Genomic DNA, 57,671 nt, shown 5'->3' on the forward strand with positions numbered 1-57,671 from the left:
AAGGTGACAACGTATTTCAGGACGAGACAGAAAAGAAACAAAGGGCGCGGCCAACCGGTCGCGCCCTTTTTATTCCTGCCACCAAAGAAGTTCACGCATCGCGTGGCAATCCATCGGGATCATCACTGCCGCGGTGATACTTGAATGTGCCGGTTGCTGTCCCGATCACATCACCATCGGCGTTATAGGCCACCGCCTCGGTAAAGACGATCTTGCGGCCACCGCCCTGTTTGCGGGCAACAACCCGCACCAGCCCACCCTTGGCCATGCCAATGAAATTGGTGGTCAGAGACAGGGTCATGGTTTTTCGAATATTGCCCGCGACCGGACAGAAACACACCGCATAACCCGACGCCGTATCCATCAGCGTGGTCAAAATCCCGCCATGCAAGATGCCAACACGATTGCGGTGAAATTCCTGCATTTCCAGTTCGACCACCGCATGGTCCTCTGCCCATTCCACCAAACGGTAACCAAGATGATCCTGAACAGCACTGCCGTGGGCCTGTTCATAAGCAAGATTATCGTCAATTGCGTTCACGGATATCACCCTTGTTGTCGATGTTTTCCAAGCTATAGCAGAAATATGCCCCATCGGAAAATGTGGGCCGCGTAACGGGAATGCGTGTGATGAGTCGCACCTGTTTACGGCCCTGCCCATGTCCGAAATAGCAGGTTTCACATCAAGATTTACAATCTTATTGCGCAACGCAACATCGAATAAATATTTATATTCAATGCATTAACATGACCGTTCTCCAAACAAGAACGGGATATCGGTGAAAGGAGAATAGTCGCGTGACGGGGTGTCTGGTATCTCTGAATTCACCACAAAGACAGATGATGTCGCAAAGGATTAGAGCCATGACGACGATTGCTTACAAAGACGCAACCAGCATCGAACGTGAAGTCCGTACCGGCTGGTTTACCAGTTTTGTTCAGGCCCTTCAGGTTGCCGTAATCATGAAAGCATCCCACGCCAAAACCCACGCAGAACTGACTGCGGACTGGAACAAGGCATGGCGTCAGGTTCAGGGTTAATTACCCCCCTGTTTGAGGCGGGTGCGACGATCTGCACATCACCGCACCCTACTGCCTCATGCAAACCACTTGACGCTACGGGCTGAACCACCGACAACGGTTCCATGCAAAAGTTTGATATTGTGACCATTCGGCTTTTCGTCGCCATTGTGCGGGCGGGAAGCATCAATGAAGCCGCCAGACGCGAACATATCGCGACTTCGGCCGTGTCACGCCGCATTGGCGAATTGGAAGCCATGCTGGGAGTCACTTTGCTGCGCCGCCTGCCACGCGGGGTCGAACCGACCGAAGAAGGTACTATTTTTGCCCGATATGGCGAAAAGCTTCTGGGCGATCTGAACCATCTTTCCAATGAACTGCGCGACTATAATGCCGGTGAAAAGGGCAAGATTTATCTTGCCGCTGTGACATCGGCTATTCTGACCGGATTGCCGTCTTTTCTGGCCGATTTCGAACGCGATTTCCCGCATATCACCGTTGATGTCCGCGAACTGACGTCGCGCGAAAGTGCGGAGGCCGTGCGCGAAGGCCGTGCTGATCTGGCCATCCTTGCCGATAACAGCCCGCTTGGAAATCTGGCCCATGACGTGTTTTGTGATGACCCGATCTGGGTCGTCACCCCCAAGGGTCATCCCCTGATCCCCAACACTGATAATCCGCGACCGGTCAAATTCTCCGAAGCCGCGAAATATGACATCATTTCCCTGCATGAAGGCGGGGTTATTGATGATCTGATTTCCGAGGCAGCATCAAAAATGAAACTTGATATGCATCCCCATATCAAAGTGGTCCGTTTCGGATCCCTGCGCCAGATGATTGCGGCAGGACTTGGGATCGGCTTTTTGCGCAAAAGCTCGGTTGCGGGATATATCGGGCATATCAACATTGCGGGTGCGCCGATTGCAGATGACTGGGCCAAACGCCAGCTTTTGATCGCCCATGAAGGCGATGCCAATCTTACCAGTGCTGCCCGTCTGTTCCGCGATTATCTTCTTAAGAAGTCATCGGAAACCAGCTTCAAGCCGGTCTTGGGATAAGCACCCTTCAACAGTATTCAGGCAGTGCGGGCCATATGGTCCGCCCGAATGTCATTGCCCGTCGGCCCCAATGGCACCACCAACCCGCCAAAGCGCGCAACATGTCTTCCGGCTTCGGCCAGAACAAGTTCCGGTAACTCTGCCCACTGACCAATTGGTGGTAAGATTTCGATATCTTCGCCGTCACGGGGATTAATCAGTTCCGGCAGGTCTTCACGTGCGTGGGTTCCACCACCAGCAAGCATCGGCACAAACAGTGTCTTGTTGCGCGATCCAAGATCACGCCAATCTGCCAGCGAAAATTGGCCTTCAATATTGCCAATACAAATCTCGGCCCCGCGGCACAAGCGACCGACCTGTTGGCCAAAGCGGATCGTTTCCGGCAATGGTTCCGTAAGTGTCTTAAGGCCATGCGGCACAAGAAACACCGACGTTTCATCAGCACCCCATTCCCGCCGGGCAAGAACAGAACGGACCCTCTGCGCCACCAGATCATCAAAACCCGGAAGATTAAGCGCGGGCGGCAAAATGACCGCATCGCCAAGTCCGGCGTGATCAAGTGCACGGGGCAGTTCTTCGAACACCAGATAGCCTTCGCTGAAAAACAGCGGAAAGATAATCAGGCGGTTGGCGTATCCCTTACGTTTCAAGGCTTCGAGCTGATCAGGAAATGACGGCTGGCTTCGCATATAGCCATGGGCAACCGGCCCGTTCCAATCGGGCGCAACCGATCTGGCAAGATCCCCTGCCGGATCCCCGCCATTGCCGCTGTTGCCATGCGACACCATCATCAAAGTTGGCATTTCAAAATCAGACATCACGTCCAGCCCATCATGCTTTCTTGCAAAAACCTAATAATTGATACGCAAGATGCAAGCATCCGGATCGCCACCACGGGAAATTCCCGGTGATCTACTGCACCAGATCCCAATGCGGTTGTCCGCCAAACCGGTCATGCATGAAATCCACCAGAAGCCTGATACGTGATGAAAGCTGTCGGCTGGGCGGATAGAGCAGATAAAGGAAAATCTCGGGCGGGGTATAATCGCACAGCACCGTGACAAGACGTCCGGTCTGCAATTCCGGGCCGGCGATGAAGGTTGGCATTTCCGCCAGTCCCAAACCGGCAACCGCCGCATCACGCAACACTTCGGCATTGTTACAGCAAAACACGCCATTAACCTGTACCGATACCGGCCCGTTCGGCCCGGTCAGTTTCCAGGTCGATCCGGCGGGCAAATTGCCATAATGCAAACAGGGCAAGGTCGCCAGATCACGGATGTCACGTGGTTCGCCATGTTGATGCAGGAAATCCGGGGCGGCACAGATAACCCGGCGGATCGGGATGATTTCATGATCGATCAGGGCAAGGGTTTCTGTCGGGCGGCTGATGCGCACCGTCATGTCAAACCCGTCAGCAACCGGATCAATGAAATGGTCATTCAAGGCCAGTTCAATCCGGATGTCGGGATACAAGCGGGCAAAATCGACAAGTGCCGGTCCAAGATGCAGGGTGCCAAACGACATCGGTGCATTGATGCGAATATCACCTGCCGGCTTTTCCTGATTCTCGCGAATGGATTCTTCGGCTTCGTCCAGATCGGTCAGGATGGCCTTTGCCCGTTGATAAAAGGCCTGCCCGCTTGGCGTTACCGATACTGTGCGCGTGGTCCGGTTCAGCAATTGCACACCCAGATCATCTTCAAGGGCCACCACTGCCCGGTTGACCTGTGATCGCGATTGTCCAATCGCCCGGGCAGCGGCGGCAAAGCTTCCTTCTTCAACGACACGAATAAAGCTTTGCAAACTGGCCATTTTATCCATGTGTAAACGCCCTTGTTTCGATGGATGGTGACGCCATCCAGCCAGGAGACAACCGGAATGATTGTCGCGTATTATGCAACACTATGGACATTATTACGATAATTGTCTCATTTCATGAAAAGCGTATTGTGTCTTCAACAGCAAACAACCTCGTTGGAGGCAGACATGATTATCAAAGTAGATGCAGAAACCCGCGGCCGTGCACAGTTTGGCTGGCTTGATTCGAACCACACTTTTTCGTTCGGTCACTACTATGATCCGAACCGGATGGGCTGGGGCCCGCTGCGCGTCATCAACGAAGACCGCGTTATTCCGGGGGCCGGTTTTGACACCCACGGTCACAAGGATATGGAAATCATTTCCTATGTTCTTGACGGTGCTCTTGAACACAAAGACAGTATCGGAAACGGGTCGGTGATCCGTCCGGGTCGTCTGCAACGCATGACCGCAGGCACCGGTATCCGTCACTCGGAATACAACCATTCGAAAACCGATCCGGTTCATTTCCTGCAAATCTGGGTGATCCCGGAAGCTGCCGGACTGGAACCGGGTTACGAAGAAAAGGAAATCGCACGGGGCGATACCGGTTCGGGTCTGACCCTGATCGGCAGCCGCGATGGCCGTGAGAATTCCATCACCATTCACCAGAATGTCGATCTGTATGTAGCCCACCTCAATGATGGTGAAACCGCACAGCACAGCATCGAAAAAGGCCGCGTCGCCTGGGTTCAGGTCGCTCGTGGCAGCCTGAAAGTGAATGGCGAAACCCTTAATGCCGGTGATGGCGCGGCAATCAAGAATGAAGACGAACTTGTCTTCTCTGATGCCGACAATGCCGAAGCCCTTGTTTTTGACATGGTGGCGTAAGCCGCGAAAAGCGTGCTCCCCCATATCTTGGAGAATTATCATGACCTCGTTCAATGCAACTGACAAAACCCGTTCGATCATCCCTGCCCTTGGCAGTGTGACTTCCGCCCTGCAACCGCTTACCCCTGTGATCATCCGTGTCACCACCGGCCTTCTGATGGTTCCGCACGGCGCACAGAAACTGTTTGGTGCCTTTGGCGGCTATGGCCTTGAAGGGACAGCTGGCTGGCTTGAAAGCATCGGCTTTGCTCCGGGCTTCGTCTTTGCCCTTCTGATCGGTCTTCTTGAATTCGTTGGCGGTTTGATGCTGACGGTTGGTCTTTTGACCCGCCCGGTTGCCGCAGCTGTTCTGGTCTTCATGGCTGTTGCCGTTTCGACCCATATCCCGGCGGGTTATTTCTGGAACAACGGCGGCTTCGAAATGCCGCTGATGTGGGGCTTGCTGGCGCTGACCGTCCTGATCCAGGGTGGTGGCAAATTCTCGATCGACCGCAAGATCGGTTACGAATTCTAAGAATTTCGGTTCCCTCAACCGAGCATTTCTAACGGGTTGCTGAAACAGCAGCCCGTTTTTTTGTCTGCGCTCCCCATATGAGGATATTGAAACAGTGGCAAAACAACAAAGATTAGAAAGAGCCCGAATGGTGATCACCAAGAACTGTCAGCAGACCCATGAATATTGCCAAACAAAGCAACAGCCAGAATGATATTGAAATTGCCGACGGCTTGCGCCGGTGCAAGGGCGACAGCGCGCACGGCAAAAGCAACGCCGAAAAGCGCTTTCTGATCGTTGATGACAGTATTGAAGTTCGGTTTTCAATTCGCCGAATGTTGCGCAGCGCCGGAGCAACCCATGTTGATGTTGCTGAAAACGGCGAAGCCGCCCTGCAAATGATGTCCCAGATGGCCCGCAAGCAAACGGGATATGACGTCATGATTCTGGATTATATGATGCCAGCAATGAACGGCATCGAAACACTTTATGAAATCAAACGGCGCAACATCAAAAGTGCGGATCAAACCCGCAAGATCATGCTGACCGGCTTCTACGACCAGGATGTGATCAACGAAGCCAAATCGGTCGGCGCTTCCTTTGTCCTGTGCAAGCCTTGCGACGCAGCAAGCCTGACAGCCGCCATTTCCTGAAGCCACAGGGACAGATCATGCCGCACAATGCTTCGATCATATTTGTTGATGACGATCCCAACGTGTTGCGCGGATTGCGTCGGCGCATGATGGGTCAGCGTCCCAAATGGTCACTGCGTTTTTACGAACGCGCCGAACAGGCATTGGTCGGTCTTGAAGAACAACCCGCCGATGTGGTGATTTCCGATATGCGGATGCCCGAAATGGACGGTGCGGAGTTTTTGCGCATCGTTGCGACGCGCTACCCGCAAACATCCCGTATTCTTTTGTCGGGATATGCTGATGAGGTCGCCATTCAGAATGGTACGGCCGCGACCCAGCATTTCCTGACCAAACCCTGCAAGGATACCGATATCATCCATGCAGTCGAACGCGGATTGATCATGCGTCGCTACCTTCATGATCCGTTGTTGATCGACCTGCTTTCCCGTATTCCCGAAGATCTTGTCTGGCCAAAAACCTTTCAACGCCTGCACACGATCTTGCAGTTCACCGGCCCCAAAAGCCGCGATGAACTGAACGAATTTGCACGTGAATACCCTGCCCTTACAGCACTGGCACAGGAACTGGCGCGGCGTGAAAAACTGATTTCCCCGGAAAGCCAGCCTGACCTGATCGGCCTTGTGAAGCTGCTTGGCATCGAAACAATCAAGGCACTGTGCATCCTTTGGGCAGAACTTCGTCAGCCTGACTGCTTTGATCCCAGCCAGATGGATGTTGAACTGCATCGCCCGATGGTGCTTGGCCAGATGGCGGCCAACATTGCCCGATTGCAAAACCTGACCTTTGAAACGGTTGATCAGGTCCGCGCGGCCGCCCTGCTTAGTCACATTGGCGATATCATCATCAAGCATGTCAAAGCGGACGGATATCGTGCCAGCCGCGAACGTGCCGACCGGGATGAATGCGATATTATTTCTGCCGAGATCGCAGAAATGGGTTTTGCCCATCCTGCGGTTTCGGCCTGTATCTGCGCCTATTGGGGTTTTCCGCATGAAGTGGTTGAAGACATTGCCTTCCACCACCGTCCGGAAGCCGCCCCGACCCGGAATTCCAAGACCCTTCTGATCGTATATGCGGCACAGCATTTTGCACGTCTGGTCGGGGTTGATGGCGCCCGAATAGCGCGCAAATATGATCTTGCAACCACCTTCATTTCGCGTTGCGGAGCCGAAGATGTCTGGCCGATCTGGCAGAATGCCTGCATCGAGAATCACACACCGCGTGAACGCAGTCTTCATTCCTAAGACAGCGTTCAGCAATCCTTCTTAAACAACGACAAAATCGGGAAGGTTTTAGCGCAACAGTGCGTTCAGATCGCCCGGCCCCTGCATGGCGCCATTTACGGGTTGCGTCGAATAGGAGGGATTGGCGATTGGCAGGCGGATCACAAATTCCGCCCCGTCGATATAGTCGCTCGACAGCGTCAGATCACCGCCAAAGTCATCCTGAATAAGCTTGCGACAAATCGGAAGCCCCTGACCCGTGCCAACACCCCGTTCCTTGGTCGTAAAGAAGTAATCAAAGATACGATCGCGCAATTCTTCGGGCACGCCGCTGCCATTGTCACGCAGACGGATATAGACATTGTCATCGTCAGAAGTAACAGACAGTTCAATCCGTCCCCGACGCTGATCGGTTTCACGGATTGCCTGCGATGCATTGACAATCAGATTGATCAGGGCCTGCGACAGATGGTTGCGTCGACCATTAACGTCCGTGACGTTGGAACGAATATCAACTTCCAGATCAGCAACATGTTTGACCTGGTTGCGTGTCAGGGTGACCGCCGTGTCGATTTCCTCGGTGATTGAAATCAGTTCGATGGCATCATTGGCCGGATGGGCAAACTTTCGAATGCCGCGCACAATTTCGGCAATCCGTTCAAGTCCCTGAATGCTTTCATCAATCGCAAGCGGCACTTCCTGAACCAAAAAGTCGATCTTGTCCTGATCGAAGTCGATTTTTGCCGATGGATCAAGTTGCTGTCGACGCACAGCATCGACCAGTCCCGAAAAGCTGTCAGACAGGAATTCCAGATTGTTCTGGATATATTGGGCAGGTGTATTGATTTCATGGGCAACGCCGCCGGCCAGCGTCCCAAGCGCATGCATTTTGGCGTAGTCGGCGGCCTCTTCGATGACTTCCTGTTCCTGGCGCGCCTTCTGGGCGGCGATATCAGCGGCAAAAACACGCTGGCGCTGACGGATCATGAACCCGCCAAGAACCGCCATCGCAACGACCCCGACAAAGAACAGATAGGTCAGAAGCTCGATATGCCATTTTACGGTGCGAATATTCTCTGCATTGTAAACCGACACAAAATTGGTCGTCCGAACAACGGCCTGCTGCAATGGTTCATCCATCGGATCCAGCAGACGATAAAGTTCTTCAAGCTTGCTGCGTGGACCATTTGCTGCGGCAACCGCGCGGTCGATTTCTTCGATACGACGCTGCAGAACTTCGAGTGACGCCGCGACCTCAGGTACCGAAAGAAGGACTCTGAACCCTTCTCCATCGCGCAATAAAAAGACGCGACTGACCAGAATCTCATACTCCAGCATGACTTCTTCGAGAGCATCCTGATCAAGTCTGGACCTGCCAAATGCGGCCTCGATATCGCGCTGAATGATGAAATACTGGCGCTGAATCTGGAACACGGCCCAGACAAAATTCTCGCGATAGGTAAATCGCTCGTCTTCAAGCTGGCGAATGATCGCCGTCGACAGAACTGCATATAAACCGACAAACAGGACCAGTACAATGAACATGGTCCTGCCTGAACGGTTAGACAGAAACGTCTTAATTCTTTGCATCAATCGACTTCACCTGCCAGACCGAGTAAGACCAGAAGGTATCTGTCTGCATCCGCGCATCCTTGTCATAGGGGAAGACCACCCAGAACGGACCCTTTTCACGGACCGACATTTCCGCATCATTAAGGTGATAGGCCAGAATGGCGCCATCGGCACGCAGAACACTTGTTGGAACAATCACGTTGTAATCGTTCAAAGCTGCGACGCGAACCTGATCGGCATCAAGCCCGTAGGTATCAATCAGCAGATCGAACGATACCCCTTTGAACTTCTGTACGCCGTTGGTCCAGGGGGTCGATGTGTAAAACTCGGTCGCGGGCAATTCCATCAGTTGGTCCATGGAAACCTTGACGGCCTCGCCATTCGGCTTGGTAAAGGTTACAGAACCACCGGCAGAGGCCGACACCGAGAAGAACCCGACCATTGCGACCACAATACCAAGCAACTTCACACAGCTTTTGAAAAGTCTCATATCCATGCTCCCTTACATGCTTACAAGCGTGGCCACAGCATGTTGATTTAACAATAACTAACCGGCGAACTTACGCAACCAATCAATATATTCACGCGCTGATCGGGGCGCTTGCCCGGGCCTCCCAGGTATCAAGTGGTGCCGGACTTCCAAGATAGAAGCCCTGCATTTCGGTGATGCCATAGATCTGCAGTTTTTCTGCAACCTTGCCGCTTTCAATCCCCTTGGCAGAGATCGAAAGCCCCATTTTCGAACAAACCTGTGCGATCCATTCAACAAAGGCATCATCGAGAAAATCGGTCATGATGCCGGCCACCAGATCACGATCCAGTTTGATTCCGGCAAAAATCTCGTGGCGCAGCAGCTCCAGTGAATTATTGCCGGACCCGAAATCATCAATCAAAAGTGCAATGCCGCGTTCACGCAGACGGGTTGCACTTGCCAAAAGTTCCAGATCGTCCGGGCTTACCTGGCGTTCCGGTATTTCATAGGTGATGCTGATCCCGCGCATCCGCATTTTTTCATAAAAGCGGATCACCATTTCAAGGAATTCCGGGGTCTTGAGCGAATAGGCCGAAACATTCACCGCAAGATTGGCATTCTCGCCCAGCAACATCCGGTAACGCGGGGCCTGATCAATCATGATCGCCATCAATTGACTAGTAAGGCGATTGATAATCGGATGGTTGCGGCACACCTCGAAAATTTCGTCGATGCCGAATTCTTTTTCAAGCGATGGCATGCGGCACAGAATTTCAACACCGCACAGGCCAAGGTCACTGGCACGGAAACGTGGTTGCAGGACAGTATAAAAATCGGCGCGATCAATGGCCGCATTCACCATCATCGGTGTCAGACCCGATACCGGCTTGACCACCGGCTTGCTGGTCATGATGACGCGTTCAATCGCATCCTTTAGGACGGTCACTGAAACCGGCTTTGCCAGAACGCGGGTCACCATTGCCTGATTGATCGCTTCGCGCAGCGAGATGCTTGAAACGTTGCCCGACAACAACATACGGTTGACCATCGGCGCCATGCGTGCGGCCTGTTTCAGGAACGAAATACCGTCCAGGGTCGGCATCACCAGATCAGCAATAATCAAATCGGCCCGGTCGCGATTAAGCGACAACCAATCCAATGCCGTCTGCCCATCAGCATAGGTGACGAATTCGAAACTGCTCGACAGGGTGCGACGCACGGCTGCCAACAGTTTTTCATCATCATCTACCATCAGAATGACGGGACGTTTTTTACTGACCACATCCATAAATGGACAACTCCGGTATGCTCTGAAATCTCTGTATCGCGTTGGGCCATCCGGCAAAATTGCGTCATACGCATAAGCCGGGGCTTTGAACGGTCACAGATTAGTGTCAGACTGTCCCTGTCCAATATCCCCATTTGTGGAGGGCATTTTTGAATGGCTGAAAAAACGCCGGTGCGGATTGCCTTTGTTGATGATGACGAACACCTTTTGTCGTCGCATCGGCGCAATTTTGCGCGCCTGCGCCCCGCATGGGATGCGGCCTATTTCAATGACCCTTACAAGGCACGTGATGCAATTTCTGCCGATTCCGGCATTCATGCGGCCGTACTGGATATCCATATGCCGGGCATGTCGGGGCTTGAACTGGCGGCTGAGCTGCGCAGACTGCGAAGTGATCTGATCATTGTCATGCTGACTGGCTATGCCGATCTGCAATCGGCCCTTCTTGCCGTCAACGAGCTGGGCGTTTTCCGGTTTTATCCAAAACCCACCAACCTTCAGACCATCCTTGAAGGACTGGAAAGCGAGATCGAAGCACGCCAAGGCCACGTCGAAGAATCCCTGCCGACCGATTTTCTTGATCTGTTTGAACTCGGTGTCGTTGCCGTCGATGATGCAATGACCATTCTGCACATGAATGCGCAGGCCGCCGAATTGATGCGCGGATCATCGCTTGTAAAGTCGGGCTCCCAGGGAAAACTGATCCTGGAGCCAACCCCGGACGGACTTGCAGCCTTCCTGCATCCGCCGTCAAACATGACACCGCGTCCCCATCAAAGCTATGCGATTGAACGCGATGGCGAAAAACTGTCGGTCCTGATCCGGCGTGTCCCCAAGAAGACCGATGGCAAAACAACCTTCATGGTCATTCTGGTCGATCCGGCACAACAAAAACCACCCGCTATTGATGACCTTATGGATTTGTTCGGATTGACCCGTTCCGAGGCGAAACTGACCCAGAAACTGGCCGAGGGACTTGCCCTTGATCAAGCTGCCGAACTTGTCGGGATTTCGCACAGTTCGGCCCGCACCTATCTTAAAACCATCTTCTCCAAGACCGGTGTCAACAGACAACCGCAATTGATGAAGACGGTGCTGTCATCTATACCATCGCTCCGCTAGGAAGATGGAACATCAATAGAAACAATCCCCTATCGACCCAAGGCCACCGTATATTTGCTTGAAAAACAAACCCATTGATCTACCTTGGGTTATGTTGATTTGAAAAATCATGCATGTCTGGGGGGCATCAGGATTGATCAGGGGCAGGGGCAATCACTGGCCAAGCTGTGGCACGGCAAAACGCGCGTTGCCCCTTATGTTTGTGGTCATCGCTGCAACCTGCTTTCCCCTTTGCAATGCATCCGCCCAAACCGCGACCGGCAACGGTTCGCGCCAGGAAGTGCCAGAAGATCAAACCCATATCCGTCTGGGTCGAATTGTTCTGACACCGGCCCTGACCCTGCGCAGCGGATTTGATGACAATATCTTTCAATCCGAAAACAACCCGACATCCGATGTGGTGTCGACCATTGCCCCGCGCATAACCCTGGAAGGGGAATGGCAGGATTTCCGCGCCGATATCAGCGCCGGCATGGAACTGGGATTTTTTGCCCAATCTTCGGACGATGATTATCAGGACGCCGATATCAGGATCACCAGCAACATTGATCTTGATACATCGACCATCGAAGGCGGGATCAGTTGGCAGCAAAGCCACGATCCACGCGGCGGCAATGACGTGGCATCCAACGCCCGTGAACCGGTAATTTATCAGGATATCAACACCCATATCAGCGGGAGATATGTGGCGGACCGACTGCGTTACGAATCCCGCCTGTCCCTTCGACGCCTTGAATTTGATGAAAGTACCGCCCTTGACGGCACAGCAATCCGCAATGATGACCGCAACCGGACAGAAACCACCGAAACCCTGCGTGCCTTGATCGCACTTGATCTTGATCGCGAGGCATATGGCGAAATCACCCTGAACCAGCGACAATATGACCGCACCCCCGACGATACCGGACTGACCCGCGACTCTGCCGGATTTGCGCTTTATGGCGGGGTGCGATTTGATCTGACCGATCTGGTCAAGGCTGATCTTGCGGCGGGCTGGATGACGCGAACCTATGCCGATCCCGCCTTTGGCAATATTGGCGATTATACGCTTCGCGGGGATATCGACTGGTCGGTTACCCGCCTGACCAGTCTTAATTTCAACGCCGCACGTGCGGTTCGTGAAACAACCGTCACCGGGGCAAGCGGCATTCTGGCCTTTGATTTCGGGATGGGGGTTTCCCACGAATTGAGGCGCTGGCTGCAAATCGGGGCCACGGCAAGCTATAGCAACGAACAGTTTCAGCAAACCACACGACGCGATCAAACCGGCCAGCTGGGTGCCACAATCGAATACCGGATGAACCGATTTACTCGCCTTACAGGTGCGATTGATCATGACATGCGCCAATCGAACACAAACGGCGAAAGTTACCGCCGTTTTCAAAGCCTGATCAGTCTAAAGCTGGAGATTTAAATGCGCATCTTCACGTTCCAGAACCTTTACCCGCCAATCGCCATTCTGATCATGCTTTTGGCCATCGTCTTTGGCACAGCAAACAGCTTTGCCCAAACCATCCATCAGATCGAGCGCGGCGATACGGTGCGCGTTACCGTATTTGGCGAACCCAATCTTTCCGGCGATTTTATCGTCGACACCCAAGGAAGACTTAACCTTGCCCTGATCGGGCCGGTTTCGGTCGTAAGCCTGACCCCGGATCAGACGCGGACCATCATTCGCGATGCCTATCAGGATGGCTATTTGCGCCACCCGGATGTGGCGGTCGAAATCATTGCCTTTCGCCCGATATTCATCGTTGGCGAGGTCAATCAGCCGGGGTCTTATGACTATGTACCGGGGATGAATGTCCTGAATGCCATCGCGCTGGGTGGTGGCATGACCTATCGCGGCAAGGAAGACGATATTGAAATTCTCCGCGGTGCCGAGGACAATCGCATTTCCATCCCGGCAAGCCTTGCCACCGCTGTCATGCCCGGTGACACCATCCGTATTGCCGAAAGATATTTCTAGGTCATATCAACTGGCAAAATCGATCCAAGCAGCATGAAATTTTGCCATGCTGCACTGCAAACCATCACTTTTTAGAATACTTAAACACAACGTTGAATTTTTCACCTGTTCATCGCGCTGGCATCTTTACCTTGGCCCCGAATTCGTGATGAAATCGTGTTTGCGCATCCACCGCGCCAAAAAATGAACAACGCAAATCACGTATTTTGCCCCACCATACGGAGTTCTTCATACATGTCCGGGAAAACGGAAAAGCACCACCTGCGCCACGGCGGTCGTATTCTGGTTGATCAATTGGCCCTGCACGGCGCAGAGCGTGTCTTTCTGGTGCCAGGTGAAAGCTATCTGGCGGTTCTTGATGGTCTGGTTGATCATCCTGCCATTGATCCCATCATCTGCCGTCAGGAAGGCGGTGCCGCCATCATGGCAGAGGCCTATGGCAAACTGACCGGAAAGCCCGGCATTTGCATGGTCACCCGCGGCCCCGGTGCCACCAATGCATCGGCTGGCGTACATGTTGCCCATCAGGACAGCACACCCATGATCCTTCTGGTCGGGCAGATCGGGCGTGACATGGTGGACCGCGAAGCGTTTCAGGAAGTCGATTATCGCAAGATGTTCGAACCGCTCGCCAAATGGGTTGGCCAGATTGATGATATCAACCGCATCCCGGAATATATCAGCCACGCCTATCACATCGCGACTTCGGGTCGCCCCGGCCCGGTTGTTCTGGCCCTGCCCGAAGATATGCTTTCTTCAAGCTCAGAGGTTGCCGATGCCAAGCCCTATGTCCCGATTGAAGCCAAAACAGCCCCCGAAGACGTGGCCCGTTTCCGCGACGCCCTTTCCAGGGCCAAACAGCCGATCATGATCGTTGGTGGTGGCGGCTGGACCCGCGAGGCCACCGAAAACCTTAAATCCTTTGCGCTGCGCAACAATGTCGCGATTGCCACGTCTTTCCGCTGTCAGGATTATATCCCCAATACCCATAGCCACTTTGTCGGCGATGTCGGCATCGGGATTAACCCGAAACTTGCCGAATTTATCCGCGACAGTGATCTGGTGATTTTGGTTGGATCGCGTATGGGTGAAATGACCAGCAGCGGCTATAGCCTGCTTGATATCCCCTGCCCCAAACAGAAACTGGTCCATGTTTATTCGGGGCCCGATGAGTTGGGCCGGGTCTATCGCCCGGATGTCGCAATCAACGCGTCACAGCGATCCTTCCTGCGCGCTATTGCGATGATGGAGCCGGTTGACGGTTCTGCTCGTGACGCGATGATTGAAACCGCACATGCGTCCTATATCGCCTTTTCCACCCCGCTTGATACACCGGGTGCCGTAAAAATGGCCCATGTGATTGCGGAATTGCGCGACAAGCTTTCAGATGATGCCATTGTCACCAACGGCGCCGGGAACTATGCCGCCTTTCTGCATCGTTTCTTCCGCTATCGGGAATATCGCACCGAACTTGCCCCGACGTCGGGTTCAATGGGCTATGGCCTGCCGGCATCGGTTTCGGCCAAGCTTGCCCATCCGGATCGCCCGGTGGTTTGCCTTGCCGGTGACGGATGCTTTTTGATGCACGGACAGGAATTTGCCACCGCCGTTCAATACGGGGCCAATATCATCACGATTGTGGTCAATAACGGCATGTTCGGCACCATCCGCATGCATCAGGAACGCAACTATCCCGGTCGCGTGTCGGGCACCGAACTCCATAACCCGGATTTCGCGGCCTACGCCGTTGCCTTTGGCGGACATGGTGAAACCGTCACACGGACCGAGGATTTCGGCCCGGCCTTTGACCGTGCAGTTGCCAGTGGCAAACCCGCGATCATCGAAGTCCAGGTCGACCCACAGGCCTTAACCCCGATCAAAACCCTTGATCAAATCCGGGCAGGCGCCTGATTAAACGGAAATGTGGGCGGGATCAGCGTTTGGGAATGCTGATCCCGCCACTTTCAAGCCCTGCTTTCAGCGCATCAACCGCAACGGCCAGTTTTTCATCAATCACATGTAAATAGGCCGTCCAGTCAGAAAGCTTCTTAAGCTCTTCCTTGCCATCAGAAATTCCGCGAAGACCGATCAGCGGCACATCAAATTTGTGGCAGGCGCGTAAGATGGCAAAACTTTCCATATCGACCATATCGGCATCAATCAGATCATAGGCCGCACCCGACACCACATTGGCCCCGGTCGACAAACGCGCTTCAGGGATGCCCGGAATACGAAATTCCATGCTGATCTCGGCAGGCAAATCCACAAACGGCGTGCAGCCCTTTTCAAAGCCCAGAACCGACGCATCCATATCGCGGTAAGATACCGAAACCGCCTGATAAACCTCGGCCTGCTCCAGCGTCCGCGACCCGGCAGACCCCAGCGTCACAACAAGGTCGGGCAGATCACCCGCCAACTTCAGCTCGGTCAAAGCTGCCGTCAGATTGATCGCAGCCTCCACCGGCCCAACCCCGATCATCAACGGTGTAAACCGCGCTTTGAGGAAATCCCCATATTCCGCCGGTGCCGCCATTGCGAACAACACGTTATGGCCCGCAAAATCGTGAAGGTAGCCGCGCATATACTTGTCTCATATCCTGAAGAAATCGATCTGATTGCCCATAACACCCTTATTAGATGGTATGGCCGAAACTCAGAATCGAACAACCGGATCAGTCATGCAAACAAAAACAGGTTCCGCCTTAAAAATCAGCTGCACCCCTCACCTACTGACGGCTCTGTTCGCGTGTATATGTCACGCGCCAGTTCTTTGTATTTTCCAATTCTTCCAAGGTCAGGCTACTCACCCTGACACACGCAGTTTTCACATCTGCTTTCGCTTCGTCACCGCCGTAAACCGGTAGATATGAAAGAGTTGTCACAGGCTTTGCGCCAATTGCCAAAATTGCCGAGCGATTAAACTGCAAAGCTGCTCTTTGGAATTGGATACTACCGCTTGCAATGGAATATCCACAAACGCCAAAGTTACCATCGGCGAAGGTTTTCGGCCCCAAAAACACATCGAGTGTATGAGCCGTCGGCGCACCAAATTTCTGACCGTTTTGCTGCCTTGTTCCCTGATACGTCTTTGTAACTTTTACAAACTTGGTCAATGGCGCATTCGGGGTTGCATCCGGCATCAACTGAGCCCCGTACCCCGGATCGTAAGTGGTCTGACATGCCGACAGAACAAAAGCAGCAAAAACCGAGAAAACTGTTTTCTTAAACATCCCAAAATTACCCAAGATTGAAAATATACTTATACTTTCATCACAAGGTAGCATTTGCAACACTAAACCCCTAATATAAAAACAAAATCGGAGTCTTACTGGCTAGACGCAAACTGGCCCTCCGACTGAGGCGAAAACGCAACCATCTGGCAATTCTACAGATATAGAGGTGGGGGAAATTGGCGCACCCGACAGGATTCGAACCTGTGGCCTTTGCCTTCGGAGGGCAACGCTCTATCCAGCTGAGCTACGGGTGCGCAATAGAGGGGCCACGACTGGATCAAGTGGCCCGAATGCGATGGGTGATACAGGTTTTGTCCCGAACGGGCAAGGGTTTTTGAACCCCGTGCCGTTACAGTATTATCACCATGTCGGGTTAAGGTAACCTTGTGCCCGAAACAGCACAATCAGCTTTCGACATCGCGCCGGTCATAGGGATCGCGCACGACCCAGGTGCCGTTCCATTCACGGTCCTGTTCGCGGCGTTGCAGACGTTCCATGCGATTCATCATCAGCTGGGCGGCAAAGTCGCTGTCATCAAGTTCCAGAACCGCCTCGTAAAGCGGTTTGGCCTGATCAAATGCGCCTTCGCGGTAATGGGTCATCGCGGTTTCGTATTTGGTGCGCCAGTCGCGACGTTCATCCGTAAGCTGCCCGCCCGGTGCAAGCACTTCGTATAGATAAACCACATGTTCGGTACCCAGAAGCACCACATGGTCAAGATCGCGCATCTCGATCTCGCCCGCCGCCATATTCGCCGTGACATGCGATGCCAGAATGCGCGTGCCATACACCCGGTTGGCTTTTTCCAGACGGTTGGCATAGTTCACACAATCGCCAACCACCGTATAGGCGCGCGATTTATCGGTTCCGATGGAGCCAACAACCACCTCGCCAGTCGCAATACCGATACGGATATCAAGCCCGTGATCGCCGATCAGATCTGCATATTTGGTCTTGAGCGCGTTAAAGCGTGCCACCTGTTCCAAAGCCGCCTGACAGGCATGGCGAGCATGGGCATTTTCCCCGCAAAACGGCGGCCCCCAGAAGCCAATCACCCGGTCACCGACAAAGTTGTCGATGATGCCGCTTTGATTGGCGATGGGTTCGGTCATCGCCGTCAGATAGTCATTAAGGAAATCGACAAGCTTTTCAGGCGGCGTATGTTCGGCCAACCAGTCAAAGCCGGTCAGGTTGACCACACTGACGGTCATCACGCGCTTTTCGGAGTTTTCAAGCGCGGTTTCCTGATTGATCAGATTGTTGATGACCTTGGGATCAACATATTTGCCAAACCGTTCGCGCATTCGAAACCGCACACGCAATTCACGCGACATGCGGTTAAAGGCATCGGCAAGACGGGCAAAGTCGCCCTTGCCCTTGAAATCAAGATTGGTATCAAGTTTGCCCGACTGAATATCGTTAAGGGCATTGGTGGTCTTGCGGACCGCCACCACCACCGCATGGGCCAGGTAATAGGCCAGCGAAACGCCGATAATCACAGCACCGAGCATCATGATGAATTCGGCCTGGATCAGGAAATCCTCACTGCGCGAAACGCTTTCGACCGTATCGGCCGCATATTTCTCAAGCAGCAAAATCTCGTTGCGCAGATCAAGGACGATGGTGCGGTGAAGGCCGCGTACAATGTTTTCCTGACGCTGGGCATCGACAAGATCGCCATCCCCCACCCGGCCAAGCAACCGTTCCATACCCAGCGAGAACTGCGCGGACACATCGGCGAATTCGCGCATTCGAACATCAAGGTCAAGCAACACCCCGTTGCCAAAATGGCCCGATGCCTGCGCCCGGCCAAGGGCGGCAAAGGTAAAGGTCTTGCGGAAGGCCTGTTCGATCTGGGTCTGCTTGGCACCGATTTCGATTTCAATGCCGTTCAAAAGCGGGGCATTCGGGCCGTCATTTTCGACCACCCGCATATAGCGATCCAGAAGGGAAATCTGTTCAAGCTGACGGGCACGCACATCGGAAAGCGCATCCTTGACCGGCGTCACATAGCGCGACACCGCTTCAAGATCACCGTTAATGCCAAGGGACTGGATCACGGAAAAGCCGGTCGCGACAACAAGCCACACGACAAAAAAGGCCGCAACACCCAGGAACTTTGCCCGAATGGTCCTTAGCATGGCGGTCCCGATCCTCCGAAATTCCGTTTACTGCTGGCATATCGGGGCTCCAACACGATTAGACAACCCGTGAAAGGCCCCGCAACTGTTTAAAAATGCTACCTGATCACCGATCAGCGGTCAAAAAGCAATCAAGATTGCGTACAGGAATAATTTTCCGCACCACCCCCGCCCGCGATCCAGCGACCAATATCGGCAATCACCACCGGCCCGTTCAGATCACGCAACAACATATGATATCCCGCATCATAAAGGCAGCGGTGATAGAACACGATCCCGGCCTCTGCCAAATCACGATCAAGGGCCGTCACCGCATCGGGCGGAATGACCTGATCCTGTGCGCCGGACAGCAACAATGTCGGAACGCTGATATCCACCGCACGCTTGTGCGCCAGATCCATGATATCGGCGACCCCGGCAATCAGATCAACGCGCACGGACGACATCATATTGGGATCACGTGACAGCCGGCGCAGCATCTCGATATTATCCGACGGCCAGATATCAAGCCCCTTTCCGGTCAGGGGCAACCACGGAAAACTGTGCGACATGACGGCAAGCGAAGCCGTCTGATACCAGGGCATCATGTCGCGGTTCCACACCGCCGGGGCAACGAGGATCAAACCATCCATCAGATGCCCGCGGCTGGCGGCTGTAACAATCGCCACCGCCCCGCCCATCGAATTACCCAAAAGATAAACCGGCTTGCCGGGATATCGGGCACGCAACAGTGTCAGAACATCAGATGCATCATTGACCATGGTGCTGATCCCGGCCCAGAACGGCCGCGACGGACTGCGCCCGAACCCGCGCTGATCAAAGGCATAAACCGCAATTCCGATGCGGTGATTCTTGCCCAGCCCATCCCCCAGTTCCATGAATGCATTGGCGTAATCCCCCATCCCGTGCAGGGCAAGAATCACCGCATCGGGATTTTCAACATCGCCCCAATGTTGCAACGGAAGCTCCGTTCCGTCAGCAGCGCGGAACATATCGGTTTCCAGCGATGTTTGCGCAATCGGCGGACCTGCGGGCCTGATCTTCGGCGCACAGGCAGAAAGCCCGGCCAGAAACGCAAAGACCGCAAAAAGGCGCATGAAAGATCGGATCATGGAACGTGGCATCCAGATGCGGGGCATGGAAAACCCGGTTTTAACAATGGCATCAGCCAGTTAAGGCCAAAAAGAAAAACCCCGCAAGCAATTGCGGGGTTTCGTAACGTTCGGGCAAACAAGGAATGCGTCCTGATTTTATCAGGCTGCCTCGCCTGCACGCAGCTTGTCATTATCGCGGGTCAGCATCAGGAAGATGTCTTCAAGATCGCCTTCCTCGGTCGACAAATCCTTGATCGCAAGGCCACTGCCCTGCACGGCCTGAAGGATTTCGGCCATCTGGGTGTTGCTTGGACGGTAATGCAGGGCAATCTGGTTTTCGGATTTAAGTTCGCCACCCCATTGTGCAAACACATCGGGGACCGCGTTCAATTCGTTGTTCACGGTCAGAACCAGAGTCTTGTGATCAATCCGGCGCAGCAGGCTGCGCTTGTCTTCATGGGCAATCACATTGCCTTTGTTGATGATCGCGATTTCATCACAAAGTTCTTCGGCTTCTTCAAGGTAATGGGTGGTCAGAATGATCGTCACCCCGGCATCATTAAGCTTTTTGACATAGGCCCAAAGCTGCTGACGCAGTTCGATATCGACACCCGCGGTCGGTTCATCAAGAACCAGAACCGGCGGGGTATGAACCATTGCCTTGCCAACCAGAAGACGGCGACGCATCCCGCCCGAAAGCGATCTGGCGTGCGAGTCTGCCTTGTCGGCAAGGCCAAGGGCGGCCAGAATCTCGTCCGTGCGGCGTTCGGGTTTGGGCACACCATAAAGGCCTGCCTGCAATTCCATCACCTGACGCGGGGTGAAAAATGCATCAAGATTCAGTTCCTGGGGCACAATCCCGATCGAGCAGCGCGCAGCACGCATCTGGGCTTCGATATCGTAACCCCAGATTTTTGCCGTCCCGCTGGTCTTGGTAACGAGACCCGCCAAGATATTGATAAAAGTAGATTTTCCGGCACCATTCGGCCCCAGAAGGGCAAAAAACGAACCGCGCGGGATTTTCAGGGAAACATTATCAAGGGCCAGTTTTTCGCCATTTGACCCCTTATAGATCTTTGTCAGCCCTTCGACTTCGATGGCATAGTCGGGCATTGCAGTCATAAGTCAGTGATCTCCACTCTTTTCCACGTCGCCGGTTTGCGCTAAGACGATGGGGCGCCATGCGATGCGGAAGTATTGATTGAATATGCCCAATCGGTATCATTCCCGGGAAACCGGGGTCAATGCTGAGCTCAGCACGCGGCCAATCCCGATGGTCACACAAGCCTGAAACAGGCAAACTTGGAACTGGATATATGAAGATCACCGAAGAAATCAAAGTCGGCACCCTCAATGTTGCTTGCGACGGCGGTAAAGGCCACCTTGGTCACCCGACTGTTTACCTCAATCTCGAGGACAAGGGCGAGGTGGTCTGCCCGTACTGCTCGAAAAAATACATCTTCGACAAATCCCAGGCTGATCACGCAGCACATTGATCTGCCCTGCTCGTAAACGAGTACAAGCATTGCGCGGGGGCCGACAGGCCCCTATCTGACGCAGGCTTTTGCGGATCATACTCTGTCACCTGCCTAATGCTGTCGTGATCCCATCACGGCCAAATCCACGGGGAACTTCCATGACGTCTTCATCGCCCACGCTCAACAGCTACCGCGCTTTGCCGGACCCGGAGGGACATTTCGGCAATTTCGGTGGTCGCTTTGTCGCCGAAACCCTGATGCCGCTGATCCTTGAGCTGGAGCAGGCATATAAAGACGCCAAAAGCGACCCCGCCTTCAAAAAGGAGATGGATTACTATCTCCGTCACTATGTTGGCCGTGCGAACCCGCTTTATTTTGCCGAACGCCTGACCGAGGAACTCGGCGGTGCAAAGATCTATTTCAAGCGTGAAGACCTGAATCATACCGGCGCGCACAAGATCAATAACTGCATCGGCCAGATCCTGTTGGCCAAGCGCATGGGCAAAACCCGTATCATCGCCGAAACCGGCGCCGGTCAGCACGGCGTTGCCACCGCAACGGTTTGTGCGCGTTTTGGTCTGCCCTGCACGGTCTATATGGGTTCAAAGGATATCGAGCGTCAGTCACCGAACGTCTTCCGCATGCGTTTGCTGGGTGCCGAAGTCAAACCTGTTGTTTCGGGTTCCTGTTCGCTGAAAGACGCGATGAACGAAGCCCTGCGCGACTGGGTCACCAATGTTGAGGATACCTTCTACATCATTGGCACGGCTGCTGGTCCGCACCCCTACCCGGAACTGGTACGTGATTTCCAGTCGGTAATTGGCAACGAAGCCAAAGAACAAATCCTTGAAGCCGAAGGCCGCCTGCCCGATCAGGTGCTTGCGGCCGTCGGTGGCGGATCGAACGCCATCGGCCTGTTCCATCCTTTCCTTGATGACAAGGATGTCGAGGTTGTCGGCGTAGAAGCCGCCGGTCACGGCATTCATACCGGCAAACACGCTGCCAGCCTGTCGGCGGGCAAGCCGGGCGTTCTGCATGGCAACCGCACCTATCTTTTGATGGATGACGATGGCCAGATCAAAGAAGCCGACTCGATTTCGGCGGGCCTTGATTATCCGGGCATCGGGCCGGAACATAGCTGGCTCAAGGATATCGGGCGTGCCCGTTATGAACCGATTGGCGACAAAGAGGCGCTTGAAGCCTTTAAACTTTGTTCCGAACTTGAAGGCATCATTCCGGCACTGGAATGCAGCCACGCCATCGCCCAGGTGATGAAAGAAGCACCGAAAATGGGCAAGGACAAAATCATCCTCATGTGTCTGAGTGGCCGGGGTGACAAGGACATCTTTACCGTGGCCGAAGCACTGGGAGTAGAATTGTGAGCGACGCTATCATTGGCGGCCAGGACCGCATCGCCAAACGTTTTGCCAAACTGAAGGAAGAAGGCCGTGCCGGTCTTGTAACCTTTATCACCGCTGGCGACCCGGACCCGGAAGCTTCGTTCGAGATCCTCAAAGCCCTGCCCGAAGCAGGTGCCGATATCATCGAACTGGGCATGCCGTTCACCGATCCGATGGCCGATGGCCCCGCGATTCAGGAGGCATCCAACCGTGCGCTTGCCGCCGGTATGCATATGCGCAAGACCCTGTCGCTGGTCCGCGGTTTCCGCGATCAGGACCATGAAACGCCGATCATTCTGATGGGCTACTACAACCCGATCTATATTTATGGGGTTGCGGAATTCCTTGAAGATGCGCGCAATGCCGGGGTTGATGGCCTGATCGTGGTCGACCTTCCGCCGGAAGAAGACGCCGAATTGTGCGTTCCGACGGTCGAAAAAGGTCTTTCCTTCATCCGTCTGACCACGCCGACCTCGGATGACAAGCGTCTTCCGAAACTTGTTCAGAATACATCGGGCTTTGTTTATTATGTGTCGGTTGCCGGGGTTACCGGTGCCGGTTCGGCAAGCAATGACCAGATTATCGAAGCGATGGCACGCCTGCGCCGTCATACCGATCTTCCTATTGCTGTCGGCTTTGGCATCAAAACCGCCGAACAGGCCGCCGACGTTGCCAAACAGGCCGATGCAGCCGTGGTCGGATCGGCAATCGTATCAAAAATTGCCGAAAGTCTTGACGAAAACGGCAAGGCCACCGATAAGACCGCCTCTATGGTTACCGGCCTTGTGCGCGAACTTGCAAACGGGGTCAGAAACGCGCGCAAATGATGTGCGGCGTTTGTAATAGAACCGATATAGACAGAACCAAGGATCAGTATCCGATATGTCGTGGCTGACTGAATTCGTCCGTCCAAAGATTCAGAAACTCGTTCGCCGTCCTGATGTGCCAGAGAACCTTTGGCACAAATGCAAATCGTGCGAACAGATGATCTTTCACCGTGATCTGGCAAAGAACAATCATGTTTGCCAGCATTGCGGACATCACATGCGGATTTCCGCCAAGGAACGTCTTGAGCTTCTGTTTGATGGCGGGAACTACCAGACCATCGAACTGCCGAATGTTCCGGTTGATCCGCTGAAATTCCGCGATCAGAAGAAATACACCGACCGCCTCAAAGCAGCACAGGCCAAGGCAACCTACAAGGATGCACTGGCCGTTGCCCATGGCGAGGTTGGCGGTCATCCGACCGTGATTGCCGTTTTCGACTTCTCCTTCATGGGCGGCTCGATGGGCATTGCCGTTGGCGAAGGCATTGTTGCCGCCGCCGAACTGGCAACCGTTCAGGATGCTGCACTGATCATCGTTCCAGCATCTGGCGGTGCGCGTATGCAGGAAGGCATTCTCAGCCTGATGCAGATGGCACGTACCACGGCCGCGATCGAGAAGGTCAAGGAAAAGGGCCTGCCCTATTTCGTGCTTCTGACCGATCCGACCACTGGTGGTGTTTCCGCATCCTTTGCCATGCTCGGTGATATCCAGGTTGCAGAACCGGGTGCACAGATCGGCTTTGCCGGTCGTCGCGTGATCGAAAGCACCATCCGCGAAAAACTGCCCGATGATTTCCAGACTGCCGAATATCTTCTGGAACACGGCATGGTCGATATGGTTGTGCCACGTAACGAACTGAACGCGACCTTTGGCCGTCTGATTGACATGATCCGCCGCACCAAACCGGGTGCTGCCATCGTGCCGATCAAGGATGCCAAAACCAAGGCTTCCAAGTCCAAAGACCTGAGTGCGGACAAATAACTTGGCCCGAAGCGACGCAATTCTTGCTCGCCTTGGCAAGCTGCACCCGAAAGTCATCGATCTTTCGCTAGGGCGGATTACCCGGCTTTTGCAAAAGCTCGGTAATCCGCACCTTTCCTTGCCCCCCGTCATTCATCTGGCAGGTACCAACGGCAAGGGATCGACACAAGCCTATCTGCGCGCCATCTATGAGGCCGCCGGACTTACGGTCCATTGTTCGACTTCGCCGCATCTTGTGCGTTTTCATGAACGCATCACCCTTGCCGGTGACATGATTTCCGAAGATGTCCTGTGCGACCTTCTTGAAGAAGTCGAAACAGTTAATAACGGCGAATCCATTACATTCTTTGAAATCACACAGGCCGCCGCATTCCTTGCATTTGCGCGCACCCCTGCCGATGTTCTGGTGCTTGAAACCGGACTTGGCGGACGGGTGGATGCATCCAATGTGATTGACAGGCCTGCGGCCACCGTGATCACCCCGATTTCACTCGATCATCAGGGTTTCCTTGGCGATACGATTGCCAAGATCGCCTTTGAAAAGGCCGGGATCATGAAACCCGGCGTAATCAGTGTTCTGGCTCCGCAGATGCTGGAAGCCTTCAACACGCTGGTGACCCACGCCAACAGCATCCATGCCCCGATCTTCTGCGATTTCGCGATTACCGATGAACGCAAAGACGGCTTTGGCCTGCGGATCGAAGACGATCACATCAACCTTCCTTTGCCCGCCCTTCCGGGCCGTCATCAGTTTGTGAATGCCGCAACCGCGATTGCCGTGGTCCGCAAGGCCGGAATTCCCGGCTGTGACGGCATGAACACGGATATTCTGGCCACAGGCCTTAAAACCGCCAAATGGCCTGCACGGCTGCAAAAACTGACCTCAGGGCCGCTTTTTGATGCCCTACCCGATGGCTGCGAGCTTATTCTGGATGGCGGACATAATATTGCCGCCGCCGGGGTTATTTCCGACTGGTTATCACGTCAGGAAGCTGGCGATACCGTGGTCATGATGGGAATGCTCGATAACCGCGATGCAACGGCATTCCTCGAACCGCTTGCCGATCAGATCACCGCACTTGCCGGTGTACCGATCCCCGGCGAACATCAGGCGCATCTGCCCGCAACCCTGCGTGATGCGGCAGCTGCCTGTGGCATCAAATCGGCTTTTGCCTGCGATGATTTTGATCAGGCGATGACGGCCCTGCTATCTGCCTGTCCGAACCCGAAACGCGTTTTGATCCTTGGGTCACTGTATCTGGCTGGTTTGATTCTGGAACGTCACGACTGATTGGTCTTGACCACCTCCAGCACCCATGATTGCATCCTTTCTTGCGTTTTCCCGGTCAAATATCTATACCACCGTATAGATATTTCTCCATCCCAAGAAGAGGACTTGTCGAATGTCGACCCATAGCAGCGGACTTTTAAAAGAACAAAGAACCGACAAGGTCCTTTCAATAAAGGCTGCTGCTTATCCAGCCTCTTTCAAATCGCAAATAAGCAAAAACCTGCAAACGGTTGCGACGGATTTCTTACAGAGATTCAGTCTGACAGAGTGTCAGAACGATCTGCTCGGGTATTGGGGGTTTGTCATTGGCTTTGAAACAAAGCTTGATGTCGCCAAGACAAGTGAAAGTCTGGCTGCCAACTTCCATTCTACGCAAATAAGCGGAAGTGACATTGCGCAGTTGTTCAGCCTGGCGCTTGAAAAAGTTACAGAAGCCGCACTGGCAGGATCGCGCTGGAAGCCGGGTCAGGCAATGACACTTGTGAAGTCAGCTCAGACGGCCTTCCTTCAGGCGCAGGAAATTCTGACACATAAACTATGCGAACATCGCTTCGCCAGCCTGCAAGCCAATGCCGGTAGCCAGTTCGCGGATGGGATGCTTGATCAAAACGTTGATCTGTCCATGTCGATTAACGAGGTTGCCATTACCAATTCGACACTTCTTAAGGAAATGGCCGATATTGATGGCCAGGCCCAGTCAATTGCAGCAGCCGTTGAAGAAATGGCAACAGGCATTGCAACCATCAGCGAAAACTCACGCGCAGTTGCCGAAAAATCCCAGAATGCCCGCGAAACAGCACATGCCGGGGCGGCAACAATTTCTGAAACAGCAACCAATATGCGTCGCGTTGCCGATGCAGTGAATGATGCGACCCGACGCGTCGAATCCCTTGCAGAAACGTCGGAAAAGATTGGCGCGATGGTCGAAACAATCGAAAATATTGCCTCTCAAACCAATCTTTTGGCCCTGAACGCGACGATTGAGGCTGCCCGCGCAGGTGAAGCCGGGAAAGGATTTGCCGTTGTCGCGGGCGAAGTTAAAAACCTGTCAAGTCAGACAGCCAAGGCTACTGTTGATATTCGCGATAATATTGTGATGTTGCGCGAAGAAATTACCGGCATTGTCGATGCAATGCGTGCAGGCGCCGAAGCTGTAGAAGCTGGCGATGCATCGATGAACGAGGCCGTCGGATCAATGAACGGGATTGGCGATATGGTGGCCGATGTCACTGATCGCATGGCCGACGTGGCTGCCATCCTCGAACAACAACAACAAGTTGCTTCAGAAGTATCAGACCGGGTTGGCAATATCGCTGCGGATACTGCAGATAACGTCAGGCGTATCGAAAACAGTATCAGCGCAACCGATACCGTGGTCACCAAAGTCGGACAGCAAATCGGTGCCCTGGCAGAGTTTGACGTCCCCAAAAAGGCAATCCGTATCGCAAAATCCGATCACGTCATCTGGAAGAAACGTCTGGCGGATATGCTGGCCGGGCGCGAAGCCCTGTATGCTGATGAACTCTCCAGCCATATGAGTTGCCGACTTGGCAAGTGGTACTACAGTGAAGATGGCAAGAAACTTGCCGGTAGCCCGGCCTATCGGGAAATTGAGGGACCGCATAAAATTGTTCATGAATGCGGGATTAATGCCGTCAAGCGTTACAACGCCGGGGATATCGACGGGGCACTGAAGCAATACGCGAAAGTCGAGGAAGCATCACGAGAAGTCGTTCGTCTGCTTGATGCTTTGGTGAAAAGTTGATTGAAGAACAGATCATAACTGGCTGATATAAAACCTGATTGAAAAATACCCGGAAAAAGACTGTCCTTCCTTGCGGGAGATATCAGTTAATTATCCGGGTATTTTCATACATAGATAAAATAAAATTCCCTAATATACTGAACGGGAAAAGATTTCTCAGCAACCAACACGTACTTATGAATCACACATCCGGCAGTTTGACTCTGGGCTTATCCCCGCTACCAGCAAATTGATCTTGGCCATCTGTCCGGCGCAACCGCAAATTGCCTGCCGTGTGGACGCGACGACGATCACCTTTGACCGGGGGTGGCAAGCCATCTCGACTACCGGATGATCCGGCCGCCGGGGATGTTGAAAGATCACCATATTTGGCGGTTTCACGTTTTACTTTCTGGCCGGTGATCCACGTATATCCAAGGACATACAGCAAAAATCCCCCGACCCCGACAGTCAGGATCAGGAATTGCAGAACCGGGATGAAGCTGCCGAAAACCTGCCCGCCGCCATAGATCATGAATATGCAAAGGGCTGCGACCGGGGCAAGCGCCAGGAAAAAGATCCCCCTGACCTTGTGGCGGATCGGCCCGTAATGCATCAGCATCGCATAGAACAGATACATCAGTGCGACAAACACCACGAGTTTGATCAACAGAATGAAATGATCAAAGTTGGCCAGATTTTGGTTCCGCTCATAGATGCCGAATACCTTGAACAGACCATGGACAATCAAACCGAAACTGCCAAAAGTCAGGATAAAGCGCAGCCAAACACCGACGCGAAAAAAGCTGCGCCATCCTGTGTCACCCGCATCCGATCCACGGCGACCTTTTTTGTTTTTTTTGCGCTGCCGACTGGCAAGCTTCATGTCATCTGAAAGCTCACGCGCCGGACCTGCGGTCTCCACCCCGATGCCCTTGGGGGTGAAAATCGGTTTGTCTGATTTCCGGGCCACGAACCCGTTCTCCCATGTCCCTTGGGATTAACTTATTTGCTACCATAGCAATCCCGGACAAAACTGATAAGCACAAACAGACAACCGCAATTAAATCATCGGAAATCCGCGTGTTACCTTATATGTTTCGGGTTCGGAACATTATCAAATTCCGCAAACAATCATCAGACAAATATACTGACAAATTCTGTCAGCAGGTCGGGTCTTTTTGGGGTATCGGGTCAGGCTATACTCGACTTGGCAGCCCGGATCGGGCATTCTGCGAACCATCATTTTCCCTCAAGACAAGAGCACGAAACGTATGACTGATTCTGCCCCGTCCAACCCCGATACTTCTGCCGGCTCCCCGCCGCGCCGCGTCGTACTGGTTGACGGTTCCGGCTTTATTTTCCGCGCTTTCCATGCCCTGCCGCCAATGACCAGCCCGGACGGGACCCCGGTCAATGCGGTTTATGGCTTTTGCACCATGTTGATGAAGCTGCGCGAAGATACCAAGCCCGACCATATGGCAGTCATTTTTGACACCAAGGGCAAGTCATTCCGCAACGATTTCTTCGCCGATTACAAGGCACATCGTCCGCCACCCCCAGAAGAACTGGTTCCGCAGTTCGGCTTGATCCGCGATGCGACACGCGCCTTCAATCTGCCATCCATCGAACTCGAAGGATACGAGGCCGACGATCTGATCGCCACCTATGCCCGTCAGGCCGAGGCACAGGGTTCAGACGTAATTATCGTATCTTCGGACAAAGACTTGATGCAACTTGTCACTGACAAGGTGCAAATGTTTGATGCGATGAAGAATCGCACCATCGGTGCTGCCGAAGTCATGGAAAAGTTCGGCTGCGCGCCGGACAAGGTTATTGATATTCAAGCCCTTGCGGGTGATTCCGTCGATAACGTGCCGGGCGTTCCGGGAATTGGCATTAAAACAGCAGCCCAACTTATTGATGAATATGGCGATCTTGATTCTCTACTGGAGCGCGCAGGCGAAATCAAACAGCCGAAACGCCGTGAAAAGCTGATCGAGAATGCCGATCTTGCCCGTATTTCCCGTGATCTTGTGACCCTTAAAACCGATGTTCCGGTTGTCGAGGATCTTGATGGTTTCGATCTTAAAGAACCGGATCCAGAAGTTCTTTTAAGCTTCATCGCAAGTCACGGCTTTAAATCACTGCTTTCTAAAGTAAAAGCCAAGTTCGGCGGTGACGTTGAATTTGAAAGCCCGACCCAACCCGGCATTGGCGTCAATGAGGTCAAGGTCGAAAAGGCCGAGTACGAACTGGTACAGGATGAAGAACGCCTGAAACACTGGGTCGCGCAGGCTGAATATCTTGGCACCGTCGCCGTTGATACCGAAACCACATCGCTTGATGCCCATCAGGCCAAGCTTGTCGGTGTGTCGCTGTCGACCGAACCGGGTAATGGCTGCTATATCCCGCTGGGTCATGTCAGTGGTGAAGCCCAGGGCGGCTTTGACTTTGGCGATAATCCGGCCGAAAGCAAGGACACGCCAAAGCAGATCAAGCTTGAACGCGCGATCGAGATTCTCAAACCGCTGCTTGAAGATCCGGGTGTCCTTAAGGTCGGTCAGAACCTGAAATATGACATGATCGTTCTGGCCCGCCACGGCATTACTGTTGCGCCGATGGATGACACCATGGTGCTGTCCTATGTCCTTGATGGCACCAGCCACGGCCACGGCATGGACGAACTGGCTGAACTGCATCTGGATTACAAACCGATCAAGTTTGCCGATGTTTGCGGATCGGGCAAAACCCAGATCACCTTTGATCAGGTGCCCCTCGACAAGGCGCTGGATTACGCGGCCGAGGACGCCGATATCACCCTTCGCCTGCATCGCTTGTTAAAGCCGCGCATCGCACAGGAACATATGGCAAGTGTCTATGAGACGCTTGATCGTCCGCTGGTGCCGGTTCTGGCACAGATGGAGCGTCTTGGCGTCAAGGTCGATGCCGAAATCCTTAAAAACCTGTCCGAAGATTTCGCCAAACGCATGGCAAGCCTTGAAATCACCATCCATGAAATGGCGGGTGAGCCGTTTAACCTTGGCAGCCCCAAACAGCTTGGCGAAATCCTGTTTAATAAAATGAGCCTGCCGGGCGGCAAGAAAACCAAAACCGGTGCATGGCAAACCGGGGCGGACGTCCTCGAAGGTTTGGCTGCCCTTGGTCACGATCTTCCGGTCAAGCTTCTGGAATGGCGTCAGCTTTCCAAACTGAAAAGCACCTATACCGACGCGCTTGCAAACCATATCAATCCGCAAACCGGGCGCGTTCATACCAGTTACGGTCAGACCAACGTCAATACCGGGCGTTTGTCCTCGAACGATCCGAACCTGCAAAACATCCCGATCCGCAGCGAAGAAGGCCGTAAAATCCGTACCGCTTTTGTCGCAGAACCGGGTCACAAGCTTATTTCTGCCGACTATTCGCAGATCGAGCTGCGCCTTCTTGCCCATGTTGCCGAGATCGAAGCCCTGCGCACAGCCTTCAAAAACGGCGAGGACATTCACGCCGCAACCGCATCAAAGGTCTTTGGTGTGCCGATCGAGGGCATGGACCCGATGGTTCGTCGCAAGGCCAAGGCGATCAACTTTGGCATCATTTACGGCATTTCGGCCTTTGGTCTGGCCAATCAGCTTGGCATTCCGCAAAAAGAAGCCAAGGCCTTTATCGAAGCCTATTTCGAGATTTATCCGGGCATTCGCACCTATATGGACGAAGCCAAGGCATTTGCCACCAAACACGGATATGTCCGCACCCTGTTTGGCCGCAACATCCATATCAGCGGCATCAATGACAAAAACGGCATGCGTCGTAGCTTTGGCGAACGTGCGGCCATCAACGCCCCGATTCAGGGCGGTGCGGCCGACATCATCAAACGGGCAATGATTGCAGTTCCGGATGCCCTTCTTGATGCCGGGCTTAAAACCCGGATGCTGTTACAGGTCCACGATGAATTGATCTTTGAAGCCCCGGAAGACGAGGCCGAAAAAGCGATCAAAGTCATCCGTGACGTCATGGAAAACGCCGCCCACCTGTCCGTACCGCTGATCGCGGAGGCCGGTATTGGCGATAGCTGGGCGGATGCGCATTAATCTGCGTGTACTGATCCAATGCAGATGCAAAAAGGCCGGGCATATGCCCGGCCTTTTCATTTATCAACGAACTTGAGTTCTTAAAGACCAAGAACTTCGCGCATGGAATAAAGCCCCGGTGCCTTGCCCTCGGCCCATTTCGCGGCACGAACCGCACCCTTGGCGAAGACTTCGCGCGATGATGCCTTGTGGGTGATTTCAATACGCTCGCCCTCGCAGGCAAAGACAACTGTGTGATCGCCAACCACATCGCCGCCGCGCAGGGTTGCAAAGCCGATGGAGCCGTCTTCGCGCGCGCCGGTAAAGCCATCACGGGTGCGAACCGCAACATCATCAAGATTGACCCCGCGGCCCTTTGCCGCAGCTTCACCCAGACCAAGGGCAGTACCGGACGGTGCATCTACCTTGTGCTTGTGATGCATTTCGACGATCTCGATATCGGCAACATCCTTATCAAGGATGCTTGCAACCTTTTCGACCAGCGCAAAGGCCAGATTGACACCGACACTCATATTCGGGGCAAAGATGATCGGGGCCTTTTGGGCGGCCACTTTCAACTCGTCTTTCTGGTCATTCGAAAGTCCAGTGGTGCCGACCACAAGGATCGTGCCGGTTTCGGCCGCAAGCTGTGCGTGTTTCATAGTGGCTGCCGGTGCAGTGAAATCAATCACCGCATCGACAGTTTCAAAAAGCACCTTGGCATCGTCGCCAACCAGAACGCCACTTTCTTCAAGACCGGCAATCAGGGTGACATCCTTGCCGATGAACGGGCTTCCGGGCAGATCGGTGCCGCCACCAACCTCAAGGCCCTTGGTCTTTGCGGTTTCATTTACCAGCATTCGACCCATACGGCCCGCACATCCAACAATCCCGATCTTCATTTCCGGTCTCCAACGATCAAAGCATCAAACATGCAAATGCTTTAACACATGCCGCGCCGTGATGACATCACCGGAAATGCCGATCTGGCTGTTTCCCGCAGCTTAATGGGCCGGGATGGCCTGTGCTGCAATCCCGTCAAGTTCGGCAATCGCATCGGCAGGCAATGAAAGTTCCGCCGCGGCAAGGTTTTGCGCCAAATGTGCCCGCGAAGATGTGCCCGGAATCAAAAGGATATTGGGCGAACGTTGCAACAACCAGGCAAGGGCAACCTGCATTACCGTCGCGCCAAGACGGTTGGCAACGTTCGAGAGAATGTCTGATTGCAGCGGTGAAAATCCGCCAAGCGGGAAGAACGGCACATAGGGAATGCCATCCGCTGCCAACTCGTCAATCAGGGCATCATCTCCGCGATGGGCAAGATTGTACTGGTTCTGGATACATACAATGTCACAGATTTTACGGCCCTCTGCGATTTGGGCGGCAGTCACATTCGAAAGCCCGATATGGCGAATAAGACCCTATTGCTGAAGTTCGGCCAGAACAGTCAGCTGTTCTTCAATGGAGCCTTCTGCCGGGCCATGCAAACCGTGCATCGAGCGGAAATTGACCACATCAAGCACATCAAGACCAAGATTGTGCAAATTGTCATGCACAGCCGCACGCAGTTCATCGGCAGAAAGGGCCGGAAGCCATGACCCGTCCGCACCCCGCTTGGCGCTGATTTTGGTCACGATGGTCAGATCATCACCATACGGATGCAGGGCTTCGCGGATCAGTTGATTGGTAATGTGCGGGCCGTAAAAATCGCTGGTGTCGATGTGATTGACACCAGCCTTGATCACCGCACGCAAGACGGCAATCGCGCCATTACGATCCTTGGGCGGGCCAAAGACACCCGGACCGGCAAGCTGCATGGCGCCATAGCCCATACGTTTAACGCGACGATCACCGATCATGAATGTTCCGGCCTGATCAAGATTGCTCATGAATTTCTCCTCACCCGGGACGGGTTGAATGATTGGGGGATTGGTCTGCGCAAAAGGTAGGCGCTGGCTGCCTGATCAACAATCCGGTACAATTGATACAGACTGTACGGATTATCGAACAATGAAGCTTGATCTTGGCAATATCACGGCCTTTGTCACCGTCGCGCGCGCGGGCGGTTTCCGCGAAGGGGCACGCCTAAGCGGCAATAGTGCATCGCGACTAAGCGAACAGGTCAGGCGGCTTGAAAGCCAGCTTGGCGTGCGCCTGTTTAACCGTTCAACGCGCAGTGTTGCCTTGACCGAGGCCGGGGAAAGCCTTTTGGCCCGTCTGGCCCCGGCACTTGGCGAGATGGAGCTTGCCCTTGATGTCGTCAACAGTTTCCGCAATCGTCCGGCCGGAAACCTTAAACTGAATGTGCCGACCGCCGTGGCAAGGCTGGTTCTGCCACATATCATTCCCGATTTCCTGGCAGCCTATCCCGAAATTCGGGTCGATATCATCGTCGAGGAAAGCTTTGTCGATGTTTTTGCCGAGGGGTGCGATGCCGGCATCCGTTATGACGAATCCCTTGAACAGGACATGATTGCCGTTCCGATTGGACCGCGTTTTCAGCGCTTTGCAGCCGCAGCATCACCGGAATATCTTGCAAGATGCGGGACCCCAAGCCATCCACGCGACCTTCTGGAGCATGCCTGTATTCGGGGCCGCTTTGCCAGTGGCGCAACCCATCCCTGGGAATTTGAACGCGGCGACGAAAGCCTTGCCCTGCATACAAACGGGCCCTTGATTGTCCGTCCGGGCGGGGGCACGGACCTTGCCGTTGAAGCCGCCTGCGCGGGCACAGGGATTGTTTACCTTTTTGAGGACTGGTTGCAGCCCTATTTTGCCAACGGACGTCTGGTGCCGATCCTACGCGACTGGTGGCCCCAATTTCCGGGACCGAAGCTTTATTATTCCGGCCGACGGCTTGTGCCCACGCCGCTGCGTACCTTTATCGACTTCATCAAGGCCAATCCGGCCCGGTCATAGAAAGTCTGAGGCAAAAGAAAACCCCGCCGCGGATAACCGGGCGGGGTTTTATCTTTAATGCTCCACACAAAGAAACACCTGGAAAACCTTAATCAGTCAGGTCTTTCCAGATTTCCTTCATCTTGGAGAAGAAGCCTTCGCTTTCGGGGCTTGAGCCTTCTTCGCGGGAAATCTCGTCAAATTCGGCCAGCAGCTCTTTCTGACGTTCCGTCAGATTGACCGGCGTCTCGACGCTGATTTCAACAAACATATCACCACGGGCCTGCGAACGCAGAATGGTCATACCCTTGCCGCGCAGACGAAGCTGCTGACCCGATTGGGTGCCCGCCGGGATGTTGATCCGGGTGCGCGTGCCTTCGATGGTCGGAACTTCGATGGTTCCGCCAAGCGCGGCCTTGCTCATCGGGATCGGAATCCGGCAATAGAGGTTGGCACTTTCGCGCTGGAAGAAGCGATGATGGGCGATATCAAGGAAGATATAGAGATCACCCGGAGGTGCCCCGTTTGTCCCTGCTTCGCCTTCGCCTGCCAGACGAATACGCGTGCCGTCTTCGACACCGGCCGGAATGGTGACCTGAAGGGTCTTTTCCTTTTCAACGCGACCAACACCGTGGCAAGCCTTGCACGGGTTTTTGATGATCTTGCCTTTGCCATGACAGCTTGGGCAGGTGCGTTCAATCGTAAAGAAGCCCTGCTGTGCGCGAACCTTGCCGTGACCATTACAGGTCGGGCAATTGACCGGCTGCGAACCGGCTTCGGCACCAGTGCCATCACATTCGTCACAGGAAACAGAACCCGGAATGGTGATCTCGGCCTTTTTGCCTTCGAACGCTTCTTCAAGCGTGATCGCCATATTATAGCGCAGGTCCGCCCCGCGAGACGATCCGCCGCCACGGCGTCCACCGCCCATGGCACCGAAAATCTCGTCAAAGACGTCGGCAAACCCGCCGCCGCCGAAACCACCGCCAAAGCCGCCACCACCGCCGGGGCCACCCTGTTCAAAGGCAGCATGCCCGAAACGGTCATAGGCCGCGCGCTTTTCCTCGTCCTTAAGGACTTCGTAGGCTTCGTTAACCTGTTTGAATTTTACTTCGGCCTCGGCATCGCCCGGATTTTTATCCGGATGATACTGCATCGCTTTTTTACGATAGGCGCTTTTCAGCTCGGCTGCGCTCGCCCCTTTGGCGACACCCAACAGCTCGTAAAAATCTTCTTTCGCCATCTGTAACTCCGAAATACGGTCGGGCCGTTCCCGCAATCCTTGCGTCCGGAACGGCCCGATTTTTCTTTACAGGGCGTCGTTCAAGACGACCTCTGCGGTCGTCTTACTTGTCTTTTTTGCTGTCATCGACTTCTTCGAAGTCGGCATCAACAACACCATCATCAGCCTGCGAAGCAGATGCACCGGCGTCTGCGCCTTCAGCACCTTCTTCGGCCTGCTGTGCCTGATACATGGCTTCGCCAAGTTTCATTGCAGCCTGCTGAAGTTCATTGACCTTCGCGGTGATGGCATCGGCATCTTCGCCGTCTTTGGCTTCTTTCAAAGCCGAAAGGGCGTTTTCGATTTCCGACTTGGTACCTGCATCAACCTTGTCGCCATGCTCCGAAAGGTTCTTTTCGGTTGCATGAATGACGGCTTCTGCCTGGTTGCGGGCTTCGACAAGTGCCTTGCGCTTTTTATCAGCTTCGGCATTGCTTTCCGCATCCTTGACCATGTTTTCGATTTCGTCGTCCGAAAGACCACCAGATGCCTGAATGCGGATCTGCTGTTCCTTGTTGGTCGCCTTGTCTTTGGCGGACACGTTGACGATACCGTTGGCATCAATGTCAAAGGTCACTTCGATCTGCGGAACGCCACGCGGTGCCGGCGGGATACCAACCAGATCAAACTGGCCAAGCATCTTGTTATCAGCAGCCATTTCACGTTCGCCCTGGAAGACGCGGATGGTCACGGCCGTCTGATTGTCTTCAGCGGTCGAGAAGGTCTGCGACTTGCGGGTCGGGATCGTGGTGTTACGGTCGATCAGGCGGGTGAAGACACCACCGAGCGTTTCGATACCAAGTGACAGCGGAGTAACGTCAAGCAGAAGAACGTCTTTGACGTCACCCTGAAGAACGCCACCCTGAATTGCTGCGCCAAGGGCAACAACTTCGTCCGGGTTCACGCCTTTGTGCGGTTCGCGACCGAAGAACTCTTTAACGCGTTCCTGAACCTTCGGCATACGGGTCATGCCACCGACCAGAATAACGTCGTCGATTTCACCCGCGGTAATGCCGGCATCTTTCAGAGCCGCTTTACACGGGGTCATGGTGCGTTCGATCAGATCACCAACCAGACCTTCAAGCTTCGCACGCGACAGCTTGATGTTAAGGTGTTTCGGACCGGATGCATCAGCCGTGATGAACGGCAGGTTGACGTCGGTCTGCATCGACGAGGAAAGCTCGATCTTGGCTTTCTCAGCAGCTTCTTTCAGGCGCTGAAGGGCCAGACGGTCTTTACGCAGGTCGATCTGCTGTTCTTTTTTGAACTCGTCGGCAAGGTAATCAATGATCTGTTTGTCGAAGTCTTCACCACCAAGGAAGGTATCACCGTTGGTCGATTTAACTTCGAAAACGCCATCGCCGATTTCGAGAACAGAAACGTCGAAAGTACCGCCACCAAGGTCATAAACAACCACGGTGCCGCCGTCTTTCTTGTCCAGGCCATAAGCCAGTGCAGCAGCAGTCGGCTCGTTGATGATACGTTTGACTTCAAGACCCGCAATCTTGCCGGCGTCTTTGGTTGCCTGGCGCTGGGAGTCGTTGAAATATGCCGGAACGGTAATAACGGCTTCGGTTACCGGCTCACCCAGATGGGCTTCTGCGGTTTCCTTCATTTTCTGAAGCACCATGGCTGCGATCTGGCTCGGCGCCATTTTCTCGCCATTGACTTCAACCCATGCGTCGCCGTTTTCACCAGCAACGATTTTGTACGGGACGAGGTCTTTGTCTTTTTCGACTTCCGGATCACCATAACGACGACCGATCAGACGTTTGATCGCGAACAGGGTGTTTTCCGGGTTGGTCACAGCCTGACGTTTTGCCGGCTGACCGACAAGGCGCTCACCATCACCGGTGAATGCGACCATCGACGGGGTGGTACGGGCACCTTCACTGTTTTCAATCACGCGGCCTTCTTTGCCGTCCATGACTGCGACGCAGGAGTTGGTGGTGCCAAGGTCGATACCAATAATCTTACCCATAGTAAGTTCCTCTTTTAGCGGCCGGTCCGTCCCGCAGCCTCCAAACTGAAGCGCCGCGCAGGACCTCCTGGGACCAATGGTTATAATACACGCAAATTTTCTGGGGTCTCTTTATCACCCCGCGCACCTATATATGAAAGTCCCCACAAAGTCGCAAGCGGTCAAAGTGGGGAATCTTGGGTGATTTTGGCATTCAAAGTGCAATTTTTATCCAATGACGGACAATATCACCGGGTCGAGTGGGCCATTCCGATGATTTGAGCCCCTTTTCCACCCGTAAAGCTCTGCTTTTCAAATCCTTCATGACCGGGTTGCAAAACCCTCAGATCACCGGGCGCGGGCCGCAATATCGGCAGGATTGCAGCGGGTATGACGCAACACATCATCAAGCTTGTCGGCCAGATCGGCTTTTTCATCCGCCCCCAAAAAACCGGCAATTTCGAATTTTTCGCCATGCGTTCGCAAAAACAGCGCGCATTGATCATCTTCGCCGCGTTCAAGAACAACGCGCAGCCAGTATGGTTGAAAATCAAACTCCTGCCGGTCACCCCGCACCGAAATCCGCGTCACCCGCAAATTCCCGGTGGATAATTCAATGCGTTCTTCCTGACGGGCAGACCGGAAACTGAAATAGAACGCAAGCGACAGCAAAACCACATCCACCCCCAGAAATCCGATCACCGGCCACGCCCCCACCGACCAGAAAACCAGACCGATACAGGTGGTCAGGGTTGCCAGCATCAGGACAATGTTGCGGGCCGCCCGGCGCGACAACGACCGGGGCGGAAACAAATCCACCCGATAGATCGGCTTGGCACTGCGTGGCACGGCTGTCATTTGATGTGACGTCCTGTTGGTCATAACGGGACTTTGCAATAGCCCGTCAAACTCGACATGGCTTAGAGTCATATATAATCAGAGTTCGATTTTTCATCCCGCCCCCTTTATATATTGTCAGAACAGGAGATCGGATCAGGGACAGCATGTACTCACTGCTTACTGTCCCAAAATCGGCTGAAAATCAGCCCGCAAAACAAGAGATTAAAGTCCATGGCCCGCCCGATGAACAAAGCCGCCATTGAAGAGTTTTTCCAGCGTCTGTCCGATGCAGACCCGGAACCCAAAGGCGAGCTGGATTACACCAATCCCTACACGCTGCTTGTCGCTGTTGCCTTGTCCGCACAGGCGACCGATGTCGGGGTCAACAAGGCGACCAAAAAGCTGTTTCAGATTGTCGAAACCCCGCAGGATATGCTTGATCTCGGGGAAGAAGCCCTGATTGATCACATCAAGACCATCGGGCTTTATCGCGGCAAGGCCAAGAACGTCATGGCGGCGGCCAAAATCCTTGTTGAAAAGCATGGCGGCGTGGTCCCCAACGATCAGGAAGCCCTGGAAGAACTGCCTGGCGTTGGCCGCAAAACCGCCAATGTGGTGCGCAATATCGCCTGGGGCGAACATACCATGGCGGTTGATACCCATATTTTCCGCCTTGGAAACCGGACGGGTATGGCCAATGGCAAAACGGTTCTGGCTGTGGAAAAGGGCCTTTTGAAAAAGGTGCCGTCGCGCTTTATGACCCATGCCCACCACTGGCTGATCCTGCACGGGCGTTATATCTGCAAGGCACGCAAACCGCGTTGTGGTGACTGCATCGTCAACGATCTGTGCAATTTCAAAGACAAAACGCCTGCCGAAGCATAATCCGGCAGGCGTTCAAAATCATTCAGATCAACTTGACCGTAACCGGCATATTGCCAGATCAGAAAACCTGATCAAAGCTTGCCGGTGCCGGGGCTACAACCTTTGCCCCTTCGGGCTGGATTTGCATGATCGCATAGCCGCGTTCCGATTGCCCGTCGGCGGTCAGACGGAAAATGCCATCCACACCGACAAAGCCGCTTGGATTGGTCAGGGCATCACGCGACATATTGTTTTCATCGCGCGCCATCAATGCCGCCAAAGCAGCACTGTCATAGGCTAGGCTTGAAATACGCGGCGGCGGGTTGCCGAATGTGCGTTCAAACCGGCTGGCAAACAGGGTCCAGTTTTCCGGGTTCGGGGCGGCAAAGATGCCACCCTTCAGGGCCGGCTCGGTAAACAGGCCCGGATCGTTCCAGCCAAAGGTGCCGATAAACTGCACGACCGACGGATCGATGTCAAAATAGGCCAGAAGGGCTGATACCTGACGCAGATCACCGCCGGTTGCCGGCAGGATCAAAGCATCAAAATCAAGCTCGCCATAGGTGTCAACACCTTCAAGGCGGCGAAGCGCACGTTTGGCCCCTGCACTGCCATCGGCTTCAAGTTGAGCCTTATGGGCACGCAAATTGGCGCGACGTGCGTCATAATTGGCAAAATCACGAATGGTTTTCTGCAAGTCTTCCGAACCCGGCTGATAGAACGCCACCCGGCCCAGAGACCCGCCGACACGCGATACCAGCCCGCTCAGCGCACCGGCAATCTGGCGACCGTAATCGTTTTGCGGCAACAGAGCGGCGAACCGGAAATGCCCCTGACTGGTGGCATAGCCGACAGCGCGGGCAATCTGGTCTTCGGGGATCAGGCCACTGACCCAAACACCGTTTTCGGCAACCCGGCGGTTATTCGAAAAAGCAATCACCGGGACATTGGCCGATTTGGCAACTTCGCTTGCACCGCTTACCGATTCGGAAAACAGCGGACCGAGGATCATTTTTGCACCGGCCTCAACCGCCTGACGGGCGGCGTTCTGCCCACCCTGATAGGTTCCGGCCGTATCAATCGGCATCAGGACAAAGTCATCACCGGCAATGTCAAACATCGCCAGCTCGGCGGCATGGCGCATGGCACGACCAAGATCGGCATGCTGCCCCGAAAGGGGTAACAAAAGCGCGACCCGCTTTTCAAAAACCGCGGCTTCGTCATTATAAAGTGCGGGAAGTTCGGCCCCCTCGCCTTCGGGCAAGGCGGCGTCACTTGGCCAAGGGTTGGCATCGGGAATCAGACCCTGATCCGGCGCACCCATCGGATCGACGGTTGGCTGATTGGCGGTTTCCACCGGGGCACCACGTTGCGTACCAAACAGGTCCGTGATACTCGTGGTCGCATTACATGCGGCAAGCCCGACAGAGAGGACAACAACAGATGCCGTCCGGCGTGCAATCCGGCCCCAGGCCGAACCCCCATTCAGATTCTGCAACGCCTGACGCGGCAGCGCCTCATTCTGCATCCGATTCTGTGACGGATGACGTTTCGGACAACCCAATCTCACCTCCCGATAAGTCGTTTCGCACGCAGGGTAATGCGGGCGAGGATGCAAGTAAACATGATGAAAGCCATTTGCCGCTTTCATCCGGTCTTTATCTTGTTGCTACTCCAATCGGAAATTTGGGCGATATTACGTTCAGGGCACTCGAAATCCTGAAACGCGCCGATGTTATTCTGTGCGAGGACACCCGCACGTCGGGCAAATTGCTGTCACGTTATGGCGTCAAGACCAAGCGAATCGCCTATCACGAACATAACGCCGCCAAGATGCGCCCCGAAATCATGGAACGCCTTGGCAAAGGCCAAGGACTGGCACTGATTTCCGATGCCGGAACGCCATTGATCAATGATCCGGGCTATAAACTGGTGCGCGACTGCAAGGCAGAGGGCTTTAACGTCACCGCCGCACCGGGCGCGTCATCGCCGATTGTCGCCCTTATTCTTTCGGGATTGCCCAGCGATCATTTCTTTTATGCCGGTTTCCTGCCGCCCAAAACCATGGCCCGGCAAAAGGAACTGTCACGTTTTACCGCCATTCCGGGCAGCCTGATCTTCCTTGAAAGCCCCAAGCGACTGGCGGCAAGCCTTGCGGATATGGCAAATGTTCTGGGTGCATCACGTGAAGCCGCCGTTACCCGCGAACTGACCAAAATGTTTGAAGAAGTACGCAATGGCACCCTTGGCGAACTTGCCGCCCACTACGAAGAAGCCGGCGCACCCAAGGGCGAGATCGTGATCATTGTCGGCCCGGCCGATGCCGCCGACAATGAACCCAGTGCCGATGACATTGATGCCCGGCTGCTTGAACTGATCAAGACGCACCGGACCAAAGATGCGGCCGATATCCTTGCCAAGGAAACCGGCCTTAAAAAGCGCGATCTGTATAACCGCGCGCTTGAACTGGCCAAGACGGAGTAGCCATGCCCCGAACCCGTCGCGCACCTGATAAACAATCAAGTCGCAAGCGGGCGGAAAAGGCCGGACGCCGTGCAGAAATACTATGCGCCCTGTTTCTGCGCCTGAAGGGATATCGCATCCTTGCGACCCGCTATAAAAGCCCGGTCGGTGAAATTGATATCATAGCCCGGCGCGGAAAGGTCCTGATCGGGGTGGAGGTCAAAAACCGCCCCGACCGTGACACCGCCCTTTATGCATTGCGCCCCGACCAGCAAAACAGAATTGCCCGCACCCTTGCCGCCTATGCCGGTCGGATCGGCCATCATGGTGACATGCGATTTGATCTGATGATTGTGCGGGGCATCCGGGTCGAACATCTTAGCAATGCTTGGCATGTCAGCTAGCTGCGACCCGCGTCATGCCCCTAGGGATGCATCTTTGCACCCTTGGTAATTTTATCGACAAGGCGCTTGTCTGCATGAATGCCAATGCCGACAAATTTTGCCTGATCGGGATCGACAGCGGCAAAGACATCGCGATTGGCCGCATCATGCCCGGTGGCAAACATTTCTTCGATATAGCCCGACGCACGAATACCCCGATCAAGCACCCGACGGTGAATTTTGGCCATGGTGGCATCATCAGCTGCCAATACGATGGCGGGTTGTCGCGACAATGGATTGAAAATATTCTGCTTCGCATCGACATAGGGTTCACCGATGATATCGGGTGTCTGGGCGACAATACCGCTCATCAGAAAGGCAGTCACATTCAGCGATTGCCAGGCTTCAAGATCGTTGCGCAAAACCAGTGCGACTTTGGTGTCAAACATATGCGTCCTCCAACGGGTCGGATAATCAGGTGATGAAAGAAGCAGTAAGTCAGAACCCGGATCCCGGTATTGAACGTTTGTGCAAAAAGCGCGAACAATTCATTGCTGCACCGACCAGCGACGGGATCGAGCGGATCGAAGCCCGGTTTTACGGCAATATGTTCAGTCCGCACCGCCACGACACCTATGCACTGGGTATTACCATGCACGGTGTTCAGACCTTTAATTACCGTGGCGCATTTCGTGCCAGCAATCCAGGCAACGTGATCATCCTGCATCCCGATGAACTGCATGACGGCGGGGCCGGAACAGAGGACGGCTTGCAATACCGGATGCTTTATATTGAACCGGCATTACTGCGATGTGGCCTTGATCATGACAGCTCACCTTTGCCCTTTGTCGATGATCCGGTGATCCGGGACCCGCTGTTATGGGCGACACTTGCATCGGTTCTGGGGGAACTTGATAGCGACGTTGATCCGTTGCTTCGCGATCAGTTTGTTGCCGATATCGCCCAGCGCCTTTCGCTTCATGCCAAAGCCCCCTTGAAACAATCGCGCTTTAACGCAAGCCGGAACATGGATCAGGTCCGCGCCTTTCTGGAAGATAATTTTGATCGACCGGTTGCATCGGGTGAACTTGAACAGGTTGCCGATATGGATCGTTTTCGTCTTATCCGGCATTTCCGGGCGCGGTTTGGCACAACCCCGTACCGATATTTGATGATGCGTCGTTTGCAAAAGGCGCGCGCATTAATCGCCCTGGGTCAACCATTGGCCGGAATTGCCGCCGAAACCGGTTTTGCCGATCAAAGCCATTTCAATCGCCACTTCCGCCAAACCTATGGCCTGACACCAGGACGCTGGGCCGGATTGACCGGCATGGAAACCAACTGAAGCATGTGGTTTCACCACGCACACAAAAATGCATTTTTGCTGATAAACTGGTCCGGATTTTAAAACTCTTTAACCCCATGGCGCGATGATGGTTCTTCGGGATTGAGGGAATCGGGGCGAGACATCGTCATATGTCATCGGGAAAAGAAACAGGTTGGCGTCCAAACGCCAAACCGCCGAGCTATTCGGAAAACAGACTGCGCCAGATCTGCATGCTGATTTTTGGTGGGTTGTGTCTGCTTTCCCTTTCGGGTTGCGCATCCTTTGTCATCGGGGCAGGTGCGACAGCAGGTGTTGCCGCCATGCAGGAACGCGGCATCGGCGGTGCGGTCAATGACACAGCGATTACTGCAGAAATCTGGCAGAAATTTCTGGCGCAAGACGAAAAGCTGTTTCTCGATGTTGAAATTGAAGTGGTTGAGGGCGAAGTTCTGCTTGCAGGACGTGTACCATCGGTTGCCGATCAGCTTGAAGCCGTACGCCTGACCTGGCAGGTTGGTGGCGTTCGCAGCGTGATCAATGAAATTGATGTCGGATCGGGCAAGTCACTGATGGACAGTGCCGGTGATCTTATCATCACCACCCGGATCAAGGCCGCGCTGATGTTTGATGGCGATATCTATGCGATCAATTACAGCATCGAGACCGTAGACGGGACAGTGCATTTGATGGGCATCGCCCAAAATGAACGTGAACGCGAACGAGTCATTTCGCACGCCCGCGAGACCAGCTATGTCAAACGCGTGGTTAGTCATATTCGCCTGAAAGACGACGCAAACCGGCAAGGAACCTGATCCAATTAGTACCGTAAGCCACATTATCGCACCGACCGATCCGGATCGACAATGGCTTGTCGATTACGCCAAAGGCAACAAACCGGAGGCCAGCGTCGCCGAAGCGGCCCTTCATTTCGCACGGCTTAATCAGTCGGCAGAAGATGGCAGGCGCGATATTACCCCCTATTTGCATCATCTTGATGATCTGGCCGACCAGCTGCGCGCCGAACTGGCACGCGCAACATTGCAGCCGGATTTTGCATCTCTTGCGGAATCATCGCGGCTGCCGGTCGATGACAAGGAAGCAGAACCCACCATCGAACAGGTGGTTAAAAGTCTGCAGACCGTGATCGCCGAGCGCAACGGTTTTCAAGGCGATATCGATAACTATGACGACATGGCCAATGCCGATCTGTTGCAGGTCATCGAACGCAAACGCGGTCTGCCGGTTGCTCTTGGCTTGCTTTACATCCATGCGGCCCAGCGATGCGGAATTACGGTTACCGGTATCGATTTTCCGGGGCATTTCCTGTTACGGGTTCAGGTCAACGGCAAACGCCGCATGGTCGATCCGTTTCATGGCTGCATCACCCTCGGACCGGCCGAGTTACGTGAATTGTTGAAGTCTTTTAGTGGCCTTGATGCCGAGTTGGAGCCACGTCACTACCGCCCGTCCTCTGATGTCGATATTTTGTTGCGACTTCAAAACAACATAAAGGTTCGGGCCCTTCGCGCCGGTGAATTGACACTTGCAACCCGCGTCATCGAGCACAGTTTGCTGATCGCGCCAGAGCATGAAGGGCTTTGGCATCAGCTTGGCGCGCTATATGCCCGCCTCAATCAGGATCACAACGCACTTGGTGCGTTTGAGCAGTTCGTCAAACGATGTGAAGATCCGCTTCATCGTGCCCGGATCGAGGCCGTGATCGAAGAATTGCGTGAACGTCTTGATCAGGACGTCGCCAATCGGGACGACCAAAAGGAAGTATTGGCAAAATCGGAAAATGCCGAGCAATCCAACAAGGGTCAGCCGCAAAATATCAACGCACCAATCCCGCTTTTCCCTGATCTTGATGCCTGATTAGCGGGATGCACCCGCTCATTTTCCGATAAAAAACCTACTCACTCCGTGACCTCGAATTACGGTCACAGACCGTTGATTCACGCTCAAAATGGCCTATTTTACAAAATAGGATCATTTATTTATATCTAAAAATAAAACAATAAAGATAACTGTTTTTGCCTAAATACAGACAAACCGGTCCGTCCGAATTTCAGACCTCGAGGAACCACCGTTATTTCAGACCTCAACGTCACTTAAAAACTCTTGTTCGACCATTTTTTGCGGTATTTGGGCGTTAGAGCGCGGATTTCCATCAGAAAACACTGAACAACCGTCAACCCCGCAGAAACAGGGGATTTTGGACGCCCGGTATTTTCTTCCGGATGAAAAATCCCCGCATCATCCGTAACAAGACGAAAATTCGAACCGGATGCAGATCGATTTATCCGGATAACCAACCGAAAAAACATCTTTTGCAGTTTTTCCCTATTCTTAACGGCAGGTTAAACAACCGGGCACGAAACGGTCGCAAGACTTGCACCCTGATCTGCAATGCATATACTCCGCGCCAGACAGATTTCAGGGGTCTTGAACACGGTAAATTGCCGGTTTGGGACACCGGTGCGGCACACCGGACTTTTCACGGTGCCGTTCAAACCGACCATATTGCAGGAATGAACTAGATGAACGACACCACGGTCGACGTTGTTGGTATTGGCAACGCCATTGTCGATGTCCTTGCCCATTGCAAGGAAGAAGACCTGACCCGCCTGAACCTTGTTAAAAATGCCATGACCCTGATCGACGCGGAAACCGCCGACAGCCTGTATGAGCAGATGGGTCCGGGCATGGAAATGTCTGGCGGCTCGGCCGGCAACACCATGGCAGGCATTGCAGCCCTTGGCGGCAAAGGTGCCTATATCGGCAAGGTGCGTGATGATCAGCTTGGCCAGGTCTTCCGCCACGATATCCGTGCAATTGGTGTTCAGTTCAATTCTGCACCGGCCACTGCCGGCTCGCCGACTGCACGTTGCCTGATCTTTGTGACCCCGGATGGCCACCGCACCATGAATACCTTCCTTGGTGCCTGCACCGAGCTTGGCCCGGACGATATCGACGAGGATCTGATCAAGTCGGCCAAAGTGACCTATATGGAAGGCTATCTGTGGGATCGCCCGGAAGCCAAGGAAGCCTTCATCAAAGCTGCAAAGGTTGCCCACGAAGCCGGTCGCCAGGTTTCAATCAGCCTGTCTGATTCCTTCTGTGTCGATCGCCATCGGGATTCATTCCGCGAACTGGTGCATAATCATATCGACGTGCTGTTTGCCAATGAAGACGAAATCAAGTCGCTTTACGAGGTAGAGACCTTTGAAGAAGCCCTTGCCGAAGTCCGCAAGCATTGCAAGGTCGCAGCCCTGACCCGTGGCGAAAAGGGTGCCGTAATCGTTGCCGAAAACGAGCTTTATGAAATCAGCGCCGAACCGGTTGCCAAGGTGGTTGATACCACCGGGGCCGGCGATCTGTTCGCATCGGGCTTCCTGTATGGCTATACCCAGGGCCATGAACTGCCGGTTTGTGGTCAGCTTGGTGCTATTTGCGCATCCGAAGTCATTTCCCATATGGGTGCACGCCCGGATGCCGATCTTAAGGAACTGACTGCCAAGGCGATCTGATCGGATTTTCTGACGGTTATCTGTCACATCAAAAGATTTCACGGGACGGCAACAATCCATTGCCGTCCCGTTTTTTTTCGCCAATTGCGCACATTAGTCACCGGTTTCCGGGCATTGCAGCGCAACACAAACATTGACTTTATTCAAACTTTAGCGCAAACAGCCCGCATTGCAGAAAAATCAACCCCGCATGGCGCGCACAAAGCTGGTCATTCGCCTTCACATTGGCTATGACAAGGCGGCCTTCGGGCAAGATGCACGAAGCCCGGACCAGTAAACATTCAGCATGCGCCGCGTTTTAAATGGATCACGCGGGAGTGGTGACCTTGTTGATCGAACGATATCGGTCATATGGCTGCTGAATATCTACTGGCCTTGATACGTTTTACTGACCGATGCGCATGGGCAGCCCCCGGCGCGCGGCATTTTTATTTCTGGAGTCCGCGCCCATGAGCTTGCGCAATATCGCCATCATCGCACACGTTGACCACGGCAAAACCACGCTGGTCGATTCCATGTTCCGTCAGTCCGGTGTTTATCGTGACAACCAGCGCGTTGATGAACGTGCAATGGACAGCAACGATCTGGAACGTGAACGTGGTATTACCATCGTTGCAAAACCGACCGCTGTTCAGTGGGGCGAAACCCGCGTGAACATCGTTGATACCCCGGGCCACGCCGATTTCGGCGGTGAGGTCGAGCGTATCCTGTCCATGGTCGAAGGTGTTGTTCTGCTTGTTGACTCTGCCGAAGGCCCGATGCCGCAGACCAAATTCGTTCTGGGCAAAGCCCTGAAACTGGGGCTGAAGCCGATTGTTGTCATCAATAAGATCGACCGCCCGGACCAGCGCGCAGAAGAAGTTCTCGATGAGATTTTCGACCTGTTCGTATCGCTTGAAGCATCTGAAGAGCAGCTCGACTTCCCGGTTCTCTACGCATCGGGTCGTGACGGCTGGGCCGCTGAAAGCCCGGAAGGTCCGAAGGAAAACCTGACCCCGCTGATGGAACTGGTTCTGAACCACGTTCCGGCACCGGACGTCGATGAAAACGCACCGTTCGCGATGCTGGCAACCATGCTGCATGCTGACAACTTCCTCGGTCGTATTCTGACCGGCCGTGTCTATCAGGGCCGTGCGAAACTCAACATGCCGGTTAAGGTTCTTCGTGGCGACGGCACCGTTGAAACCGGCCGTCTGTCGAAACTGATGGGCTTCCGCGGTCTGGAACGTGTCCCGCAGGACGAAGCTGTTGCCGGTGACATCATCGCGATTGCCGGTCTGACCGAAGCAACCGTTGCTGACACCATCTGTGCAACCGACAATACCACCGCAATTGAAAGTCAGCCGATCGATCCGCCGACCCTGGCCATGACCTTCTCTGTTAACAACTCGCCGCTGGCCGGTCAGGAAGGTGACAAGGTTACCTCGCGTATGATCCGTGCCCGTCTTGAGCGCGAAGCCGAAGGCAACATCGCGATCAAGATCGGTGAAACCGCCGATAAAGACGCGTTTGAAGTTGCCGGTCGTGGTGAACTTCAGCTGGGCGTTCTGGTTGAAACCATGCGTCGCGAAGGCTTCGAGTTGTCGATCTCGCGTCCGCGCGTTCTGTTCCAGGAAGTCGACGGCGTCATGTCCGAGCCGTACGAAGAAGTTCAGGTTGACGTTGACGAAGAATATTCCGGCGTCGTGGTCGAGAAAATGAGCCTGCGCAAGGCTGAAATGACCGACATGCGTTCTTCCGGTGGCGGCAAGACCCGTATCATGTTCCTTGCACCGTCGCGTGGCCTGATCGGTTATCACGGTGAATTCCTGACCGATACCCGCGGTACCGGCGTTATGAACCGTGTGTTCCATTCCTATGGTCCGGTCAAAGGCTCGATCGCTGGCCGTCGTAACGGCGCACTGATCTCCAACGATCAGGGTGACGCAGTGGCATATGCCCTGTTTAACCTTGAAGATCGTGGCATCATGTTCATCGAACACGGCGAACGCGTTTATCAGGGCATGATCATCGGCGAACATAACCGTGACAACGACCTTGAAGTGAACGTGCTTAAGGGTAAGAAGCTGACCAACGTCCGCGCATCGGGCAAGGACGAAGCTGTTACCTTGACCCCGCCGCGTCGCATGACCCTTGAAGAAGCCCTGTCCTACATTCAGGACGACGAGCTGGTCGAAGTTACCCCGCAGAGCGTACGTATCCGTAAACTGCACCTCGACCCGAACGTTCGTAAGCGCGAAAGCCGCAAGAAAGAAGGTTAATCCTTTCTTCTGCGTCAGAATTCAAAAGGGCCGGTCCGATGGATCGGCCCTTTTTTGTGGTTCGGCTACCGGATTTCCCGCACCGCCTCTTCGCTGATTGCCGGATTGGCTATTCATTAACCTGTTTACACTAGCTTCTTCGCAGCGTGTTTCAGGTTGGGGGAAAGAAATGCACAGCGCAGAAAAGCGAAGCTGGGGTGAGGCCTTTGTCGCCTTTATTCACCCACGTGTGATCACCATGCTGTTTCTGGGACTGTCGGCGGGTATTCCCATCCTGTTAATCTTCTCGACCCTGTCGATCTGGTTGCGCGAAGCTGGCGTGGATCGATCCACGGTGACCTATTTTAGCTGGGCCGCGCTTGGCTATTCCTTCAAATTCGTCTGGGCACCGCTGATTGACCGATTGCCTTTCCCGATCCTGCACGGGCTTTTGGGCCGCCGACGCAGCTGGTTGATCATTGCCCAATGCTGCATTATTGCCGCTATCCTGTGGATGGGGCTGACCGATCCGGCCGAAAACCTGACCATGATGGCCTTTGCTGCGGTGGCGCTTGGCTTTGCATCCGCCACCCAGGATATCGTTATTGATGCCTATCGTATCGAGGCGGCCGATGCCGACCTTCAGGCGATGATGAGTTCGGCCTATATCGGCGGATATCGTATCGGCATGATTGTAGCTGGTGCGGGCGCACTGACGATTGCCGGGCTGTTTGAGGCCGAAGGCACCTATCAGCATTTTGCCTGGACGGTTGCCTATGGCTGCATGGCCCTTGCCATGTGTGTTGGCGTCATTACCACCCTTCTGGTCCGTGAACCCGATGCCCCCAAAGCCGAAAGCAAATATTTCCACGAGACATCGGACTATGTCCGCTTCCTGTTGATGTTTGCGGTCACCGTCATCGCCTTTATCACGGCCAACAGCTATGCCGGGGGCCTCACCGATCCGTTGAAAGCAGCATTGACCGACGGCGGCATGATCAAGGAGCTGTCAGGCTTTATTGCCGGAACCCTCAAACTTGGCATTTCCGTCGCAGTTGCAATCCTTGTGGCCTGGCTGACCACGCGGGTTGGCCTGACCCCCACCGGCATGGTGCAGGAAACCTATATTTCGCCGGTGAAGGATTTCATTGATCGTTACGGCAAAACGGCAATCATCATTCTTGCCCTGATCGGGGTTTATCGGATTGCCGATATCGTCATGGGTGTGATGGCCAATGTGTTTTACACTGACCTTGGATACACCAAGGAAGATATCGCTTTTATTTCCAAGACATTCGGTTTGTTCATGACCATCGGTGGCAGTTTCCTTGGCGGGCTGTTGTCGGTACGTTATGGCGTGGTCAAGATCCTGTTTCTGGGTGCCTTGCTTTCGGCCATTACCAATATCCTGTTTGCCTTCATGGCGCAGCTGGGCCCGAATACCGAGATGTTCATTGTCGTCATCATGGCCGACAACCTGTCTGGCGGTCTGGCCACTGCGGCCTTCATTGCCTATCTGTCCGGCCTGACCAATATTTCCTTTACCGCCATGCAATATGCGATCTTCAGCTCGATCATGACCCTGTTCCCCAAAATCCTTGCCGGGTTCTCGGGGACTGTGGTCGATGCAGTTGGATATAGCTGGTTCTTTGTTGGTACGGCTGTGATCGGCATTCCCGTACTTTGGCTGGTGGTGCTGGCCGGACGCCTGACCGAGGTCAAGGATACGGTCCGAACCGAAACCGACCCCGCCTGATCAGGATCACAAACCCCAAAACAAAACCGGACGCCCAATGAGCGTCCGGTTTTTTAATATCTGGTCTGCGTTACGGGGACTGCCCGCCTTTTACTGACCGTTTCAGGCGGCCTGTTCGGCCTCGTCCTGGGTCAGAAGCGCGTAGATCGCGTCAGCGGATCCAGCCCCGCGCAGTTTGTCGCACATGCCCTGGTTACGCAGCAGACGAGAAATCCGTGCGAGTGCCTTGAGGTGATCTGCACCGGCTTCTTCTGGTGCGATCAGCATGCAAAACAGGTCGACCGGGTGTTCATCAACTGCATCGAACTCGATCGGGTTACCTGCACGGGCAAAGACCATGTAGAGCCGATCAAGATCATTCAGCTTGCCATGCGGAATCGCGACACCACCGCCTACGCCAGTGCTGCCTAGTTTCTCACGATCAAGCAGGACAGAGAAAATCTCGCTTGCATCGCGTCCGGTAACTTCGGCTGCTTTTTCGGCAAGTTCCTCAAGCACAGCCTTTTTCGCACCGGACCGCAGTGCCGGAATGACCCCGGACGGGGTAAGTATAGATGATATGTCCATTTTTCGCGTTGCGTTGTTTGGCTCGGAATCTGTGTTCGTCACGCGCCACCAGCATCACTATCGTTTGGATCAAGCCAACCGATATTGCCATCGGAGCGACGGTACACAACATTCAACCCGCCATGTTTGCCATTCCGGAACATAAGTGCCGGAATGTCCCCCAAGTCGAGCCGCATGACAGCTTCTCCGACAGAGAGCGTATCAATGCGATCCGGTGTCTCGGCGACAATCACCGGTTCATAGCCGTTTACGTGATCGTCATCCGAATGATCGTCATCTTCTTGTGCGATTACATAATGAACCGCTTCAAGGCGTGCCTGCTCGTGATAGTCCCGGCTTGCGTGATGATCACGCAGACGCCTTTTATAGCGCCGCAACTGCTTGGCCACTCTGTCGCAGGCTCCGTCAAAGGCCGGATAAACTTCATCCGCCGATGCCTTGGCCTGTATCATCATGCCCTTGCCAACATGGACCGAAATTTGTGCCTGATAGAGATGTGCCTGTTTGGTGATTGTCACCGTGGCCTCGATCGCGTGATCGAAATATTTCTCTACCGCAGGGTCCAAGGTCTCGACGACGTGCTGCCGAAGTGCATCACCGACGTCAAGTTGCTTACCGATAACCGTAATTTGCATGGATCGCCTATCCCCAGTTGAGTGACTTCCCAGTACATATGGATGTTTGGTGCCCCTCAATCAGGAGGCCGCACCATATTCCCTCGTCATTGCCAAGTCAAGATATGGGTGTATTTCGTTTGATTACAGTGCCTTACAGTTCAAATTCTCGATAAAACGATGCTAGGAAGCACGTGATTTTTTTTCGCGCCGACGCTGGACTGACGAAGGAATGCGCATCGCTTCCCGGTATTTTGCCACTGTTCGACGGGCAATGTCGATCCCTTCCTTCCCAAGCAGCTCAACGAGTTTGTCGTCTGACAGAATCTTTTTCGGATCCTCGTTATCAATCAAAGACTTGATCCGGTGACGCACAGCCTCGGAAGAATATGCATCACCGCCGTCCGAAGACGAAATTGCCGTGGTGAAGAAGTATTTTAACTCAAACATGCCCCGTGGTGTTGCCATGAATTTTCCGTTTGTGACCCGGGACACAGTGCTTTCATGCATTCCGATGGCTTCGGCAATATCACGCAAAATAAGCGGGCGCAGATGCGATACCCCGTGGGTAAAGAATCCGTCCTGTTGGCGGACAATTTCACTGGCGACCTTCATGATCGTCGTTGCCCGCTGATGCAGGGCCTTGACCAGCCAGTTCGCGGTTTGCAGCCTTTCACTCATGAAGCTGCGTTCTTCGCGGTCACGCAGGCCTGAACCGATCTGGGCGACGTAATCCTCATTGACCAGAACACGTGGCAAAGCTTCGGAATTCAGCTCCAGATGCCAGTTACCATTGCCAGCAGACCGCATCAGCACATCGGGAATAACCGGGGTTGCAGCTTCGCCATCGGCGGTGCGGCCCGGGCGCGGATCAAGGGTTTTGATCTCGGCGATCATGTCATGAAGATCGTCGGCATCCACACCGCAAATCCGGCGCAACCGGTCAAATTCACGTTTCGCCAGAAGATCAAGATTGGCCAGCAAAGCCGCCATCGCCGGATCAAAGCGGTTCTTGTCGCGCAATTGCAGGGCAAGACATTCAGAAAGATCGCGGGCAAAAATACCGACCGGATCAAATCCCTGAATGACAGCCAGAACCCGTTCGACTTCGGCCATCGGGCATTCCAGCGCCTCGGAAACTTCATCGAGGTCGCCGCTTATATAGCCGTTTTCATCAAGCATATCGATCAGGTAACTGCCGATCATTCGCGACATCGCATCGGCAAAGGCAATGTTAAGCTGATCATCAAGCGACTGGCGCAGGGTTGCTTCGTCGGCCAGGGTCTGTTCCAGACCGGGAAGATCATCACTGCTGCCCGAACCGGACCCGCCGGTGCCGCTGCCATAAGGGGATGCGTAATCGTGATTGCCGGCAACCGGTTCGCCATTGCGCGAAATTTCGCCTTCGCCGTCGTAAAGCGCGTCACTAGATACATCAAGCGGACCATCATCGCCGCCCATGGTTTCACTTGCGGTCAGACGATCCGTGCCAAACCGGTCATCGCGGTCAGCAAAGTTATCGCTGGATCGGCTGTCGATACCATCGTCGCCATTGCCAACTGCACCATCACCAGATTCGGCAAAGGTTTGGCCAGGATCTGCCCGCTCCAGCAGCGGGTTCTCCAGAAGTTCGCTATCGATGAAATTGGAAAGCTCAATATTATTGAATTGCAGCAGCTTGATCGCCTGCTGCAGCTGGGGCGTCATGACAAGAGACTGGGACTGACGTAAATCGAGCCGCGCCTTCAGGGCCATTTATGCACTACCCCGTGTCAATCCGATCGTCCCCCCCAAGACCATTATCCTCGTCTGGTGTTTTTGTCCGGTCTCTTTATCAAAGGCTGAAACGGTCGCCCAGATAAACCCTGCGAACATCGTCATTTCTGACAATCTCGTCAGGACCACCTTCCATCAAAACCCGACCGTCATGCAAGATATATGCCCGGTCAATAATGTCGAGAGTCTCGCGCACATTGTGGTCAGTAATCAAGACCCCAATGCCACGATCTTTCAGATGACGTACAAGATCACGGATATCGCCCACCGCAATCGGGTCAATCCCGGCCAGCGGTTCATCAAGCAGAACAAAATTCGGATGGGCTGCAAGGGCACGTGCGATTTCGCAACGACGGCGTTCCCCGCCCGAAAGTGCCAGTGCCGGCGTACGGCGCAAATGTTCGATTGCGAATTCCGCCAGAAGGTCTTCAAGATTCTGTTCGCGCTTGATGCGGTCATCTTCAACCACTTCAAGGACGGCCATAATATTCTGTTCAACCGTCATGCCACGGAAAATCGAGGCTTCCTGTGGCAGATACCCGATTCCAAGACGCGCGCGCTGATACATCGGCATCGCGGTAATATCGCGCCCGTCCAGGGAAATGGTCCCCCGATCCGATGCGATCAGGCCGGTAATGATATAGAAACTGGTGGTCTTGCCCGCACCGTTCGGCCCCAAAAGACCAACCGCCTCGCCGCGTTGAACAGAAACAGACACGTCTTTAAGAACAGGACGCTTCTTGAAGCTTTTGCCAAGATTATGCGCCACCAGGCCCTTGTTCGCGGTGATCAAACGCGGACCACCTGCGGTCCCCGTCCCTGAGGATGCTTGCGCACCGGCAGACGCTGCTTGCGTCTTTGCGTCATCGGATTTTACGCCCTTGCGCGACCAGAACAAATTACCGACCTTTCCTCAGTTACCGGTCCCGGCACCGGCCGGGTTCTTATTTTCGTCTTTTTCGGGAACCAGAAGACCACGAACACGGGACTTTCCGCCGCCATTGCCATCCGCGGTCAAACGGCTGATGCCGGTATTGAGATCGACAACTGCGCGATCCCCGTTCAACTGATTCTCTCCGCGCGTGATCTTAACCGATCCGATCAGGGTCGCGATACCCGTTTTCGCATCATAAACGCCTTGATCCCCCACGACAAAGTCGGTGGGTGTGCGGATATTTACATTGCCCTGACCATCAATACGGCGCAACTCATTTGCCCCGTTCTTACCAGCATCAAAACGCGCGGTCAGCGTATCACCACGAAGGGTACGTTCCTCGGACACCGCGACGGCATCGCCGCGCGCAACTGCAATCCGATCAGTTTCCCAATATTCCAGACTGTCACGTGCAGTCAGCGTTTCCTTGGGCGTGGTATATTTCAGGTTATCACCGGTCAGAACCACGACCGCCTGATCAATGTCGTAAACCGCCTTGTCGCCAGTCGCAACATCGGTATCCGAGGACAGTTTGACATTGCCGATCGCAATGATGCGGTAAATCTCGCTATTGCCGTCACGATCACGATAAAGCGCCTGAAGTTCATCGGCATCGACCCGCGACGTGCCGCGTTTGGCCACCGCATTGCCACGTGCAATCAGAAGCTGCTCATCGCGACGCCATTCAATGCCGTTATCAGACTCGACTTCCAGACCACCGCCGCCATTCTGTGCCAGTCCCAGCGGATTGGCCTGTGCAATGTTTGAAAGGCCATAAAGCCCCAGAACAGTCCCGCCAAGCATCAATGCAGCAACGAGTGTCCCGGCTTTGCGGGTCAGAAGCCCCTTCACGATCATGACTTCCCTTTCATTGCGCTATCGAAAATCACCAGTTTCGATTTCCCCAAAAAGCGGATCACCGCCCCCTTGTTTTCTAGCTCGAACCCGGAATCGGATTTGATCGTGCCAAACGGCCCCTGACCATCGACCGGAACAGTACCGCTGGCATTGCCGGAATTCATAGCAATTTCAGCTTCTTCGGTATGAATTTCAAAGCCGTTATCGTGATACATATTGACCGTACCAACAAGGTCGAGCATCCCGTTTTCTTCGGTATAGAACCCTTCATTGGCGGTCAGGGCGATCCATGAACCGTCTTCAAGCGTAATGTCGGCCTGCGGCGCATCCAGATAGACATGCTGGGTGCGTTCCTGCGTTTCCGGCGACTCGATGGCTTCGCGTGCGGTCACGGTGAAGGGCTGCTTTTTACCATCCACGCCAAAGAAGCGCGGATTGGTCATGGCAACATTTTCCATCAGATCTTCGGGGGATGTCGAAAAACCAAGCCGGAACCCGCTATCCTGAACCTGTTCGATCTGCGGCCACAACACCACCAGCGCCATCAGCGTCAAGGCAATCAGCGGCAGCACAAACTTCAGCAAATTCACGATCATCCGTCTGAGCGGATTGATCCGGACCTCGCGCCGACCAGAAGGCAACCGGTCGCGTGAAAGGCCTTCGGCCCTTTGCGATGCGACCTTTGGCGTGCCTTCTGTGCTCATTGCTTATGCCACCCCTGAACGCAAAAGATCATGGATATGCACAAGACCAACCGGAATACCGGCATCATCAAGCACGAACAGCGCAGTAATGCTGCGATCATTCATGATGGCAAGGGCCTCGACCGCCAGCGCGTCGGCATGGGTGACTTTCGGCCCGGCCGTCATGACATCACCAACCTTCATCGCCACCAGATTATCGGCCATGTGACGGCGCAAGTCGCCGTCGGTTACAATCCCGATCAGGGCTCCGGCATCACCCAGCACCCCGACACAGCCAAATGAATGACCGGTCATAGTGACAAGGGCCTCGGACATCAGGGCATCACGGGCAATCAAGGGCAGGCTTTGCGCATCATGCATGACATCATGGACATGCAACAAACGCTGACCCAGCTTTCCACCCGGGTGGAAAGTACGGAAATCTTCGGCACTAAAGCCGCGGCGCTCCATCAAGGTCACCGCAAGCGCATCGGCAAGCGCCAGCATCGCCGTGGTCGAGGTGGTCGGGGCCTGTTTGTTCGGGCAGGCTTCCGGGCTTGCCGGCAAGACAAGCGGGCAATCGGATTGCTTGGCAAGCGAGCTTTCCGGTTTGCGGGTCATGCCGATCAGCGGCACATTGAAACGGCGGGTAAAGGCGATGATATCGGAAAGTTCGGGAGTTTCGCCGGAATTCGACAGGGCTAGAACCGCGTCATCCTTGCCGATCATGCCAAGATCACCGTGGCTTGCTTCGGCCGGATGGACAAAGAAGGATGGCGTGCCGGTCGAGGCAAAAGTCGCCGCGATCTTTTTGGCGATATGACCACTTTTGCCCATGCCGGTAATGACCAGACGGCCCTTGAGCCCTT

52 protein-coding genes, 1 tRNA gene and 1 pseudogene (1 of these 54 running past the window's edge) are annotated in these 57,671 nt (G+C 54.2%); 27 read left to right on the forward strand and 27 right to left on the reverse strand.

Annotation, left to right across the window (positions count from 1 at the left end; translation table 11 throughout):
• Positions 1-91 precede the first annotated feature (91 nt).
• Complete coding sequence (locus tag TH19_RS00005) at positions 92-541, reverse strand: PaaI family thioesterase (RefSeq protein ID WP_258547755.1); 450 nt, start codon at positions 539-541, stop codon at positions 92-94.
• Between the two features lie 323 nt (positions 542-864).
• Between TH19_RS00005 and TH19_RS22455 the strand changes: the two genes are divergently transcribed.
• Together TH19_RS22455 and TH19_RS00010 are read left to right on the forward strand one after the other, a co-directional pair.
• The gene (locus TH19_RS22455; protein WP_181846252.1) at positions 865-1,041 is read left to right on the forward strand and encodes a hypothetical protein; all 177 of its coding nucleotides are present in this window, start codon (positions 865-867) and stop codon (positions 1,039-1,041) included.
• 104 nt (positions 1,042-1,145) lie between these two features.
• Complete coding sequence (locus tag TH19_RS00010; RefSeq protein WP_114100286.1) at positions 1,146-2,078, forward strand: LysR family transcriptional regulator; 933 nt, start codon at positions 1,146-1,148, stop codon at positions 2,076-2,078.
• A 17-nt stretch (positions 2,079-2,095) separates the two neighbouring features.
• On the opposite strand, the gene TH19_RS00015 is transcribed toward TH19_RS00010, so the two are convergent.
• The gene (locus TH19_RS00015) at positions 2,096-2,896 is read right to left on the reverse strand and encodes a CbiX/SirB N-terminal domain-containing protein (protein ID WP_114100287.1); all 801 of its coding nucleotides are present in this window, start codon (positions 2,894-2,896) and stop codon (positions 2,096-2,098) included.
• A gap of 94 nt (positions 2,897-2,990) precedes the next feature.
• Complete coding sequence (locus TH19_RS00020) at positions 2,991-3,902, reverse strand: LysR family transcriptional regulator (protein WP_114100288.1); 912 nt, start codon at positions 3,900-3,902, stop codon at positions 2,991-2,993.
• A 165-nt stretch (positions 3,903-4,067) separates the two neighbouring features.
• Here TH19_RS00020 and TH19_RS00025 point away from each other — a divergent pair, with 165 nt between their 5' ends.
• The 4 genes from TH19_RS00025 to TH19_RS00040 all read left to right on the forward strand — a co-directional run bounded on the left by TH19_RS00025 (position 4,068) and on the right by TH19_RS00040 (position 7,162).
• Positions 4,068-4,769 carry a pirin family protein gene (locus TH19_RS00025; protein ID WP_114100731.1) on the forward strand — a complete coding sequence of 234 codons (702 nt, stop codon included), beginning with the start codon at positions 4,068-4,070 and terminating at the stop codon, positions 4,767-4,769.
• A 40-nt stretch (positions 4,770-4,809) separates the two neighbouring features.
• Positions 4,810-5,283, forward strand: a complete 474-nt coding sequence (locus TH19_RS00030) for a DoxX family protein (protein WP_114100289.1) — start codon at positions 4,810-4,812, stop codon at positions 5,281-5,283.
• A 158-nt stretch (positions 5,284-5,441) separates the two neighbouring features.
• Complete coding sequence (locus tag TH19_RS00035) at positions 5,442-5,915, forward strand: response regulator (protein ID WP_114100290.1); 474 nt, start codon at positions 5,442-5,444, stop codon at positions 5,913-5,915.
• 17 nt (positions 5,916-5,932) lie between these two features.
• A complete protein-coding gene (locus tag TH19_RS00040) occupies positions 5,933-7,162 on the forward strand; it encodes a response regulator (protein ID WP_114100291.1) in 1,230 nt (409 codons plus the stop codon).
• Between the two features lie 48 nt (positions 7,163-7,210).
• Here the strand turns inward: TH19_RS00040 and TH19_RS00045 are convergent, their stop codons facing one another.
• The 3 genes from TH19_RS00045 to TH19_RS00055 form a co-directional block, all read right to left on the reverse strand.
• A complete protein-coding gene (locus TH19_RS00045) occupies positions 7,211-8,686 on the reverse strand; it encodes a sensor histidine kinase (RefSeq protein WP_114100292.1) in 1,476 nt (491 codons plus the stop codon).
• Positions 8,687-8,717: 31 nt separating this feature from the next.
• Positions 8,718-9,203 carry a putative pterin-binding protein gene (locus tag TH19_RS00050; protein WP_114100732.1) on the reverse strand — a complete coding sequence of 162 codons (486 nt, stop codon included), beginning with the start codon at positions 9,201-9,203 and terminating at the stop codon, positions 8,718-8,720.
• 91 nt (positions 9,204-9,294) lie between these two features.
• Entirely contained in the window at positions 9,295-10,473 is a 1,179-nt protein-coding gene (locus TH19_RS00055; RefSeq protein WP_114100293.1) for an EAL domain-containing response regulator, read from the reverse strand.
• 153 nt (positions 10,474-10,626) lie between these two features.
• Between TH19_RS00055 and TH19_RS00060 the strand changes: the two genes are divergently transcribed.
• The 4 genes from TH19_RS00060 (at position 10,627) to TH19_RS00075 (ending at position 15,475) form a co-directional block, all read left to right on the forward strand.
• A complete protein-coding gene (locus tag TH19_RS00060) occupies positions 10,627-11,595 on the forward strand; it encodes a DNA-binding response regulator (protein WP_114100294.1) in 969 nt (322 codons plus the stop codon).
• A gap of 196 nt (positions 11,596-11,791) precedes the next feature.
• Complete coding sequence (locus TH19_RS00065; RefSeq protein ID WP_181846253.1) at positions 11,792-13,009, forward strand: outer membrane beta-barrel protein; 1,218 nt, start codon at positions 11,792-11,794, stop codon at positions 13,007-13,009.
• Complete coding sequence (locus TH19_RS00070; RefSeq protein ID WP_114100296.1) at positions 13,010-13,564, forward strand: polysaccharide biosynthesis/export family protein; 555 nt, start codon at positions 13,010-13,012, stop codon at positions 13,562-13,564.
• A 234-nt stretch (positions 13,565-13,798) separates the two neighbouring features.
• Positions 13,799-15,475: a thiamine pyrophosphate-binding protein gene (locus TH19_RS00075; protein ID WP_114100297.1), complete on the forward strand. Its 1,677-nt coding sequence runs from the start codon at positions 13,799-13,801 to the stop codon at positions 15,473-15,475.
• A gap of 22 nt (positions 15,476-15,497) precedes the next feature.
• On the opposite strand, the gene TH19_RS00080 is transcribed toward TH19_RS00075, so the two are convergent.
• The 6 genes from TH19_RS00080 to TH19_RS00105 all read right to left on the reverse strand — a co-directional run bounded on the left by TH19_RS00080 (position 15,498) and on the right by TH19_RS00105 (position 21,154).
• A complete protein-coding gene (locus tag TH19_RS00080; protein WP_114100298.1) occupies positions 15,498-16,145 on the reverse strand; it encodes a 5'-methylthioadenosine/S-adenosylhomocysteine nucleosidase in 648 nt (215 codons plus the stop codon).
• A gap of 145 nt (positions 16,146-16,290) precedes the next feature.
• On the reverse strand, positions 16,291-16,794 hold the full coding sequence (locus TH19_RS00085) for a hypothetical protein (protein ID WP_147250686.1): 504 nt from the start codon (positions 16,792-16,794) through the stop codon (positions 16,291-16,293).
• Between the two features lie 180 nt (positions 16,795-16,974).
• A tRNA-Arg gene (locus TH19_RS00090) sits at positions 16,975-17,051 on the reverse strand.
• A 150-nt stretch (positions 17,052-17,201) separates the two neighbouring features.
• Positions 17,202-18,938, reverse strand: a complete 1,737-nt coding sequence (locus tag TH19_RS00095) for an adenylate/guanylate cyclase domain-containing protein (RefSeq protein WP_114100300.1) — start codon at positions 18,936-18,938, stop codon at positions 17,202-17,204.
• Between the two features lie 131 nt (positions 18,939-19,069).
• Entirely contained in the window at positions 19,070-20,050 is a 981-nt protein-coding gene (locus tag TH19_RS00100) for an alpha/beta hydrolase (protein ID WP_258547756.1), read from the reverse strand.
• A gap of 141 nt (positions 20,051-20,191) precedes the next feature.
• Entirely contained in the window at positions 20,192-21,154 is a 963-nt protein-coding gene (locus TH19_RS00105; RefSeq protein ID WP_114100301.1) for an ABC transporter ATP-binding protein, read from the reverse strand.
• A 194-nt stretch (positions 21,155-21,348) separates the two neighbouring features.
• Between TH19_RS00105 and TH19_RS00110 the strand changes: the two genes are divergently transcribed.
• From TH19_RS00110 to TH19_RS00135, 6 genes are all read left to right on the forward strand, one after another.
• Positions 21,349-21,528 (forward strand): zinc-finger domain-containing protein, encoded by a 180-nt coding sequence (locus TH19_RS00110; protein WP_101247009.1) that lies wholly within the window; start codon positions 21,349-21,351, stop codon positions 21,526-21,528.
• 140 nt (positions 21,529-21,668) lie between these two features.
• Positions 21,669-22,892, forward strand: a complete 1,224-nt coding sequence (trpB, locus tag TH19_RS00115) for a tryptophan synthase subunit beta (protein ID WP_114100302.1) — start codon at positions 21,669-21,671, stop codon at positions 22,890-22,892.
• Positions 22,889-23,737, forward strand: coding sequence for a tryptophan synthase subunit alpha (gene trpA / locus TH19_RS00120; RefSeq protein ID WP_114100303.1), 849 nt, complete (start codon positions 22,889-22,891; stop codon positions 23,735-23,737). Before trpB ends, trpA begins: the two co-directional genes overlap by 4 nt.
• Before the next feature lie 55 nt (positions 23,738-23,792).
• Positions 23,793-24,719 carry an acetyl-CoA carboxylase, carboxyltransferase subunit beta gene (gene accD / locus TH19_RS00125; protein ID WP_114100304.1) on the forward strand — a complete coding sequence of 309 codons (927 nt, stop codon included), beginning with the start codon at positions 23,793-23,795 and terminating at the stop codon, positions 24,717-24,719.
• A 1-nt stretch (position 24,720) separates the two neighbouring features.
• Positions 24,721-26,010, forward strand: coding sequence for a bifunctional folylpolyglutamate synthase/dihydrofolate synthase (locus TH19_RS00130; protein WP_114100305.1), 1,290 nt, complete (start codon positions 24,721-24,723; stop codon positions 26,008-26,010).
• Between the two features lie 400 nt (positions 26,011-26,410).
• On the forward strand, positions 26,411-27,775 hold the full coding sequence (locus TH19_RS00135; RefSeq protein ID WP_181846254.1) for a methyl-accepting chemotaxis protein: 1,365 nt from the start codon (positions 26,411-26,413) through the stop codon (positions 27,773-27,775).
• A gap of 181 nt (positions 27,776-27,956) precedes the next feature.
• Here TH19_RS00135 and TH19_RS00140 read toward each other — a convergent pair whose 3' ends face one another.
• On the reverse strand, positions 27,957-28,727 hold the full coding sequence (locus tag TH19_RS00140; RefSeq protein WP_114100307.1) for an ABC transporter permease family protein: 771 nt from the start codon (positions 28,725-28,727) through the stop codon (positions 27,957-27,959).
• Between the two features lie 301 nt (positions 28,728-29,028).
• On the opposite strand from TH19_RS00140, the gene polA reads away from it, so the two are divergent.
• Complete coding sequence (gene polA / locus TH19_RS00150) at positions 29,029-31,848, forward strand: DNA polymerase I (protein ID WP_114100309.1); 2,820 nt, start codon at positions 29,029-29,031, stop codon at positions 31,846-31,848.
• Positions 31,849-31,928: 80 nt separating this feature from the next.
• Here the strand turns inward: polA and dapB are convergent, their stop codons facing one another.
• Entirely contained in the window at positions 31,929-32,729 is an 801-nt protein-coding gene (gene dapB, locus TH19_RS00155) for a 4-hydroxy-tetrahydrodipicolinate reductase (RefSeq protein WP_114100310.1), read from the reverse strand.
• A 102-nt stretch (positions 32,730-32,831) separates the two neighbouring features.
• Positions 32,832-33,716: pseudogene (locus TH19_RS00160) on the reverse strand (aldo/keto reductase family oxidoreductase).
• Between the two features lie 121 nt (positions 33,717-33,837).
• On the opposite strand from TH19_RS00160, the gene TH19_RS00165 reads away from it, so the two are divergent.
• Complete coding sequence (locus tag TH19_RS00165) at positions 33,838-34,746, forward strand: LysR family transcriptional regulator (protein ID WP_114100311.1); 909 nt, start codon at positions 33,838-33,840, stop codon at positions 34,744-34,746.
• A gap of 88 nt (positions 34,747-34,834) precedes the next feature.
• Here the strand turns inward: TH19_RS00165 and dnaJ are convergent, their stop codons facing one another.
• From dnaJ to TH19_RS00180, 3 genes are all read right to left on the reverse strand, one after another.
• A complete protein-coding gene (dnaJ, locus tag TH19_RS00170; protein ID WP_114100312.1) occupies positions 34,835-35,968 on the reverse strand; it encodes a molecular chaperone DnaJ in 1,134 nt (377 codons plus the stop codon).
• Between the two features lie 103 nt (positions 35,969-36,071).
• Positions 36,072-37,988 carry a molecular chaperone DnaK gene (gene dnaK / locus TH19_RS00175; RefSeq protein ID WP_114100313.1) on the reverse strand — a complete coding sequence of 639 codons (1,917 nt, stop codon included), beginning with the start codon at positions 37,986-37,988 and terminating at the stop codon, positions 36,072-36,074.
• Between the two features lie 327 nt (positions 37,989-38,315).
• Positions 38,316-38,825, reverse strand: a complete 510-nt coding sequence (locus tag TH19_RS00180; RefSeq protein ID WP_114100314.1) for a DUF2244 domain-containing protein — start codon at positions 38,823-38,825, stop codon at positions 38,316-38,318.
• A 225-nt stretch (positions 38,826-39,050) separates the two neighbouring features.
• Here TH19_RS00180 and nth point away from each other — a divergent pair, with 225 nt between their 5' ends.
• Complete coding sequence (gene nth, locus TH19_RS00185; RefSeq protein ID WP_114100734.1) at positions 39,051-39,692, forward strand: endonuclease III; 642 nt, start codon at positions 39,051-39,053, stop codon at positions 39,690-39,692.
• A 58-nt stretch (positions 39,693-39,750) separates the two neighbouring features.
• Here nth and TH19_RS00190 read toward each other — a convergent pair whose 3' ends face one another.
• A complete protein-coding gene (locus TH19_RS00190) occupies positions 39,751-41,235 on the reverse strand; it encodes a penicillin-binding protein activator (RefSeq protein ID WP_258547757.1) in 1,485 nt (494 codons plus the stop codon).
• Between the two features lie 74 nt (positions 41,236-41,309).
• On the opposite strand from TH19_RS00190, the gene rsmI reads away from it, so the two are divergent.
• Both rsmI and TH19_RS00200 read left to right on the forward strand, forming a co-directional pair.
• Positions 41,310-42,155, forward strand: coding sequence for a 16S rRNA (cytidine(1402)-2'-O)-methyltransferase (rsmI, locus tag TH19_RS00195; protein ID WP_181846255.1), 846 nt, complete (start codon positions 41,310-41,312; stop codon positions 42,153-42,155).
• A 2-nt stretch (positions 42,156-42,157) separates the two neighbouring features.
• Positions 42,158-42,538, forward strand: coding sequence for a YraN family protein (locus tag TH19_RS00200; protein ID WP_114100316.1), 381 nt, complete (start codon positions 42,158-42,160; stop codon positions 42,536-42,538).
• Positions 42,539-42,558: 20 nt separating this feature from the next.
• Here the strand turns inward: TH19_RS00200 and TH19_RS00205 are convergent, their stop codons facing one another.
• Positions 42,559-42,966 carry a DUF2000 family protein gene (locus TH19_RS00205; protein ID WP_114100317.1) on the reverse strand — a complete coding sequence of 136 codons (408 nt, stop codon included), beginning with the start codon at positions 42,964-42,966 and terminating at the stop codon, positions 42,559-42,561.
• A gap of 32 nt (positions 42,967-42,998) precedes the next feature.
• Here TH19_RS00205 and TH19_RS00210 point away from each other — a divergent pair, with 32 nt between their 5' ends.
• The 6 genes from TH19_RS00210 to TH19_RS00240 all read left to right on the forward strand — a co-directional run bounded on the left by TH19_RS00210 (position 42,999) and on the right by TH19_RS00240 (position 51,370).
• Positions 42,999-43,862 (forward strand): AraC family transcriptional regulator, encoded by an 864-nt coding sequence (locus TH19_RS00210; protein WP_114100318.1) that lies wholly within the window; start codon positions 42,999-43,001, stop codon positions 43,860-43,862.
• Between the two features lie 131 nt (positions 43,863-43,993).
• Positions 43,994-44,656 carry a BON domain-containing protein gene (locus TH19_RS00215; protein ID WP_258547758.1) on the forward strand — a complete coding sequence of 221 codons (663 nt, stop codon included), beginning with the start codon at positions 43,994-43,996 and terminating at the stop codon, positions 44,654-44,656.
• Positions 44,657-44,825: 169 nt separating this feature from the next.
• The gene (locus TH19_RS00220; RefSeq protein ID WP_258547759.1) at positions 44,826-45,719 is read left to right on the forward strand and encodes a SirB1 family protein; all 894 of its coding nucleotides are present in this window, start codon (positions 44,826-44,828) and stop codon (positions 45,717-45,719) included.
• Positions 45,720-46,384: 665 nt separating this feature from the next.
• Entirely contained in the window at positions 46,385-47,374 is a 990-nt protein-coding gene (locus tag TH19_RS00230) for an adenosine kinase (protein WP_114100321.1), read from the forward strand.
• 449 nt (positions 47,375-47,823) lie between these two features.
• Positions 47,824-49,635, forward strand: coding sequence for a translational GTPase TypA (gene typA / locus TH19_RS00235; RefSeq protein WP_114100322.1), 1,812 nt, complete (start codon positions 47,824-47,826; stop codon positions 49,633-49,635).
• A gap of 169 nt (positions 49,636-49,804) precedes the next feature.
• Entirely contained in the window at positions 49,805-51,370 is a 1,566-nt protein-coding gene (locus TH19_RS00240) for an AmpG family muropeptide MFS transporter (protein WP_114100323.1), read from the forward strand.
• A 102-nt stretch (positions 51,371-51,472) separates the two neighbouring features.
• Here the strand turns inward: TH19_RS00240 and ptsN are convergent, their stop codons facing one another.
• The 7 genes from ptsN to TH19_RS00275 form a co-directional block, all read right to left on the reverse strand.
• Positions 51,473-51,937 carry a PTS IIA-like nitrogen regulatory protein PtsN gene (gene ptsN, locus TH19_RS00245; protein ID WP_114100324.1) on the reverse strand — a complete coding sequence of 155 codons (465 nt, stop codon included), beginning with the start codon at positions 51,935-51,937 and terminating at the stop codon, positions 51,473-51,475.
• 38 nt (positions 51,938-51,975) lie between these two features.
• Positions 51,976-52,572 carry a ribosome hibernation-promoting factor, HPF/YfiA family gene (gene hpf, locus TH19_RS00250; RefSeq protein WP_114100325.1) on the reverse strand — a complete coding sequence of 199 codons (597 nt, stop codon included), beginning with the start codon at positions 52,570-52,572 and terminating at the stop codon, positions 51,976-51,978.
• Positions 52,573-52,734: 162 nt separating this feature from the next.
• Complete coding sequence (gene rpoN / locus TH19_RS00255) at positions 52,735-54,306, reverse strand: RNA polymerase factor sigma-54 (protein ID WP_114100326.1); 1,572 nt, start codon at positions 54,304-54,306, stop codon at positions 52,735-52,737.
• Positions 54,307-54,385: 79 nt separating this feature from the next.
• Complete coding sequence (gene lptB / locus TH19_RS00260) at positions 54,386-55,225, reverse strand: LPS export ABC transporter ATP-binding protein (RefSeq protein WP_114100327.1); 840 nt, start codon at positions 55,223-55,225, stop codon at positions 54,386-54,388.
• Between the two features lie 15 nt (positions 55,226-55,240).
• Positions 55,241-56,119 carry an LptA/OstA family protein gene (locus tag TH19_RS00265; RefSeq protein ID WP_114100328.1) on the reverse strand — a complete coding sequence of 293 codons (879 nt, stop codon included), beginning with the start codon at positions 56,117-56,119 and terminating at the stop codon, positions 55,241-55,243.
• Positions 56,116-56,823 carry an LPS export ABC transporter periplasmic protein LptC gene (gene lptC / locus TH19_RS00270; RefSeq protein WP_114100329.1) on the reverse strand — a complete coding sequence of 236 codons (708 nt, stop codon included), beginning with the start codon at positions 56,821-56,823 and terminating at the stop codon, positions 56,116-56,118. Before lptC ends, TH19_RS00265 begins: the two co-directional genes overlap by 4 nt.
• 3 nt (positions 56,824-56,826) lie before the next feature.
• A protein-coding gene (locus TH19_RS00275) for a KpsF/GutQ family sugar-phosphate isomerase (RefSeq protein WP_114100330.1) crosses the window boundary here: on the reverse strand, positions 56,827-57,671 show its 3' portion. Its footprint extends 163 nt past the window's final position; the window shows 845 of its 1,008 coding nt (coding positions 164-1,008); its start codon lies beyond the right edge, outside the window — the gene reads right to left on this strand; its stop codon occupies positions 56,827-56,829.

The sequence above is a fragment of the Thalassospira profundimaris genome (assembly GCF_003326675.1).
GTDB lineage: Bacteria > Pseudomonadota > Alphaproteobacteria > Rhodospirillales > Thalassospiraceae > Thalassospira > Thalassospira aquimaris.

Bases quoted from the DNA above. Each gene is read 5' to 3' on its own strand.
- TH19_RS22455 (WP_181846252.1), top strand. From the start codon at position 865: ATGACGACGATTGCTTACAAAGACGCAACCAGCATCGAACGTGAAGTC.
- TH19_RS00010 (WP_114100286.1), top strand. From the start codon at position 1,146: ATGCAAAAGTTTGATATTGTGACCATTCGGCTTTTCGTCGCCATTGTG.
- TH19_RS00015 (WP_114100287.1), bottom strand. From the start codon at position 2,896: ATGTCTGATTTTGAAATGCCAACTTTGATGATGGTGTCGCATGGCAAC.
- TH19_RS00020 (WP_114100288.1), bottom strand. From the start codon at position 3,902: ATGGATAAAATGGCCAGTTTGCAAAGCTTTATTCGTGTCGTTGAAGAA.
- TH19_RS00025 (WP_114100731.1), top strand. From the start codon at position 4,068: ATGATTATCAAAGTAGATGCAGAAACCCGCGGCCGTGCACAGTTTGGC.
- TH19_RS00030 (WP_114100289.1), top strand. From the start codon at position 4,810: ATGACCTCGTTCAATGCAACTGACAAAACCCGTTCGATCATCCCTGCC.
- TH19_RS00035 (WP_114100290.1), top strand. From the start codon at position 5,442: ATGAATATTGCCAAACAAAGCAACAGCCAGAATGATATTGAAATTGCC.
- TH19_RS00040 (WP_114100291.1), top strand. From the start codon at position 5,933: ATGCCGCACAATGCTTCGATCATATTTGTTGATGACGATCCCAACGTG.
- TH19_RS00045 (WP_114100292.1), bottom strand. From the start codon at position 8,686: ATGTTCATTGTACTGGTCCTGTTTGTCGGTTTATATGCAGTTCTGTCG.
- TH19_RS00050 (WP_114100732.1), bottom strand. From the start codon at position 9,203: ATGAGACTTTTCAAAAGCTGTGTGAAGTTGCTTGGTATTGTGGTCGCA.
- TH19_RS00055 (WP_114100293.1), bottom strand. From the start codon at position 10,473: ATGGATGTGGTCAGTAAAAAACGTCCCGTCATTCTGATGGTAGATGAT.
- TH19_RS00060 (WP_114100294.1), top strand. From the start codon at position 10,627: ATGGCTGAAAAAACGCCGGTGCGGATTGCCTTTGTTGATGATGACGAA.
- TH19_RS00065 (WP_181846253.1), top strand. From the start codon at position 11,792: ATGTTTGTGGTCATCGCTGCAACCTGCTTTCCCCTTTGCAATGCATCC.
- TH19_RS00070 (WP_114100296.1), top strand. From the start codon at position 13,010: ATGCGCATCTTCACGTTCCAGAACCTTTACCCGCCAATCGCCATTCTG.
- TH19_RS00075 (WP_114100297.1), top strand. From the start codon at position 13,799: ATGTCCGGGAAAACGGAAAAGCACCACCTGCGCCACGGCGGTCGTATT.
- TH19_RS00080 (WP_114100298.1), bottom strand. From the start codon at position 16,145: ATGCGCGGCTACCTTCACGATTTTGCGGGCCATAACGTGTTGTTCGCA.
- TH19_RS00085 (WP_147250686.1), bottom strand. From the start codon at position 16,794: ATGTTTAAGAAAACAGTTTTCTCGGTTTTTGCTGCTTTTGTTCTGTCG.
- TH19_RS00095 (WP_114100300.1), bottom strand. From the start codon at position 18,938: ATGCTAAGGACCATTCGGGCAAAGTTCCTGGGTGTTGCGGCCTTTTTT.
- TH19_RS00100 (WP_258547756.1), bottom strand. From the start codon at position 20,050: ATGATCCGATCTTTCATGCGCCTTTTTGCGGTCTTTGCGTTTCTGGCC.
- TH19_RS00105 (WP_114100301.1), bottom strand. From the start codon at position 21,154: ATGACTGCAATGCCCGACTATGCCATCGAAGTCGAAGGGCTGACAAAG.
- TH19_RS00110 (WP_101247009.1), top strand. From the start codon at position 21,349: ATGAAGATCACCGAAGAAATCAAAGTCGGCACCCTCAATGTTGCTTGC.
- trpB (WP_114100302.1), top strand. From the start codon at position 21,669: ATGACGTCTTCATCGCCCACGCTCAACAGCTACCGCGCTTTGCCGGAC.
- accD (WP_114100304.1), top strand. From the start codon at position 23,793: ATGTCGTGGCTGACTGAATTCGTCCGTCCAAAGATTCAGAAACTCGTT.
- polA (WP_114100309.1), top strand. From the start codon at position 29,029: ATGACTGATTCTGCCCCGTCCAACCCCGATACTTCTGCCGGCTCCCCG.
- dapB (WP_114100310.1), bottom strand. From the start codon at position 32,729: ATGAAGATCGGGATTGTTGGATGTGCGGGCCGTATGGGTCGAATGCTG.
- TH19_RS00165 (WP_114100311.1), top strand. From the start codon at position 33,838: ATGAAGCTTGATCTTGGCAATATCACGGCCTTTGTCACCGTCGCGCGC.
- dnaJ (WP_114100312.1), bottom strand. From the start codon at position 35,968: ATGGCGAAAGAAGATTTTTACGAGCTGTTGGGTGTCGCCAAAGGGGCG.
- dnaK (WP_114100313.1), bottom strand. From the start codon at position 37,988: ATGGGTAAGATTATTGGTATCGACCTTGGCACCACCAACTCCTGCGTC.
- TH19_RS00180 (WP_114100314.1), bottom strand. From the start codon at position 38,825: ATGACAGCCGTGCCACGCAGTGCCAAGCCGATCTATCGGGTGGATTTG.
- nth (WP_114100734.1), top strand. From the start codon at position 39,051: ATGAACAAAGCCGCCATTGAAGAGTTTTTCCAGCGTCTGTCCGATGCA.
- TH19_RS00200 (WP_114100316.1), top strand. From the start codon at position 42,158: ATGCCCCGAACCCGTCGCGCACCTGATAAACAATCAAGTCGCAAGCGG.
- TH19_RS00205 (WP_114100317.1), bottom strand. From the start codon at position 42,966: ATGTTTGACACCAAAGTCGCACTGGTTTTGCGCAACGATCTTGAAGCC.
- TH19_RS00210 (WP_114100318.1), top strand. From the start codon at position 42,999: ATGAAAGAAGCAGTAAGTCAGAACCCGGATCCCGGTATTGAACGTTTG.
- TH19_RS00215 (WP_258547758.1), top strand. From the start codon at position 43,994: ATGTCATCGGGAAAAGAAACAGGTTGGCGTCCAAACGCCAAACCGCCG.
- TH19_RS00230 (WP_114100321.1), top strand. From the start codon at position 46,385: ATGAACGACACCACGGTCGACGTTGTTGGTATTGGCAACGCCATTGTC.
- typA (WP_114100322.1), top strand. From the start codon at position 47,824: ATGAGCTTGCGCAATATCGCCATCATCGCACACGTTGACCACGGCAAA.
- TH19_RS00240 (WP_114100323.1), top strand. From the start codon at position 49,805: ATGCACAGCGCAGAAAAGCGAAGCTGGGGTGAGGCCTTTGTCGCCTTT.
- ptsN (WP_114100324.1), bottom strand. From the start codon at position 51,937: ATGGACATATCATCTATACTTACCCCGTCCGGGGTCATTCCGGCACTG.
- hpf (WP_114100325.1), bottom strand. From the start codon at position 52,572: ATGCAAATTACGGTTATCGGTAAGCAACTTGACGTCGGTGATGCACTT.
- rpoN (WP_114100326.1), bottom strand. From the start codon at position 54,306: ATGGCCCTGAAGGCGCGGCTCGATTTACGTCAGTCCCAGTCTCTTGTC.
- TH19_RS00265 (WP_114100328.1), bottom strand. From the start codon at position 56,119: ATGATCGTGAAGGGGCTTCTGACCCGCAAAGCCGGGACACTCGTTGCT.
- lptC (WP_114100329.1), bottom strand. From the start codon at position 56,823: ATGAGCACAGAAGGCACGCCAAAGGTCGCATCGCAAAGGGCCGAAGGC.